Source organism: Pseudomonas sp. fls2-241-TYG-175, assembly GCF_030209155.1.
GTDB lineage: Bacteria > Pseudomonadota > Gammaproteobacteria > Pseudomonadales > Pseudomonadaceae > Aquipseudomonas > Aquipseudomonas viridiflava.
Map to the genome: position 1 here is coordinate 1 of NZ_JARVSO010000009.1, position 56,690 is coordinate 56,690.

General features: G+C 59.5%; 53 protein-coding genes and 1 pseudogene (1 of these 54 running past the window's edge). 27 read left to right on the forward strand and 27 right to left on the reverse strand.

All coding sequences use genetic code 11. The features are described 5' to 3' along the window. Positions 1–94: 94 nt before the first annotated feature. From araH to QRN20_RS07905, 5 genes are all read right to left on the reverse strand, one after another. Positions 95–1,060, reverse strand: coding sequence for an L-arabinose ABC transporter permease AraH (gene araH, locus QRN20_RS07885; RefSeq protein WP_004882171.1), 966 nt, complete (start codon positions 1,058–1,060; stop codon positions 95–97). A 41-nt stretch (positions 1,061–1,101) separates the two neighbouring features. Beyond that, positions 1,102–2,625 (reverse strand): L-arabinose ABC transporter ATP-binding protein AraG, encoded by a 1,524-nt coding sequence (gene araG / locus QRN20_RS07890; protein WP_029241600.1) that lies wholly within the window; start codon positions 2,623–2,625, stop codon positions 1,102–1,104. A 53-nt stretch (positions 2,626–2,678) separates the two neighbouring features. Beyond that, a complete protein-coding gene (locus tag QRN20_RS07895; protein WP_029241599.1) occupies positions 2,679–3,692 on the reverse strand; it encodes a substrate-binding domain-containing protein in 1,014 nt (337 codons plus the stop codon). Positions 3,693–3,878: 186 nt separating this feature from the next. Continuing rightward, a complete protein-coding gene (locus QRN20_RS07900; protein ID WP_122467188.1) occupies positions 3,879–4,751 on the reverse strand; it encodes an SMP-30/gluconolactonase/LRE family protein in 873 nt (290 codons plus the stop codon). Positions 4,752–4,831: 80 nt separating this feature from the next. Next, complete coding sequence (locus QRN20_RS07905; protein WP_122467190.1) at positions 4,832–5,551, reverse strand: FadR/GntR family transcriptional regulator; 720 nt, start codon at positions 5,549–5,551, stop codon at positions 4,832–4,834. A 222-nt stretch (positions 5,552–5,773) separates the two neighbouring features. Here QRN20_RS07905 and QRN20_RS07910 point away from each other — a divergent pair, with 222 nt between their 5' ends. Continuing rightward, positions 5,774–6,922 (forward strand): aldose epimerase family protein, encoded by a 1,149-nt coding sequence (locus QRN20_RS07910; RefSeq protein WP_122467192.1) that lies wholly within the window; start codon positions 5,774–5,776, stop codon positions 6,920–6,922. A 112-nt stretch (positions 6,923–7,034) separates the two neighbouring features. Beyond that, entirely contained in the window at positions 7,035–7,421 is a 387-nt protein-coding gene (locus QRN20_RS07915; RefSeq protein WP_088235116.1) for a hypothetical protein, read from the forward strand. On the opposite strand, the gene QRN20_RS07920 is transcribed toward QRN20_RS07915, so the two are convergent. Genes QRN20_RS07920 through QRN20_RS07935 form a run of 4 tightly spaced genes read right to left on the reverse strand, consistent with a single transcriptional unit; the run spans position 7,415 to position 10,066 of the window. Continuing rightward, complete coding sequence (locus QRN20_RS07920) at positions 7,415–8,311, reverse strand: metal ABC transporter substrate-binding protein (RefSeq protein WP_004882150.1); 897 nt, start codon at positions 8,309–8,311, stop codon at positions 7,415–7,417. The genes QRN20_RS07915 and QRN20_RS07920 overlap by 7 nt on opposite strands. Before the next feature lie 11 nt (positions 8,312–8,322). Next, positions 8,323–9,192 carry a metal ABC transporter permease gene (locus QRN20_RS07925; RefSeq protein ID WP_025994007.1) on the reverse strand — a complete coding sequence of 290 codons (870 nt, stop codon included), beginning with the start codon at positions 9,190–9,192 and terminating at the stop codon, positions 8,323–8,325. Further along, positions 9,189–9,938, reverse strand: coding sequence for a metal ABC transporter ATP-binding protein (locus tag QRN20_RS07930; RefSeq protein ID WP_032632687.1), 750 nt, complete (start codon positions 9,936–9,938; stop codon positions 9,189–9,191). Before QRN20_RS07930 ends, QRN20_RS07925 begins: the two co-directional genes overlap by 4 nt. Continuing rightward, the gene (locus QRN20_RS07935; protein WP_269320934.1) at positions 9,935–10,066 is read right to left on the reverse strand and encodes a hypothetical protein; all 132 of its coding nucleotides are present in this window, start codon (positions 10,064–10,066) and stop codon (positions 9,935–9,937) included. Before QRN20_RS07935 ends, QRN20_RS07930 begins: the two co-directional genes overlap by 4 nt. 185 nt (positions 10,067–10,251) lie before the next feature. On the opposite strand from QRN20_RS07935, the gene QRN20_RS07940 reads away from it, so the two are divergent. Together QRN20_RS07940 and QRN20_RS07945 are read left to right on the forward strand one after the other, a co-directional pair. Continuing rightward, the gene (locus QRN20_RS07940) at positions 10,252–11,472 is read left to right on the forward strand and encodes a putative DNA modification/repair radical SAM protein (protein ID WP_004882143.1); all 1,221 of its coding nucleotides are present in this window, start codon (positions 10,252–10,254) and stop codon (positions 11,470–11,472) included. Further along, positions 11,469–12,308, forward strand: a complete 840-nt coding sequence (locus QRN20_RS07945; protein ID WP_004882141.1) for a TIGR03915 family putative DNA repair protein — start codon at positions 11,469–11,471, stop codon at positions 12,306–12,308. The genes QRN20_RS07940 and QRN20_RS07945 overlap by 4 nt, the downstream gene beginning before the upstream one ends. Positions 12,309–12,891: 583 nt before the next feature. Here the strand turns inward: QRN20_RS07945 and QRN20_RS07950 are convergent. After that, positions 12,892–13,734 (reverse strand): PhzF family phenazine biosynthesis protein, encoded by an 843-nt coding sequence (locus tag QRN20_RS07950; RefSeq protein ID WP_285360085.1) that lies wholly within the window; start codon positions 13,732–13,734, stop codon positions 12,892–12,894. A 156-nt stretch (positions 13,735–13,890) separates the two neighbouring features. Here QRN20_RS07950 and QRN20_RS07955 point away from each other — a divergent pair, with 156 nt between their 5' ends. Continuing rightward, the gene (locus tag QRN20_RS07955; protein ID WP_122428836.1) at positions 13,891–14,739 is read left to right on the forward strand and encodes an NAD-dependent protein deacetylase; all 849 of its coding nucleotides are present in this window, start codon (positions 13,891–13,893) and stop codon (positions 14,737–14,739) included. Between the two features lie 4 nt (positions 14,740–14,743). On the opposite strand, the gene QRN20_RS07960 is transcribed toward QRN20_RS07955, so the two are convergent. After that, positions 14,744–15,724 carry an arsenic resistance protein gene (locus QRN20_RS07960; protein ID WP_285360086.1) on the reverse strand — a complete coding sequence of 327 codons (981 nt, stop codon included), beginning with the start codon at positions 15,722–15,724 and terminating at the stop codon, positions 14,744–14,746. 70 nt (positions 15,725–15,794) lie between these two features. Further along, positions 15,795–18,158 (reverse strand): DNA polymerase II, encoded by a 2,364-nt coding sequence (locus QRN20_RS07965; RefSeq protein WP_122414279.1) that lies wholly within the window; start codon positions 18,156–18,158, stop codon positions 15,795–15,797. Between the two features lie 221 nt (positions 18,159–18,379). On the opposite strand from QRN20_RS07965, the gene QRN20_RS07970 reads away from it, so the two are divergent. Both QRN20_RS07970 and QRN20_RS07975 read left to right on the forward strand, forming a co-directional pair. Then, complete coding sequence (locus QRN20_RS07970) at positions 18,380–20,965, forward strand: bifunctional diguanylate cyclase/phosphodiesterase (RefSeq protein WP_285360087.1); 2,586 nt, start codon at positions 18,380–18,382, stop codon at positions 20,963–20,965. Positions 20,966–21,085: 120 nt separating this feature from the next. Continuing rightward, positions 21,086–21,526, forward strand: coding sequence for a CBS domain-containing protein (locus QRN20_RS07975; protein WP_004882122.1), 441 nt, complete (start codon positions 21,086–21,088; stop codon positions 21,524–21,526). Positions 21,527–21,859: 333 nt separating this feature from the next. Here QRN20_RS07975 and QRN20_RS07980 read toward each other — a convergent pair whose 3' ends face one another. Beyond that, a complete protein-coding gene (locus tag QRN20_RS07980; protein ID WP_088235111.1) occupies positions 21,860–22,408 on the reverse strand; it encodes a DUF4174 domain-containing protein in 549 nt (182 codons plus the stop codon). Between the two features lie 122 nt (positions 22,409–22,530). Beyond that, complete coding sequence (locus QRN20_RS07985; protein ID WP_096767578.1) at positions 22,531–23,733, reverse strand: aspartate aminotransferase family protein; 1,203 nt, start codon at positions 23,731–23,733, stop codon at positions 22,531–22,533. 104 nt (positions 23,734–23,837) lie between these two features. On the opposite strand from QRN20_RS07985, the gene QRN20_RS07990 reads away from it, so the two are divergent. Further along, on the forward strand, positions 23,838–24,743 hold the full coding sequence (locus QRN20_RS07990) for a LysR family transcriptional regulator (RefSeq protein WP_058431665.1): 906 nt from the start codon (positions 23,838–23,840) through the stop codon (positions 24,741–24,743). 65 nt (positions 24,744–24,808) lie between these two features. Here QRN20_RS07990 and QRN20_RS26805 read toward each other — a convergent pair whose 3' ends face one another. From QRN20_RS26805 to QRN20_RS08000, 3 genes and pseudogenes are all read right to left on the reverse strand, one after another. Further along, positions 24,809–25,681 (reverse strand): methyl-accepting chemotaxis protein, encoded by an 873-nt coding sequence (locus tag QRN20_RS26805; RefSeq protein WP_370454410.1) that lies wholly within the window; start codon positions 25,679–25,681, stop codon positions 24,809–24,811. A gap of 30 nt (positions 25,682–25,711) precedes the next feature. After that, positions 25,712–26,713 (reverse strand): annotated as a pseudogene (locus tag QRN20_RS26810) (methyl-accepting chemotaxis protein); the annotation flags it as partial. Between the two features lie 322 nt (positions 26,714–27,035). After that, on the reverse strand, positions 27,036–30,518 hold the full coding sequence (locus QRN20_RS08000) for an indolepyruvate ferredoxin oxidoreductase family protein (protein ID WP_285360089.1): 3,483 nt from the start codon (positions 30,516–30,518) through the stop codon (positions 27,036–27,038). A 186-nt stretch (positions 30,519–30,704) separates the two neighbouring features. Between QRN20_RS08000 and QRN20_RS08005 the strand changes: the two genes are divergently transcribed. From QRN20_RS08005 to QRN20_RS08015, 3 genes are all read left to right on the forward strand, one after another. Next, positions 30,705–31,172 (forward strand): Lrp/AsnC family transcriptional regulator, encoded by a 468-nt coding sequence (locus QRN20_RS08005; RefSeq protein WP_004882112.1) that lies wholly within the window; start codon positions 30,705–30,707, stop codon positions 31,170–31,172. Positions 31,173–31,658: 486 nt separating this feature from the next. Continuing rightward, positions 31,659–32,201 carry a DUF4880 domain-containing protein gene (locus QRN20_RS08010; protein ID WP_122421973.1) on the forward strand — a complete coding sequence of 181 codons (543 nt, stop codon included), beginning with the start codon at positions 31,659–31,661 and terminating at the stop codon, positions 32,199–32,201. An 88-nt stretch (positions 32,202–32,289) separates the two neighbouring features. Beyond that, positions 32,290–33,426 (forward strand): M14 family metallopeptidase, encoded by a 1,137-nt coding sequence (locus QRN20_RS08015; RefSeq protein WP_285360184.1) that lies wholly within the window; start codon positions 32,290–32,292, stop codon positions 33,424–33,426. Positions 33,427–33,534: 108 nt separating this feature from the next. On the opposite strand, the gene QRN20_RS08020 is transcribed toward QRN20_RS08015, so the two are convergent. Then, entirely contained in the window at positions 33,535–34,758 is a 1,224-nt protein-coding gene (locus QRN20_RS08020; protein WP_122414273.1) for an MFS transporter, read from the reverse strand. Positions 34,759–34,864: 106 nt separating this feature from the next. Between QRN20_RS08020 and QRN20_RS08025 the strand changes: the two genes are divergently transcribed. Both QRN20_RS08025 and QRN20_RS08030 read left to right on the forward strand, forming a co-directional pair. Continuing rightward, complete coding sequence (locus QRN20_RS08025) at positions 34,865–35,410, forward strand: TetR/AcrR family transcriptional regulator (RefSeq protein ID WP_004882102.1); 546 nt, start codon at positions 34,865–34,867, stop codon at positions 35,408–35,410. 77 nt (positions 35,411–35,487) lie between these two features. Next, entirely contained in the window at positions 35,488–36,792 is a 1,305-nt protein-coding gene (locus tag QRN20_RS08030; protein WP_285360090.1) for a leucine-rich repeat-containing protein kinase family protein, read from the forward strand. A 21-nt stretch (positions 36,793–36,813) separates the two neighbouring features. On the opposite strand, the gene QRN20_RS08035 is transcribed toward QRN20_RS08030, so the two are convergent. Continuing rightward, the gene (locus QRN20_RS08035; RefSeq protein ID WP_058431660.1) at positions 36,814–37,518 is read right to left on the reverse strand and encodes a YebC/PmpR family DNA-binding transcriptional regulator; all 705 of its coding nucleotides are present in this window, start codon (positions 37,516–37,518) and stop codon (positions 36,814–36,816) included. A 329-nt stretch (positions 37,519–37,847) separates the two neighbouring features. On the opposite strand from QRN20_RS08035, the gene QRN20_RS08040 reads away from it, so the two are divergent. Further along, positions 37,848–39,797, forward strand: coding sequence for a type VI secretion system Vgr family protein (locus QRN20_RS08040; protein ID WP_285360091.1), 1,950 nt, complete (start codon positions 37,848–37,850; stop codon positions 39,795–39,797). On the opposite strand, the gene QRN20_RS08045 is transcribed toward QRN20_RS08040, so the two are convergent. Further along, complete coding sequence (locus tag QRN20_RS08045; protein WP_122518471.1) at positions 39,784–40,557, reverse strand: enoyl-CoA hydratase; 774 nt, start codon at positions 40,555–40,557, stop codon at positions 39,784–39,786. The genes QRN20_RS08040 and QRN20_RS08045 overlap by 14 nt on opposite strands. 95 nt (positions 40,558–40,652) lie before the next feature. Next, positions 40,653–41,885 carry an acetyl-CoA C-acyltransferase gene (locus tag QRN20_RS08050; RefSeq protein WP_285360092.1) on the reverse strand — a complete coding sequence of 411 codons (1,233 nt, stop codon included), beginning with the start codon at positions 41,883–41,885 and terminating at the stop codon, positions 40,653–40,655. A gap of 206 nt (positions 41,886–42,091) precedes the next feature. Here QRN20_RS08050 and QRN20_RS08055 point away from each other — a divergent pair, with 206 nt between their 5' ends. Continuing rightward, positions 42,092–42,571 carry an LEA/WHy family protein gene (locus tag QRN20_RS08055; protein ID WP_285360093.1) on the forward strand — a complete coding sequence of 160 codons (480 nt, stop codon included), beginning with the start codon at positions 42,092–42,094 and terminating at the stop codon, positions 42,569–42,571. Between the two features lie 44 nt (positions 42,572–42,615). Here the strand turns inward: QRN20_RS08055 and QRN20_RS08060 are convergent, their stop codons facing one another. Then, positions 42,616–42,870 carry a hypothetical protein gene (locus tag QRN20_RS08060; protein ID WP_004882073.1) on the reverse strand — a complete coding sequence of 85 codons (255 nt, stop codon included), beginning with the start codon at positions 42,868–42,870 and terminating at the stop codon, positions 42,616–42,618. A 153-nt stretch (positions 42,871–43,023) separates the two neighbouring features. Here QRN20_RS08060 and QRN20_RS08065 point away from each other — a divergent pair, with 153 nt between their 5' ends. Then, positions 43,024–43,341, forward strand: a complete 318-nt coding sequence (locus QRN20_RS08065; protein WP_004882072.1) for an ElaB/YgaM/YqjD family protein — start codon at positions 43,024–43,026, stop codon at positions 43,339–43,341. A 74-nt stretch (positions 43,342–43,415) separates the two neighbouring features. Here the strand turns inward: QRN20_RS08065 and QRN20_RS08070 are convergent, their stop codons facing one another. Next, positions 43,416–43,766 (reverse strand): hypothetical protein, encoded by a 351-nt coding sequence (locus tag QRN20_RS08070; RefSeq protein WP_029243424.1) that lies wholly within the window; start codon positions 43,764–43,766, stop codon positions 43,416–43,418. Positions 43,767–44,034: 268 nt separating this feature from the next. Here QRN20_RS08070 and QRN20_RS08075 point away from each other — a divergent pair, with 268 nt between their 5' ends. The 8 genes from QRN20_RS08075 (at position 44,035) to QRN20_RS08110 (ending at position 50,971) form a co-directional block, all read left to right on the forward strand. Next, positions 44,035–45,102, forward strand: coding sequence for a M4 family metallopeptidase (locus QRN20_RS08075; protein WP_004882067.1), 1,068 nt, complete (start codon positions 44,035–44,037; stop codon positions 45,100–45,102). Positions 45,103–45,121: 19 nt separating this feature from the next. After that, complete coding sequence (locus tag QRN20_RS08080) at positions 45,122–45,421, forward strand: protealysin inhibitor emfourin (protein WP_025994586.1); 300 nt, start codon at positions 45,122–45,124, stop codon at positions 45,419–45,421. 243 nt (positions 45,422–45,664) lie between these two features. Beyond that, positions 45,665–46,294, forward strand: coding sequence for a paraquat-inducible protein A (locus QRN20_RS08085; RefSeq protein WP_058431656.1), 630 nt, complete (start codon positions 45,665–45,667; stop codon positions 46,292–46,294). Then, a complete protein-coding gene (locus tag QRN20_RS08090) occupies positions 46,291–46,905 on the forward strand; it encodes a paraquat-inducible protein A (protein ID WP_004882059.1) in 615 nt (204 codons plus the stop codon). The genes QRN20_RS08085 and QRN20_RS08090 overlap by 4 nt, the downstream gene beginning before the upstream one ends. Further along, positions 46,898–48,574: a PqiB family protein gene (locus QRN20_RS08095; protein WP_029243427.1), complete on the forward strand. Its 1,677-nt coding sequence runs from the start codon at positions 46,898–46,900 to the stop codon at positions 48,572–48,574. The genes QRN20_RS08090 and QRN20_RS08095 overlap by 8 nt, the downstream gene beginning before the upstream one ends. Continuing rightward, positions 48,571–49,194, forward strand: coding sequence for a PqiC family protein (locus tag QRN20_RS08100; RefSeq protein WP_058431655.1), 624 nt, complete (start codon positions 48,571–48,573; stop codon positions 49,192–49,194). The genes QRN20_RS08095 and QRN20_RS08100 overlap by 4 nt, the downstream gene beginning before the upstream one ends. Positions 49,195–49,480: 286 nt before the next feature. Continuing rightward, a complete protein-coding gene (locus QRN20_RS08105; RefSeq protein WP_285360098.1) occupies positions 49,481–49,930 on the forward strand; it encodes a helix-turn-helix domain-containing protein in 450 nt (149 codons plus the stop codon). A 228-nt stretch (positions 49,931–50,158) separates the two neighbouring features. After that, positions 50,159–50,971, forward strand: a complete 813-nt coding sequence (locus QRN20_RS08110; RefSeq protein ID WP_122407228.1) for a class I SAM-dependent methyltransferase — start codon at positions 50,159–50,161, stop codon at positions 50,969–50,971. On the opposite strand, the gene QRN20_RS08115 is transcribed toward QRN20_RS08110, so the two are convergent. Together QRN20_RS08115 and QRN20_RS08120 are read right to left on the reverse strand one after the other, a co-directional pair. Further along, entirely contained in the window at positions 50,958–51,869 is a 912-nt protein-coding gene (locus tag QRN20_RS08115; RefSeq protein WP_122434373.1) for a LysR family transcriptional regulator, read from the reverse strand. The two genes, QRN20_RS08110 and QRN20_RS08115, sit on opposite strands and share 14 nt — an antisense overlap. 84 nt (positions 51,870–51,953) lie before the next feature. Next, positions 51,954–52,490 (reverse strand): 2,4'-dihydroxyacetophenone dioxygenase family protein, encoded by a 537-nt coding sequence (locus tag QRN20_RS08120; protein WP_122418004.1) that lies wholly within the window; start codon positions 52,488–52,490, stop codon positions 51,954–51,956. A 272-nt stretch (positions 52,491–52,762) separates the two neighbouring features. On the opposite strand from QRN20_RS08120, the gene QRN20_RS08125 reads away from it, so the two are divergent. Together QRN20_RS08125 and QRN20_RS08130 are read left to right on the forward strand one after the other, a co-directional pair. After that, entirely contained in the window at positions 52,763–53,209 is a 447-nt protein-coding gene (locus QRN20_RS08125; RefSeq protein ID WP_004882045.1) for an Rrf2 family transcriptional regulator, read from the forward strand. Between the two features lie 186 nt (positions 53,210–53,395). After that, a complete protein-coding gene (locus tag QRN20_RS08130; RefSeq protein WP_122490653.1) occupies positions 53,396–54,046 on the forward strand; it encodes an NADPH-dependent F420 reductase in 651 nt (216 codons plus the stop codon). Positions 54,047–54,058: 12 nt separating this feature from the next. On the opposite strand, the gene QRN20_RS08135 is transcribed toward QRN20_RS08130, so the two are convergent. Then, positions 54,059–54,979 carry a LysR family transcriptional regulator gene (locus QRN20_RS08135; protein ID WP_154972149.1) on the reverse strand — a complete coding sequence of 307 codons (921 nt, stop codon included), beginning with the start codon at positions 54,977–54,979 and terminating at the stop codon, positions 54,059–54,061. Positions 54,980–55,100: 121 nt separating this feature from the next. Here QRN20_RS08135 and QRN20_RS08140 point away from each other — a divergent pair, with 121 nt between their 5' ends. Next, the gene (locus QRN20_RS08140; RefSeq protein ID WP_285360108.1) at positions 55,101–55,958 is read left to right on the forward strand and encodes a pirin family protein; all 858 of its coding nucleotides are present in this window, start codon (positions 55,101–55,103) and stop codon (positions 55,956–55,958) included. 21 nt (positions 55,959–55,979) lie between these two features. On the opposite strand, the gene QRN20_RS08145 is transcribed toward QRN20_RS08140, so the two are convergent. Next, positions 55,980–56,690: the 3' portion of an aldo/keto reductase family oxidoreductase gene (locus QRN20_RS08145; protein ID WP_122575505.1), read on the reverse strand. Its footprint extends 153 nt past the window's final position; only the last 711 of its 864 coding nucleotides appear in the window; its start codon lies off the right edge, out of view; the stop codon is at positions 55,980–55,982.

The window sequence follows — 56,690 nt, forward strand, 5'->3', positions numbered from 1 at the left end:
CCACGCGGAGCGATGGGCACGATCAGTGTTTGACAGACTTGTGTATAACGATGAGCGCAGAGCGTGGGAACGATCATCTGTCGACGTGTGACAGTCAGCGACGCTTCATCCGGTCGATGATCACCGCCAGCAGCAGGATGGTGCCGCGAATCACGTACTGGTAGAAGGTGTCGATGTTCTTCAGGTTCATCGCGTTCTCGATGATTGCCAGAATCAGCACACCGGCGATGACGTGACGAATCATGCCGATGCCGCCGCTGAGCGAGACACCGCCCAGTACGCAGGCCGAGATGACCGTCAGTTCGAAGCCCTGCCCGACCATCGGCTGGCCCGAGGTCATGCGTGAGGCCAGCACGACGCCCGCCAGCGCGCCGATCAGGCCGTGCACGGCGAAGATGATGATCTTGGTGCGGTCAACGTGAACACCCGCCAGCAGCGCGGCTTCCTGGTTGCCACCGATGGCCATGGTGTTGCGCCCGTAGGTGGTGTAGTTGAGCAGCCAGCCGAAGAAGATGAAGCAGACGATGGTGATCAGGATCGGCACCGGCACGCCGTACAGCTGGCCGTTACCGAACACGAAGAAATCTTCGTTGGATACACCGACCGCCTTGCCGTTTGAGAAGATGTACGCCAGACCGCGCACGATCTGCATGGTCGCCAGCGTGGCAATCAAGGCGTTGATCCTGAGTTTGGCGATCACGATGCCGTTGATCAGCCCTACCACCAGGCCCATCGCCAGAGCAGCGGATACGCCCAGAAACACGCTGTCGGTGTCGCGGATCACGATCCCGGCGATGACGCCGGAGCAGGCCAGCACCGAGCCGATCGACAGGTCGAAGTGACCGGAAGCAAGGCAATAGAGCATGGTGCAGGCAGCGATGCCCACGGTGGAAATTGCCAGGCCCAGGCCGCGCATGTTCAAGGGTGACATGAAGTTGTCGATGAACACTGCGCAGAGCAGGAAGATGCCCACGGCGGCCAGCAGCATGACCCACTCATCGGCAAAACGGCGCAGGTTCAAGCCCTGACGGGGAGCCCGCAGGCTGGATTCGGTAGACATACGCACCTCTTTTTTATTGTTCATGGTCAGGGACCAGTTGTTCAGCCGCGCGTGCGTGGCAGAGCCAGTTGCAGGAGTCGCGACTCTTCAGCCTCGTCGCGGTTCAGTTCACCGGTAATGGCGCCTTCGCTCATCACCAGAATTCGGTCGGAAATACCCATCACTTCCATCAGGTCACTGGACACCACGATCACAGCAATGCCATCGGCCGCGAGGTTGTGAATGATCTGGTAAATCTCGGACTTGGCGCCGATGTCGATGCCGCGGGTCGGCTCGTCCAGCAGCAGCACCTTCATCGGCATCGACAGCCAACGGCCCAGAATGGCTTTCTGCTGGTTGCCGCCGGAGAGGTACATGATTTGCTGTTCGGGCGAAGGCGTCTTGACGTTCATGGCCTGAATCTGGCCTTTCGCGTTGTCACGCTCCCAACGGCCCTGGATCAGGCAGCCCAGGCTGACGTGTCGTGGACGGGCACCGATGTTGATGTTTTCGGCGACGCTGGACAGCGGCACGATGCCTTCTTTCTTGCGGTCTTCCGGGCAGAGCAGAATGCCTGCAGCGATGGCATCACGCGGCGACTTGAGGGTCAGAGGCTTGCCGTCCAGCTGCAGCGAACCGGCAGTGCTGCGGGTCAACCCGGACAGCAGGCGAAACAGTTCGGTACGGCCGGCACCGACCAGACCAAAGAAACCCAGTACTTCGCCCTTCTCGACCGCAAAGCTGACCGGTTCCTGAAGACCCGGCCCCATGAGACCGGTGACCCGCAGGCTCGGCCCCTGATGCTGACGTGGACGATAATTGTAGATGTCCTGAATATCGCGCCCGACCATGCAGGTCACCAGACGATCATGGTCCAGGTCAGCCATTTGTTCGAAGGTACGCACGAAGCGTCCGTCCTTGAAAACCGTCACGGCATCGCAGACGCGGAAGATTTCCTCCATGCGGTGCGACACATAAAGAATCACTCGCCCCTCGTCACGCAAGCGGACGATGATTGCCATCAAACGGTCGATTTCGCGTGCCGACAGGCTGCTGGTCGGTTCGTCGAAGGCGATCACATGAGCGTTGCGCGACATGGCCTTGGCGATTTCCACCAACTGCCGCTGACCGAGTGACAAATCACCAAGGCGCGTGCCCGGGTCGATCTCGTCAGCCAGTCCTTTGAGCAATTCTGCAGCCCGGCGCCGCATGGCACCGCGATTGATCAGGCCGAAGCGGCTGGGCATATGGCCCAACAGCAGGTTTTCGGCAACCGTCATTTCCGGCACCAGATGCAGTTCCTGGTGAATCACTGCCACGCCCGCCGCGATGCTGTCGGCCGTGGATTTGAATTGGTGAGTCTGGTCGCCGATCTGCAGGGTGCCGCTGTTCGGCTGGTAGGAGCCGCCCAGAATCTTGAGCAGCGTGGACTTGCCCGCGCCGTTTTCGCCCATCAGCGCGTGAACGCTGCCGGGGCGCGCTTCGAAGCTGATGTCCGACAGCGCTTTCACGCCGGGGAACACCTTGCCGATGCCGTTGAAGCGCAGGGCACCTGTTGTGGTATTCGTTTTGATAGCCTGTTGCATCACACCCACCTCCTCGCGCAATTGAGGGGCCTGATTCAGGCCCCCCGTTCAGCTCACTTCCACAAACCGATCTTGGTCAGTTCTTCCTGGAAGTTGGCGCGGGTGATCAGTGTCACGTCGTCCATGGCGGTGTACTTGGGCGGCTCTTTGCCGTCCTTGATCCACTCATACATGTACTTGGCGGTGTTGTAGCCTTCCTTGTCCGGGCTGGGCAGCATCGAACCGAAGAAGCCGCTTTTCTTTTTCTTCAGCTCATCAATGGCGTCAGTACCGTTGATGCCGATGCCGATTACGTTGTCCGCGCTGAAGCCGTTGCTGGCGGTGGCACGCACGCCACCCAGTACGGTGTTGTCGTTCATGCCGCCAATGATCAGATTCTTGGCATCACCCGGCAGTTTGGGCAGCGCGGAGTTGGTGGCGTCCATGCTGCCAGGCACATCGAGGGTTTTCTGTGCAGTGAAGAGAATATTCTTTTCAGGCAGTCCGGCTTTTTTCAGTGCATCGACAGAACCGTCGGTGCGCTTCTTGCCCGTATCCAGCTCGTTGTACGTGTTGATGATCGCGTAAGTGCCCTTCCACTCGTTGTCATCCCACTTGCGATTCTTGGCTTCGGTGGCCATGGCGGCACCTTGCTTCTGACCAACTTCGAAAGCAGCCATGCCCAGGTACGGCACGTCTTCCATGAATTTGCCATTGGCATCGACGAAGCGGTCATCGACGGCCATGACTTTCAGGCCCAGCGCCTTGGCCTTGGCTACGATGGCAGGGCCGAGGGAAACGTCAGGTGGGCAGATCACGAAGCCCTTGGCACCGTTGGCGGCAAGGTTGTCGATCGCGGCAAGGGTTTTCTCACCGTCGGGCACGGCAATCTTGAGCACGGTGAAACCGTGTTCCTTGCCTGCTTTTTCGGCAAAGGCCCATTCGGTCTGGAACCAGGGTTCTTCGGCCTGCTTGACGAGGAAACCGATCTTGACTTCGTCGGCAGCAGAGGTGATGCCACTCATGCCCATGATGGCGGTGGTGACAGCGGCACAGCACAGGGAACGAATCCCGTGACGACTCAACATAGCTAACTCCTTATTTTTATTGAATAGCTACAGCGTTCAGCAAGGTGGCGATTCCCGGATGCGCAGACATCTGAAAACCGGTTCAATAGTCATACCATATTATGATTGACCGCAATGTAACCGAATGTCACTCCATCACTGCCAGACTCGGAAGCGATACGTGACGTAACCGTTCAACGACCTTCATCAACCGGCAAACCGGGTGCATTCGAGCCCCTGGATGCCTACGTCAGCCATCAGCACCGCACCATCACACTCACCCTTCGCATCCGCAGGCGCAGCGCTGGTGACGTAGATGGTTTTGAGTTCAGGCCCACCAAACACACAACTGGTGGGATGACTGACCGGCAGATCGATCACTCGATCCACGCTGCCGTCAGGCGCGAAGCGAATCAGGCAGCTGCCGCCCCAACGGGCATTCCAGACATACCCTTCGGCGTCCATCGCCGATCCGTCGGGTGATCCACGTGACTGTTCGGCTGCCCAGGCCTTGCGCGATCCAAGGCTGCCGTCTGCCAGAATCGGGTATTGATAGATGACTTCATCCAGCGTGTCGGCGCTGTACAGCGCATCAGCCGAGGCGTTCCACAGCAGGGTGTTGACGATGCCCTGCCGGTCCAGCAAACGCGTGACGCTCGCATCGGGATCTATTCGGAACAGCCCGCCCGAGCGGCGCACCAACGGCACGTCCCCGCCTTCAGCGTCGATGTTGTTCTGCATGCTGCCCAGCCAGAGGCGACCCTGCGCATCGCAGCGCGATTCGTTGGCACGGTTGCCGGAAACCGGATCGGCGACGCAGAACAGCGAGAGAGATGTTTTCGTCGAATTCAGGTCCAGTCGGTAGACGCCGCTGGCCAGTGTCACCAGTGCGTCGCCCCTTTTGGTGGGGATAAAGGCGGAAACCGGCTCGGGCATGCGCCATTGGCGGTATTCGCCATCAAGGAGTCTGCAGGCGAGAAAGCCCGAGATGTCGACCCAGTACAGGGCCTGCTGTTCGACGTCCCAGAAGGAGCCTTCGCCCAGCTTGAATCGGTGCTCGGAGACGGGCAACCAGTTCATGAAAATGTCCTTTGTTATTGTTGTAAAAGGTACTTTTCAGTGTGATGCAGCATTCAATCGTTCAAGCGAATATCCAGTGCTCAAGGTATCGCGTCACAGGATCCCTTCTGCCGCAGAAAGTAGGTGTCGATCACCTCTGCCGCCTGTTCTATCAGGCTCATGCAGGCCCATACGCCCCGCCCGGAATCACGTGTAGCAATGGCTTCAGCCAGGTCCCTGTGCAGCGGAAGGGTCTTGCCCAACTGGCCCGGCATCCCCGAGGTAACCTCGAACGATACGGCCAGTAAAGCACCCAGCGCAGGCAGCATCTGTTCAATGAAGCGATTGTGACTGGCTGCCAGGACTGCCTCGTGAAAGTGTCGATCAGCCAGGTTGTAATCACCCTTGTCAGTCACCGATGCTTCCAGCAACCGGTACGCTTCGCGAATCTCGTCAATCTGTTGCGCTGTGGCCCGGTCGCACGCCCAGCGTACGGCCATCGGCTCGATGGTTCTGCGCAAGTCCAGCAAGTCCTTCACGAAGGCTTCCGGAAGCCCCTTGCGTGCAAGCCAGCCGACGACCTGAGGGTCGAACAGGTTCCAGGAACGCAACGGCAGTACGCGTGTGCCCACCTTGGGACCGACTTCCAGCAACCCTTTTGCCACCAGTGTCTTGATCGCCTCACGCAACACCGTGCGACTGACGCCCAACTCTTCACACAGCGCCGCTTCCACCTTCAGGGTCTGACCCGGCAGGACGTTGCCTGCAGCAATCCAGGCACCCAGCCAATCCACGGTCGATGCGTGGAAATTACTGCTCATGTCCTGATGCCTCGTGTCGCATTCTGTTCGGGCCGAGGCTAATCATCATACCAATGGCTGTCAAATGAACCACAGCGGTCCACATGGCCAGCGCAACACCTGCATTACTAAATAGTATTACAATTAATTTTTCAAGCAGCATTTTTTGGGCTATAAATCCTCCCATCGGATAAAAATCCGATCAAATAGTCTTACCAATAAAAATAAAAGCGGGTAGATCAGATGAAAAAGCATGCTCTTCTCAGCACCCTTGGACTGTCTCTCATGATCAGCACGTTGACCGCGCACGCCGCAACGCTGTCCAGCGAACAAAGCAGCTTCGGCCAATTGCCCGATGGCACCGCCGTCGAAAAATACACCCTGCGCAACAGCCACGGCATCGAGGCCAGCGTCATCACCTATGGCGCCACCCTTCAATCGCTGATGGTTCCTGACAAAGCCGGCAAAGTGGAAGACATCGTGCTGGGCTTCGACGATGTACAGGGCTATCAGAACAACGGCACGGTTTACTTTGGTGCCACCATTGGTCGTTTCGGCAATCGCCTCGCAGGCGGCAAATTCACGCTGGACGGCAAAACCTATCAGGTGCCGCTCAACGACAAGACCAATGCGCTGCACGGCGGCAATCAGGGTTTCGACAAGCGACTCTGGAAAGCCGAAGACACGAAGACCGGTGATTCTGTCGGCGTGAAACTGACCTACGTCTCACCTGACGGAGAAATGGGTTTCCCCGGTACGCTGACCACCGTAGTCACTTACAGCCTGAACGAGAAAAACGAGCTGAAGATCGACTACCGCGCGACCACCGACAAGCCCACAGTGTTGAACCTGACCAACCACAGTTACTTCAACCTGGCGGGTGCAGGCAGCGGCGATATTCTCAAGCAGGTCGCCACCCTGCACGCTTCGCACTACACCCCGGTCAACGACAAACTGATCCCGACCGGCGAATTGCCTGCCGTGAAAGGCACCCCGATGGACTTTCTCAAACCCACCGCCTTTGGTCAGCACATCAAGGACGATCATCAGCAGTTGAAATACGCCGAACCCAAGCAGGGTGGCTTCGACTTCAACTGGGTGCTCGACACCAAGGGTGACGTGAAGAAACTGGCGGCTGAAGTCAGCGATCCGCAGTCGGGCCGCACACTTCAACTGTTCACTACCGAGCCCGGCGTGCAGCTCTATACCGGTAATTTCCTGGATGGCAGCATCCACGGCAAGGGCGGCAAGGTGTACCCGCACTGGGGCGCGTTCACGCTGGAAACCCAGCACTACCCCGACGCGCCCAACCAGCCAAAATTCCCGAGCACCCGGCTTGATCCAGGCAAGGCCTACACCCAGACCACCGTCTTCAAATTCCTGAATAATTGACACAGCCTGTCGCGCAGCCCTTGTAGAACGAGGGCTGCGCGTTATGCTCAACACGTCGCGTAATGAAAGGAGTACGACATCCCCCCACCCTCAGAAAATCGAGGATGACACTATGTCTGCTCAGATTGCCCCTTATCGCTTGCCCGCCCTTGCCCACTACCTGTCAGGTCTGGTATTCGCCGACAGGGCAATACCGCAACACCCCCTCCCCCTCCATGCCATTGTCAGCCATTACAACGCAGCGCTGGAATGGCTGTCGCAGGACGACTTCATCGACACGATCAGGACCGAAGGCATTACCGCCGAAGGGTTCAGTGCGTTCTGGGTGATTCCACCGGCAGGCGCCGCTGAGGACACCCGACTGAAGACTGCAGGGCTGGCTGCAGAGAAGATCAATGGACGCGGACTGTTCGCCGACTACCTGACCCTGGCGGAGGTGTACGGCGACTGGATATCGTCGACCCGCTACACCCCGCTGAACATTGATATGGATTACTGATGCTTCTTCATCGCGGCGACCAGCGTGTCGACGTTGTAGCGAAACATCTTCGCGTACGTGGAAGCAGGACCGTCCGGCGGTGACAAGGCTTCGACATACAACTCGCCGCCTGGCTGCGCACCGCTCGCCTCGGCAATCTGTTTGACCAGACGCGGGTCACCCGAGTTTTCGAAGAAATAGGCGCTGACGTGCTCGGCCTTGATCTGCCGGATCAGTTTCGAGACGTCTGCCGCTGACGCTTCCGATTCGGTAGACAGGCCAAGCGGCGACAGGAACGTCACGCCGTAAGCGTCACCAAAATAACCGAAGGCGTCATGCGAGGTGAGGATCTTGCGATTGGCTTTGGGTATTTCTTTGATCTGGTCACGCGCATACAGGTCAAGCTGTTGCAGCTCGACGATGTAACGGTCGCCGTTGGCCTGATACAGCGTTGCGCCTTCGGGATCAGCCTTCTTCAGCGCAGCCACAATGTTACGCACGTAAATCACGCCATTGGCGGCACTGTTCCAGGCGTGCGGGTCGGTGATGCGCTTGCCGTCCTCATCCATGCTGCGGGTCTTGATGCCCTCGGACAGCACCACCGGCTGGCCTTTGTAGCCCGACGCCTTGATCAGACGATCCATCCAGCCTTCCAGATGCAGACCACTGACGAAGGTCAGGTCAGCGTTCTTCAGGGCCTGTGCATCGGTCGGGGTCGGCTCGTAGACATGCGGATCGCCATTGGGGCCGATCAGCGAAGTGACGTGCACACGATCGCCACCCACTGTGCTGACCATATCGGCGATCACCGTGAACGATGCAACCGCTTCCAACGGCTTGGCCTGGGCGATGGATGCAAAGGCAGACAGCGCCAGCGCGGCCATTGAACTCAACAACATCAGTCGTTTCATGACATACCTTTTCAGTGAGCCAGGTGAGGTTTGGGAAACAGTCGGCGCAGGATGCCCGTGCGCCCGAAGAGCAGAGAAAACACGTAGAACGCACTGGCGGTCAGGACGATGGCAGGCCCCGATGCGACGCCCAGGTGATAGGAAACGATCAGCCCGATCAGCCCTGCCAGCGTGGCGAGCAAGGTCGAGATCAACATCAGCGCGCTCAATGAGCTGGCCCAGAAACGCGCCGCCGTGGCTGGCAGCATCATCATGCCGACCGCCATCAGCGTGCCCAGCGCCTGAAAACCCGCCACCAGATTCAGCACCACCAGCAGCAGAAACAGCACGTGATACAGCGAACCGCGCCCGCCGACTGCCCGGAGAAAACCCGGATCGAAGCATTCAAGCACCAGCGGGCGGTAGATCACGGCGAGCAGAATCAGGGTGAACGAAGCGATGCCGCCGACCATATAGATAGAGGCGCTGTCGATGGCCAGAATGGTGCCGAACAGCACATGGAGCAGATCGACACTGGAGCCATGCAGCGAGACGATCAACACCCCTGCGGCCAGGGAAGTCAGGTAGAAACTGGCAAAGCTGGCGTCTTCGCGCAGCGCCGTCAGGCGGCTGACCAGTCCGGATAACAGCGCAACCGCGAGACCGGCGATCAGCCCGCCGAACCCCATCGCGGGCAACGAAAGCCCTGCGACCATGAAGCCGACTGCGGCGCCCGGCAGCACCGCGTGACTCATCGCATCCCCCACCAGGCTCATGCGTCTGAGCATCAGCAACACGCCAACCGGTCCGGAGCCAATGCCCAACGCCAGACATGCCACCAGCGCACGACGCATGAAACCGAACTCGACGAAAGGCTCGATCACCAGGTTGTAAAGCATCATGACGGCTCATCCTCGACGTCGCACATTGACTCATCGACGGTCCAGTACTCGGCCATGTTGCGGGCCTTGCGAAGGTTGGCGACGCTCAGCACCTCAGCCGTGTCACCCCAGGCAATCGCCTCGCGGGCCATCAGCAAGGTCTGCGGAAAATGCTGGCGGACCTGATCAATGTCATGCAACACGGCAATCACGGTGCGTCCCTGGCCGTGCCAGACCCGCACCAGTTGCAGCAGATCGCGTGTGGTACGCGCGTCGATCGCGGTGAAGGGCTCGTCGAGCAGAATCACCGAGGCATCCTGCAGCAGCAGTCTGGCGAACAGCACCCGCTGGAATTGTCCGGACGACAGCGAGCCGATGCTGCGCGTTTCGAAGCCCTCCAGACCGACCGTCAACAACGCCTGCCGAGTAAGGTCGGCATGGTTGCGGGTCAGGCTGCGGAACGGCCCGATACTGTGCCAGGCGCCCATCGCCACAGTGTCGGCCACGCTCAGCGGAAAACTGCGGTCGATCTCGGCAGCCTGTGGCAGATAGCCGATGGTGCGGATTGCCAGACGGCCGCGGTCCACACGGCCCTGCGCGGGCTTCATGGTTCCGGCGATGGCTTTGATCAAAGTGGACTTGCCTGCGCCATTGGGGCCGACAATGGCGGTCAGACTCCCGGCTTCGAAACGACCACTGATGTGGTGGACGGCAGGCCGACGCTCATAGGCCACCGTGAGGTTTTCCAGCGCGATGGCGGCGCTCACGGAATGGCCACCGACCAGCCTATCGCCAGCCAAAGCAACGCGAGAACAGACAGGGAGAACAGAATTCGCTTCCAGGCCGACTGGGCCAGCACCGAGCTTGCGATAGACGAAGGGGGAGATGTTTTCACGACGAAGCAACCTGAAACTATTCGTTACAGTATTACATAAGCCATCATCTTGCCGTTATAAAATAACATTCATATTCGTCATGTTTTTTTCAGCCCCGCCTGACCTTCGGTCTGCTTGATGCCGCCCGGCTTGAGTCTTGCCCTGCAACCCGATACTGTACATGCAAACAGTAATGGGGTATTCCATGCAGCTCATCGACAAGCTCAGCATTCTGGCGGACGCCGCCAAGTACGACGCGTCATGCGCAAGCAGCGGAGCACCCAAGCGCAGTTCGCAGGATAAATCCGGGCTCGGCTCAACCAATGGCATGGGCATCTGCCACAGCTACACGCCCGACGGGCGTTGCGTATCCCTGCTGAAGATCCTGCTGACCAACTTCTGCCTCTACGACTGCCAGTATTGCGTCAACAGGCGTTCCAGCGATGTGCCCCGCGCGCGGTTCACGCCTGAAGAAGTGGTCACCCTGACGCTGGATTTCTACCGTCGCAATTGTGTGAGTGGCCTGTTCCTCAGCTCCGGCATCATTCGCTCGGCCGACTACACCATGGAGCAACTGGTGGAGGTCGCCCGCCTGTTGCGCGAAGTGCACGAGTTTCGCGGGTACATCCACCTCAAGACCATTCCCGACGCCGACCCCGCGTTGATCGCCCAGGCCGGTCGCTATGCCGATCGCCTGAGCGTTAACATCGAGTTGCCTACTGATGCGAGCCTGCAGACTCTGGCCCCGGAAAAGGACGTCGCCTCGATCAAGCGTTCCATGCAGACGATCTATACCGGCGAGCAGACCGTGCGCAACGAACCACGCGCACCGAAATTTGCACCGGCCGGACAAAGCACACAGATGATCGTCGGGGCCGATGCCACTGACGACAGCACCATCCTGCACAGCGCGCAGTCGCTTTACAGCAACTTCAAGCTGCGTCGGGTCTACTACTCGGCGTTCAGCCCTATCCCCAACAGCCCGAACAGCGTACCGCTGGCGGCACCGCCCCTGATGCGCGAGCATCGGCTGTACCAGGCTGACTTTCTGCTGCGTGGCTATGGGTTCACGGCGGGAGAGTTGTTGAACGGCCCGGGAGATCTGGCGCTGGACATCGATCCGAAGCTGGCCTGGGCGCTGGGTAACCGCCAAGTGTTCCCACTGGACCTGAACAACGCCGACCCTGCATTGATCGCGCGCGTGCCCGGCATCGGCATTCGCACCACCCAGCGACTGGTCGAACTGCGTCGGCAGCGGCGCATCCGCTATGAAGACCTGACCCGCATGCGCTGCGTGCTGGCCAAGGCCAAGCCCTTCATCATCACCAGCGACTACCACCCGCCTCAGGCCGAGACGACCAGCGAGTTTCTGCATCATCAGTTACGTGACCGTCCGCAACCTCAACAGATGGGACTGTGGGGATGATCTGTCTTGATTGCGATGACCTGTTCGATACTTGGCGGCAGCAGGCGCGCTGGCTGTTGAGCCACGGGATCGACCCGAGCCAGGTCAGCTGGAAATCCCCGGATGCTGCCGACCTGTTCGGCAGCGATCAGGACTGTCCGAAAGAGCAAGGCCCCTTCCAGGCACGCGTGCCGCTGGAACTGCTGCATTTGCTGGAAAGCGCATCGCGCTACCGTGGAGAGCAACGCTGGAGCCTGTTGTATGAAGTGCTGTGGCGCGTCAGCCATGGCGACCGTACGGCGATGATGGCGGGCGACAAACTGGGCAGCGAGCTGCACCGGCGACTCAAGTCGATTCGCCGCGAGGCGCATCACTTGCACGCCTTTCTGCGCTTCGTGGCATTGCCTGCGCCCGAGCAGGACGATGAGCTGATGCGCCCGGAATACGTGGCCTGGCACGAACCGGCCCATGACATTCTGCACAGCGCCAGCGAGCACTTCATCGGCCGTATGGGCCAGCACCGCTGGATGATCGCCACGCCGCAGGATGGCGTCTATTACGACGGCAAGCAGTTGATCCATGAGCGCCGCTGCCCGGAAGCCTGGAAGACCATGGCACGTCAGGTCGACGACCCGCATGGCGAGCTGTGGCTGACCTATTACAGCCACATCTTCAACCCGGCCCGCCTGAATCCCAAAGTCATGGAAGGCCATTTCCCGTCACGGTTCTGGAAAAACCTGCCGGAAGGCCCGCTTATTCCGGCACTGATTACCCAGGCCCGCACAGGCAAACAACGTGACGGTCAGGCCAATGACATCGCCGCCCGACGCGGCAAGAAGATTGCGCATCGGGATTGAGAGGTTGCGAATCCAGGTATGAGATCAAGCTATTTGTCGACATGTGCTGCAGCCGGGTTGCTCTTCAAGCGGCGCGCAGCCTGCTGAAGAAATAACGTTTTGTAGGAGGCCTCACCCAGTCTTCGTTTTAGCGCTGTCGCGGGGCAAGCGCCCTCTTATCAAACAACACGTAATCTGCTGAATGAACACGTTTTTGTGGGAGGCACCACCACGTCTTCGACGTAGCGCTGTCGCGCATCAAACACCGGGCGTCGTAGGAGCGGACTTGTCCGCGAATGCAGTGTTTCAGCCACCGCATATGCGTCGGATGTACCGGCCTTTTCGCGGACAAGTCCGCTCCCACAAAACCCAGTTTCTTCAGTAAGTTATAGGTTGTTTGATAAGAGGCGGCTTGCCGGCGATGTCGTCGACGCGGTAGGTCAGGAAAATCACGTCATCGTTCATCGCCGGCAAGCCGCCTCCCACAGTCCGGTGTTTGCCGCGCGACAGCGCTACGTCGAAGACGTGGTGGCGCCTCCCACAGAAAAATGGCTTTTTTCATTGGCTTATGGGTTTTTCGATAACTCGTGATTGAACTGCAACCTCAAAGCGAAACGCGCCCATCGATACAGGTCACCGTTGCCCCACCGACCCACACGTCATTACCTACACGCTTGACGTGCACCCTGCCCTTGCGGCCCAACGCGGCGCCCTGGCTGGCGACATAGCTGTCCGCGGCCAGGCCGTCTTCCAGCACCCACAGGGCAATACCGGCGTTCAGACTGCCCGTGACAGGATCCTCGGCCATGCCGTCTCCCGGCACGAACGCGCGCACTTCAAACTGCGCCTCGTCGCCGTCCACTGCGGGACTCCAGGGTGCGAACACGCCAATCTTCAACCCATCGAGCTTCGCGTTATCCGGCTGCAGCGCAAGCACGCTGGCACGATCTGCCAATCTCAGCACCATCCAGCCCGGACCGTTGTCTGCCCAGCGCGCATCCAGAATCGCGCCTTTTTCCAGACCAAAACCATCGCGAACCTGCTCAACCAGATCGGGCTCTACCGGGCCGGAGCGCAGCAAGGGCGGCGCAGTAAATGCCAACTGCTGACCGTCACGACGAATCCTGATCAGACCCACGCCACATTCCTGAACGATTTCCTCACCCTGCGCAACGCCGCCGCTCTCAAGCCATGCGTGACAGCTGCCCAGCGTCGGATGCCCTGCAAACGGCAGTTCGTGGAGCGTGGTAAAAATGCGTACGCGATAGTCGGCGCGCGGATCGGTAGGCTTGAGCAGGAAAGTGGTTTCGCTCAGATTCGTCCAACGGGCGAAAGCCGCCATCTGCTCATCGCTCAGACCGTCAGCACCGAGCACCACAGCCAATGGGTTGCCGAGCAGCGGCCGTTCACTGAAAACATCGACCTGTTTGAAATCGAACGAGCGCATTCATAGCTTCCTTGTTGGGTGTCAGTTGGCAAAGGTCGCATGCAATGGCGTGGCAGGACAACAGCCGCATATTGTCAGGCTGATCTACCGGCCCTGCGAACAATACGCTTGATGGTAATGTCACATCCATGATCTGCAGACCACACGAGGTTTGACATGCTGGACAGCCCTGCCCGCGAACAGCTCGACGCCCTTGGCCAGCACATGGCCGAACGGCCGTTTCTGGTGATTACCGGAGCCGGTATCAGCACCGCATCCGGCATCCCGGATTACCGTGACAAGGACGGGGTTCGCCGTGGCAAACAACCGATGATGTATCAGGAATTCGTCAACAACCCGGCAGCCCGCCAGCGTTACTGGGCAAGGGCCATGCTGGGCTGGCCGAGAATCCGGGCGGCGCAGCCCAATGCGGCGCACCAGGCGTTGGCACACTTGCAGAACAGTCACGTCATCACAGGACTGATCACCCAGAACGTCGACGCCTTGCACACCCAGGCGGGAAGCCGTGAAGTGATTGAATTGCACGGCAGCCTGCACCGGGTGCTGTGCCTGGATTGTCATCAGCGTCACGACCGTGCGGCGATTCAGGAGGTGATGCTGGAGCAGAACCCGTATCTGCTCGGCGTGCATGCCGTTCAGGCTCCCGATGGCGACACGCTGTTGGACCCTGCTTTCGAGGCCGGTTTCAAGGTGCCGCCATGCCCGCATTGCCAAGGCAACCGGCTCAAGCCTGACGTGGTGTTCTTTGGCGAGAATGTCGCCCCGCCCACTGCCGCGAAAGCCATGCTCAGCGCGGATCAGGCCGAAGGCTTGCTGGTGGTGGGTACGTCACTGATGGCCTGGTCAGCGTTCCGCCTGTGCAAGGCGATGGCCGAACAGGGCAAACCGATCATCGCCATCAACCACGGCAAGACCCGCGCCGACGAAATGCTGGACATGAAGATCGAAGCACCCTGCGAACAGCTGCTGCCACTGCTTGCCGAAGAACTGACCCGGTCTACGTGAAAGGTCAGCGAACGGCTTCAGCTTGCTCTTCTCCACGGATCAGCGCGGGAATCACACGGATGTAGATCAATTCGCTCACCAGCTCGATCATCGTCTGGATGATGACGGCCGCCGCCGCGAGTTCCCTGATTCCTTCCGGCAGTGCGAGGGCCAAAGGCAGTACCACCAGCGAGTTGCGTGTTGACGTACTGAAGGCCACCGATCTGGCGCTGACTGCAGGCAGCCTGAAGGCTCTGGACACCAGCACACCCGCAAGTGGTGCCAGCACCATGAACCCCAGGTACACCGGAATCACAGGCAGCAACTGGTCGATGCTGTTCGCCACCGAAGCGATCTGCGAACCGATCACCACAACCAGAACCGCAGCCATCGCCGGTACCGGCATCCACGCCCAGGCATCGTTCCAGCGCGCCGCCATGGATGATCGCCTGACCCCGGCAGCGGTGAGCACCGCAAGCACCAGCGGCAGTATGATCAACACCAGAAACGCCTCGATAAAGGGGCTGATGGAAATCGCCACCGACGACTCGCTTCCCAGCATCAGTGCCAGGTACAGCGGCAACAGCACCAGTTGCAGAAGAAGCAGCAAGGGCGTGGCGGCCAGGACAAGTCGCGAATCACCCTTTCCCAAGTGCGTGAACACCACGACGTAATCGATGCAGGGCGTCAACAGCACCAGCAAGGCCCCCACCAGAATGGCCGTGTGTTCGCTCAGCACGCGGGTCAGTAACCAGACCAGCAGCGGAATCACCACAAAGTTGGCAATCAGCAGCGCGAGCATGAAACGTCTGTTGCTCAGCCCCTGACGCAGGTCCAGAAACGGGATCTGCAGAAACATGGCGTACATGAGCACGGCAATCGCCGGGGTCACCAGCACAGCCAATGCCTGCGACGCGACAGGCGCGAAAAGCCCGCCGACGGCCGCGACAATCACGGCAATGAAATAGATCGGAATCTGCTGTTGTTCCAGTTGCTCTCTGCTCACGCGAAATCCTTTGCACAGCGTTGAATCATGTTCAGCGGGCAAGCGTCTGCCTGCCGCGAAATGAAGGTCACTAGAACAACCCCAGCTGCCCGCCGATCAGGGTGGCGAAATCATCGTCCACGAACGGCAGGATGGCATCGGCCAACGGTTGAAGCTGACGGGTCACATAGTGGTCGTAGTCGATTGGCGCCGTGCGGACTTCAAGCGGCTCGGGGCCGACAACGGTCACCACGTAGCTGATCCAGCCACCGCTCTGATACTGACGCGGGCGGCCTTGCTGGTCGTTGTACTCGTCGGCGAGGCGCGCCGCACGCACATGTGGCGGCACGTTGCGCTGATAGTCGTCCAGCTTGCGACGCAGGCGCTTGCGGTAAATCAACAGATCATCCAGTTCGCCTGCCAGCGTGCGCCTCACGTAATCGCGCACATAGTCCTGGTACGGCTGACGCTTGAAGATCCGCAGGTACAACGCCTGCTGAAACTGCTGGGCCAGTGGTGACCAGTCGGTGCGAACGGTTTCCAGCCCCTTGTAAACCATCTCTTCGCTGCCGTCGGCACGCGTGACCAGCCCGGCATAACGTTTCTTGCTGCCCTCCTCCGCGCCACGAACGGTCGGCATCAGAAAGCGCTTGAAGTGGGTTTCGTATTGCAGTTCCAGAGCACTGGTCAGCGCGTACGTGTCATGCAAATGTTCGCGCCACCACTCATTGACCTGCTGCACCAGCGCCTTGCCAATCGAGGCGGCTTCTTCCTGACCATGCGGACGGCCAAGCCAGACGAACGTCGAATCGGTGTCGCCGTAGATCACGGTGTAGCCCTGCGCCTGGATAAGTTCGCGGGTCTTGAGCATGATTTCATGGCCGCGCAGGGTAATGGATGATGCCAGCCGTGGATCGAAGAACCGGCAGCCGCTGGAGCCCAATACGCCATAGAACGCGTTCATGATGATTTTCAGGGCCTGGGACAGCGGCGCGTTGTGCTCGCGCTTGGCCGTCTCCCGGCCCTGCCAGACCCGCTCGACAATGGCAGGCAGGCTATGCCGGGTGCGAGAGAAACGTGCGCCGCGAAAACCCGGCACCGATTCACTGTCGTCAGTGTGACGCAGGCCTTCGATCAGCCCGACCGGGTCGATGAGAAAAGTGCGGATGATCGACGGATACAGGCTCTTGTAGTCCAGCACCAGCACCGATTCGTAAAGGCCGGGCTGCGAATCCATGACGAATCCGCCAGGGCTGGCTTCCGGCAGACGTTCGCCCAGATTGGGTGCCACAAACCCCTGACGGTGCATCAGCGGAATGTACAAATGGCAGAAAGCCGCGACCGAACCACCGCTGCGGTCGGCTGGCAGCCCGGTCACCGTGGCGCGTTCCAGCAGGAAGGTCAGCAACTGGGTTTTGGCGAAGATCCGCGTCACCAGCTCGCAGTCCTTGATGTTGTAACGCGCCAGCGCGGGCTTGTCCTCGGCGAACATGCGGTTGATTTCATCCATGCGCTGGTATGGCGTGCTGATGGCCTTGCCTTCGCCCAGCAGCGTCTGCGCGACGTTCTCCAGACTGAAAGACGGGAAGCTCCAGGTCGCCGAGCGCAGCGCCTCGATGCCGTCGATCACCAGCCGTCCGCTGATGTCGGCGAAGAAATGATTGTTGCGGCTGCCATGTTCACGCCAGCCCATGGTTTCCCCGCCACGACCCAGCATGAGCGGCACATTCAGACGTTGTGCATGTTCGTGCAGGACTCGCAGGTCGAACTGCACCACGTTCCAGCCAATGATCGCGTCAGGGTCATGCAATGCCAGCCACTCGTTCAGACGCTCCAGCAGCTGGGCACGGGTCTCGCAATACTCGAGCTGAAAATCCAGCGCTTCGCTGCCACCGTTGGCTGGGCCCAGCATGTAGACCTGACGCTGACCGCAACCCTCCAGCGCAATCGAGTACAGCTCGCCGCGCGCAGTGGTCTCGATGTCCAGCGACACCAGTTTCAATCGGGGGCGGTAATCGGCAAGCGGCTTGATCTGCGCATTGCACAGCACGCCGTCGGCATCCGCCGTGCCGCTGAACTGCACGGGCGCGGTGATGAAGCGCTCCATGAGGTAGCGCTCGGGCGGACGGATGTCGGCTTCATACACATCGACATTGCCCTTGCGCAGCAGCTTTTCGATGTTCATCAGTTGCCGGTGCTGCTGGCAATAAACGCCCAGCACCGGCCTATGGCGAAAGTCGCTCAATTGCAGCGGCCGCAACTCCACACCGCGCTCTGCTCTTAGCAAGGCCCGGGCACGTTCCTGCTGTTCGGCCGGAATGAACGCAACGGAAGGCTGACAAGGCAGACGGAGATGACGCGGACCGTCATCGGTCGCCAGCCAGAAGTCGACTTCCGTCCCGGCCGGCGTGTCCTGCCAGTGCCGACTCAGGATGAAGCCCTGCTGTAAATCCAACGGTGCAACCTCGATCAGACGATTCAGCGCCCGATTCTACGTGGCTATGCGCGCAAAGGCGCGCCTGACGGTCGGTTCAAGAAACATTTGCCGCCGCCGATAGCCAGACATGACTTCTGACCATGGATTGAACATACGAGTGGGCGCACCCGCCACAGGCAAGTGCCGCCAGAATGATCGCGACGTGTCGTGTCGACGCTATTGACCATGGAATAGCAGCAATGAAATCCCTCGACTCGCTCGACCCACTGCCACGAGCCATCCCGGGCAACACGTTTCTGGCACGTCGCACCCTCATGACCATGGCCGGCCTGCTGGGCGCGCTGTCATCGGTGATGATCGTCTCGCTGTTCTATATCACCTACCAGCTCAATCACAGCGCGGCGTTGCAGAGTCAGCGGCTGGTCGAGAATATCTGGCAATCCCGGGAAAAGGCGCTGGTTGCGACCTTCAAGGACAATGCCTACTGGGGGGACGCCTACAAGCACCTGCACATCCAGGTCGACACGGACTGGGCGTACACACGCAACAACCTCGGCGCTTCGCTGTATACGGACTTCGGGTTCGACGGCGTTTTTGTCGTTGATGGCCAGAATCACACCACCTATGCCGTGGACAAGGGCGAACTGGTCACGCTGCAACTGACTGACTGGCTGAACAGCGGTCAGGATCAACTTGTCACTCAGGCCCGTGAACGCGCCAGCGAGGATGAGGTGTTCACCCAGATGCGTCAGGTGGACCATGGTCCGGTGTTGTTGATCGCAGCGCCCTTGACCACCGGCGGCGATGACCAGGTGCAACAGACCGATACCGTCCAGTCGATTCTGGTATTGGCCTACAGACTCACCCCCGAAAAATTGCAGGCCCTGGGCTTGCTCTATGGTCTCGACGGACTGCGCGAAGCGACCGACGCGCAGGATGCGAAACGCTTTCCGTCACTGGAAATTGCCCCGGGACTGCTGTTGCGCTGGGATCCGGAACAGCCGGGCATGAAGCTGGTCGGAGGTCTGCTGCCGATTCTGATCATCTTTCTGATTACCCTGGCGTTCATTGCCAGGCGTGTTACCCGAAAGACCATGAGAACCGCCGAACTGATGGACCGGCAGTTTGACCTCATTACCCAGAGTCGAGCGGCACTGCTCAGCAGTGAGGAGCGTTTTCGCAACGTGGCCGAAAGCGCATCGGACTGGGTCTGGGAAACCGACGCCGATCTTCGCATCACCTACCTCTCAGAGCGTTTCACCCGTGTCACCGGGCATGCATCGCACCCTTGGACAGGACGCTACCTGACGCAGTTGCTGTCCTGCGAAAGCCAGTCACTGGCCGACTGGATTCGTCTCGAGCGCCCCAAGGACGAGCGCGCGGTGCTGCGCTGTACGCATCACTCATTACAGGGCGCCGTGCGCACCAGTAACATTGCCGTCAGGCCGATCGTGCTAGATGGGCAGGTCAAGGGCTACCTGGGTATTGCCTCGGACATCACCCATGAGGTGGAAGCCCAGTCGCGACTGTTTCACCTGTCCCAGCATGATGCATTGACCGGCCTGCCCAATCGCACCCAGATGCAGGCCTTCCTGAATCGCACCTTCGAACAGCGCACCGATCCGGGTTCGACGGTGACCATGCTGAACCTCGACCTGGACAGCTTCAAACCCATCAACGATGTGTTTGGGCACAGTGTGGGCGACAGTGTGCTGCGTGAGGTTGCCGAACGGCTGTCGCGATGCCTGCCTCCTTGTGGATTGCTGGCCCGGCAAGGCGGCGATGAGTTCCTGATGGTGGCGACCAGTCTTGCCACCATGGAAGAGGTTGAACAGCTGTGCGAGCGATTGATACGCCACATCCGCCGTCCTTTCACGATCAACAATCAGGAAGTGTTCATCGGTCTGAGCATCGGCATTGCCCTCTGTCCCCTGCACACCCATGAAAGTCAGGATCTGATCCGGTTTTCGGACCTGGCCCTGTACCAGGCAAAAAAGGAAGGTCGCAATACCTGGCGCTTTTATGAACAGATGATGAGCACACGCATCACTGAGTTGCGCGAGATGGAAAAAAGCCTGCGAGTGGCGATAAGGAACGACGAGTTCACGCTGCGCTATCAGCCTCGCCATGACGTCCTCAGTGGCAGAATCTGCGGCGCCGAAGCGCTGATTCGCTGGGAGCATCCAACACTGGGACTGTGCATGCCGGACCAGTTCATCGGACTGGCCGAAGAGAACGGCCTGATCCTGTCATTGAGCGATTGGGTGCTGCATCGGGCCTGCAGCGATGCAGTGGCCTGGGACAGTGACCTGCGCGTATCGGTAAACATTTCTGCTGTTGAGTTTCGCACGCCAGGGCTCGTGGAGCGGGTGCGCCAGGTATTGGCCACGACCGGTCTGCCCAATCATCGCCTGGAGCTGGAGGTGACCGAGCGGGTAATGATTCACGACGCTCAGGCCGCCCTGAAGCTGATCAATGAACTCAAGACCCTGGGTGTAAGGCTGTCGATGGACGATTTCGGCACGGGTTATTCGTCGCTGAGTTACTTGAAAATGTTTCCCTTCGACACGTTGAAAATCGATCGCAGCTTCATCAGCGAGATCGGCGCCAATACCCAGAGTCTGTCCATCGTTCAGGCCATCATTCAACTAGGCCGTAGCCTGTCGATGACCATCACTGCCGAGGGTGTCGAGACTGCTCGACAACTTGACTGCCTGCAATCACTGGGCTGCGACGAAGCCCAGGGCTATTACCTGAACAGGCCCATGCCGCTGACAGCGTTTCTGGACGCCGTTCAGGCTCAGACCTGTCAGTCGGAAAGCTGACTGTCGGGTTCTCGCCGGTTTGAGGTCGCTTTGCCACTTGCCGGAACGCACTGACTGCACGATTCTGTAGAAGACAGCACTGTGCCTAGACACAGGGTCACACTCACACCGGAGAGCGCCATGAAGACCGTCGCCCAGTTGTTGAAACTGAAAGCCGAACACAACCAGCAAGTGCACACCATCGGGCCGGACCATATGGTGCTCGATGCGCTCAGGCTGATGGCCGAGAAGAACATCGGCGCCTTGCCGGTGGTCGAAAATGGCGTGGTGGTAGGCGTCATGAGCGAGCGTGACTACGCCCGCAAGATGATTCTCAAAGGTCGCTCGTCCGTGGGCACGCCGGTCAGCGCGATCATGAGCAGCAAGGTGATCACCGTCGACTCGCAACAGACCGTCGAGGCGTGCATGGGAATCATGACCGACAGCCACCTGCGCCACCTGCCGGTCGTGGAGAACGGCGAGCTGTTGGGCCTGCTGTCGATCGGTGACCTCGTGAAGGAAGCCATCAATGAACAGGCCAGCCTGATTCAGCAGCTCGAGCAGTACATACGCGGCGAGTAGGTACAGGGGTTGAATGCTGTGAGAGATACAAACGATATCTCCCATCAAACGCCACGTAACCGACCGACTGCCCGCGATAGGTTCTTTCAGACAGAAAATCAGTGACTGACATGACGCAATCGCGGGCAAGCGCGCTCCTACAAAAAATCGCGTTCTTTCAGTGGCTTACAGGTTGTTTGAGCAGAGGGGCTTGGTCTGGGCGGCAATCCGACGATGAGCCATGACGCGATTTTCCTGACATACCGCGTCGACTGCATCGCCGGCAAGCCGCCTCCCACGGCCCGATATTTACTGCGAGGCCGCGCAGCGCCGAAGAGGCTGCGCGGCACTCAATCAGTCGTCCAGCGTTTTACCGGCCGGTGCAGCCTTGCCCGGTTTTCCGGCTTTTTCGGCAGGTGCAAGCTTGGGTTCCGGCTCAGGCGGCGGCGCGCTGGCTTCTCGTTCGCGCATCGGCATCTGGTCGATGGTGGCGAAGATTTCCTTGAGATCGACATTCTCATCCTTTTTGAGCTTTGTCTCCCCGTCCTTACCCTTCAGAATGACTTTGGTTTTGTCGCCAGCGTTCAGTTTGAGCTCGCGAATCAGGGCCATTGTGGACTGCGCGTCCAAGGTCTTGTTGTCGCGTTCGCCAATGGTGTTGACCACCGTGAACAACACCATGTTGCGTTGCGCGAACGCTTCGCGGTTGGCGGGCTCCTCAAGCGCTTTCTTGACGCTGACGAGCGTTGGGTCAGCCTTACTGGAGACAATGATGATCAGTGGGCGTGTCTTGCCACGCTCCTGCGCCAGCGGGCCATCACTGTCGGCGGCCAGGGCGGGACCTGCCAGGACAAGCCCTGCGGCGACGAGCAGAACGGCGGAGGTCAGGGACCGGATTGACATGGTGGGCTCCTTTTGAATCCATGGGGTAGCCATTGCATAGACACACGCAATGCGCCCCTGTTCTACCGCATTTGGGTCGTTGCGGTACAGCCCAGCATAGCTCCTGCACTCAAACCTTCACATCAAGCCAGGCGTTCATGCTGCAAGGAAATGGCACTATCCAGCGTCGCGGCAACCCCTTCCACAATCAGCGCGACCTCCGCAGCATCCAGCACCAGCGGTGGTAAAAGACGAATGACCTTGCCACGGGTCACGTTGATGAGCAGACCATGATCCTGCGCTGCAAGCCGCGTCAGCCCGGGAATGGCCTGTAGCAATTCGATACCTATCATCAGCCCCCTGCCCCGGACCTCCAGCACCTGAGGATGGCCCTTCAACCTGGCCCGCAGCCGCTCCAGCAAAAGCTGCCCCTGCTGCCGGGCGTTTTCCACCAGGCTCTGCTGCTCAATGATATCGATAACGGTACACCCGGCTCGACAGGCCAGCGGATTACCGCCAAACGTACTGCCATGACTGCCCGGCGTGAACAGTTCAGCCGCCTTGCCCCGCGCTAGGCACGCTCCGATGGGAATGCCGTTGCCAAGCCCTTTGGCCAGGGTGATGACGTCCGGCACAAAGCCCTCGTGCTGAAACGCGAACCACTTGCCGGTACGGCCCATGCCGGTCTGGATTTCGTCGAGCATCAGCAGCCAGTTACGCTGCGTGCAGCGTTCATGCAGGGCCTTGAGATAACCTTGAGGCGCGACCCGAGCACCGCCCTCTCCCTGTATTGGCTCGACCAGCACGGCGCTGATCCGATGACCGTACTGATCACAGACCTTGTTGAAGGCTGCCAGATCACCGAATGGCACCTTGACGAAATCCCCTGGCAACACGCCATACCCCGAGCGCACCGCAGGCCCGTCGCTGGCGCACAGCGTGCCCAGGGTACGGCCGTGGAATGCGTTTTCCATGACCACCACCAACGGCTGCTCAATGTATTTATGCCAGCCGTGCAAGCGTGCCAGCTTGAGCGCTGTTTCATTGGCTTCGGCACCGGAATTGTTGAAAAACACCCGATCAAGCCCGGACAGCGCAGTCAACTTCTGTGCCAGACGGAGCTGCCAGTCAATGCTGTATAGGTTGGAGGTGTGCAAAAGCAACCCTGCCTGATCACGGATCGCCTCGACCAGCAGCGGGTGCGAGTGACCGACATTGGTAACGGCCACGCCTGCCACCGCATCCAGATACTCACGACCCGCCTGATCCCACAGGCGAGTGCCGAGGCCATGGCTGAAACTCAGGGCAAGGGGTTGGTATGTGGTCATCAGGCAGGCCGTGGTCATGAGGTGAAGCTCCATAGGTGTAAGAAGTGTTTTTGCAGTATCGTTAACCACCTGCGCTCGATAAACCGCGAATCACTTCAATCATTTTAAAGCTGGAATTGATAATGGACCTGTTTCAGGCGATGACCGTGTACGTAAAAGTGGTCGAAACCGGCAGCCTGACGGGTGCCGCCCAGGCGTGCTCGATTTCCACCACCATGGTCGGCAATCACCTGCGCTCGCTGGAACAGCGTCTGGGCGTCAGTCTGCTGACCCGCACGACGCGCCGTCAGCGCCTGACCGAGTTCGGTACGCAATACTACGAACGCTGTCTGGAAGTGCTGGGGCTGGTGGCTGCCTCCGAACGAATCGCCGAACAGACCCAGGGCGAACCCGCAGGAACCCTGCGCATCACGGCCCCCCTGACCTTCGGCTCGGAGGTGCTGGCTCCGGCAATGGCCGAATTCTCCAGACGCTTTCCAAAGGTCAGGCTCGATCTGGTCCTGAGCGATCAGCGCCTGGACCTGATCGACAATGGCTTCGACATTGCCATTCGGCTCGGCGCCCTTCCCGACGCTTCGCCGCTGATTGCCAGACCCTTGCAGGATTACACCCTGACCATCTGCGCCTCGCCCGATTACCTGGCCCGCCACGGCACGCCGATCCGGCCCGAGGATTTGCGTGCACACAACTGTCTGGCGTTCGCCTATCAGGCAGGTGATGGATGGCGTGACACAGGCAAGCGCTGGCGCATGACCGGCGCAGAAGGTGAAGTGCTGGTAGACGTGCAGGGCTCGATGCTGATCAATACCTCGTCAGGCTTGTGCAACGCTGCCCGCGTGGGGATGGGTGTGGTGATGCTGTCGGACGCGCTGGTGCAACGCGATCTGGATGAAGGCCGACTGGTGGCGCTGTTGCCGGATTATCAGCTACCCAGCCGCCCCATGAATCTGTTGTATGTACAGGACCGCTATCGACTGCCAAAGCTGCGCAGCTTCGTCGACTTCGCGATGGAGATGTGGGGCCGTTGATCCGGCGCGCCTTCTTGCCCGCGCGCCGGAATCGTCAGGCATCGCCTTACGGAGATGCCTTGAAGTCAGACCTTGAAACGACTGACCAGACCTTGCAGGTGCACACCAAGGCGTGCCAGTTCGATGCTCGATGAAGCCGTCTCTTCGCTGGCGGATGCGGTCTGCTCGGAAATATCCCGCACTTTCAGCACGCTGCGATTGATCTCTTCGGCCACAACGCTCTGTTGTTCGGCCGCCGCAGCGATCTGGTGATTCATGGTCTCGATGGTCGAGATCGACGACGTAATGTTGTTAATGGATCGCCCGGCGTCGCGGGTGAGTTCCACGCTGTTTTCGGTCAACGCCCGGCTGCTCTCCAGAATGGTCGCGACCTGTGCCGTTCGGCTGTGCAGACCACCGATGAGCGAGGCGATTTCTTCTGTAGAGGTCTGGGTGCGCTGCGCAAGGCTGCGCACCTCGTCGGCAACCACTGCGAAACCTCGACCGGCTTCACCGGCGCGAGCCGCTTCGATAGCCGCATTGAGCGCCAGCAGATTGGTCTGCTCGGCAACCGCCTTGATCACGTCCAGAACGCCGCCAATCTTGTTGCTTTCGCTTTTCAGCTCGTCCATGGCGGACTTGGAGTGTTCAACTTCGCTGGCCAGACTTTCGATCTGAGTGATCGCCCTGGCAACGACGCTATCGCCCTCACGCGCTTCTTTCGAGGCATTGACTGCAGCATGCGAGGCCTGCTCGGCATTTCTGGCCACGTCCTGCACGGTCGTGGACATCTCATGCATCGCCGTCGCGACCTGATCGGTTTCGGTTTTCTGGCTGTTAACCCCGGCACTGGTCTGCTCGGTAACGGCAGACAACTGCTCCGCCGCGCTGGCGATCTGGGTGACGCCATCGCGCAGTCCGCCAATCAGTTCACGCAGGTTGCCTGTCATGCGTTGCATGGTGCCCTGCAGCAGACCCAGTTCGTCCTTGCGGGTGATGACGCGGCTGTCGGTGAGGTCGCCATCTGCCACACGTTCGGCGAGCTTCAGCGTTTCCATCAAAGAGCCGACGATCAGTCGGGTGATGACCCAGGCCGCAAGGATACTGACCACCAGTGCGGACACCAGCCAGAGAATCAGCAGGGATTTGGCCTGATTCATATCCTCCATTCTCAGGGTGACCTGATTTTTGGAAAGCTGGTCAGCGGACGCGAGCAGGATCTCGATGTTTTTGGAAACACCGGCCTGTGCTTCATCGATTCTGGCCTGGGCGCTGACGAATTGACCAATCGCGCTCTGATAAGCAGTCAAGGCATCCTGAAGATGTTTAACGGTATCGGCCTGACCGCTGAATCCGCTCAGCGTTTTCATGAAGTCGATGGCTGTTTTGATGGACGCTTCAGCGACCAGTTTGCTGTCAGCCTTGAGCGAAAAAGTGTACCCGCGCACATCGAAGCGCATTTTTTGAAACACCATCAATGCCTGAGCGGATGTTTCCCGCAACTGCGCACTGCCCTCACTGGAGTTTGCAACCCCTTGCAGTTTCTGCAGGTCTTCCGCTGCCGCATCCGCGTGCCGACCGAACACTTGACGGGTGGCTTCCCGCGCTTCGGTGGCTTGCATCAGGTTGTCATAATGAATCCGATAATCTTTCATGGCAGCCTGCGACGCATTGATCAGCGGCACATTGATCTCGGAGGTGAACACCGTCGAGGCATAGCGCACATGGTTATCGAGATTCTCGTACGCTTTGAGCCAGTTGCTGGCGCGCTCGGCATCATAGTTGATCGTGAACGACAGGCGCGCGATGCGCATGTCCCGCGTCAGGGTACTCAGCTTGCCGATATCGGCGGTGCGTTCGCTACGATCGCTTAGAGAGACAATGCCCGACCAGCCTGTGAGTGCGATAAGTACAGTCAGCAAAATAACCAGTGTGAAGCCCAGAACAAGTTTGGACCGGACACTGATATTGCCCAGAAGAGTAGTCAGCATATAAAGCTCTTGATAAGTTTTTGAGTGTGATGTATTTGGCGACTCCCTGCCGGTGCAACCTGCATCAAGTTTTCGGCATCACAACTTCAAACTTTAAACTTAGAGCAAATATTCTTTTTACTTTAAACGTTGGCGACCATCTGTGAAAAATTAAATTCAAATATATTAATCAGCTCAATAGTATTTGATAACGACACCCAACAAAAACCACTCAAAAGCATAAGCCCAGATAAAATTAACACGCCTTTGAATACAAAGAATGGATTGCGCATCCGCCGTGAATGCGCAATCCGTCAGTTATAAATAACCAGACAGGCTGTTTTTACGCCGCCACCTCATACAACTTCGGCGCAGCCACTTCTCCGCTTTCAAGACTGCGACGCAGCACATTCGCCTGCAACGCAGCAGCCTTCATTGCACTTTCCTTGACGTAGCCATAGCCGCGGATGCGCTCAGGCAGGCGTGCCAGACTCAACGCAGTGTGACGATTGCCGGCCTGCAAGTGCTGCAGAATCAGCTCGACATCGCTGACGTAGCGCTCGATCAGCTCGCGCTCCTGACGACGCTCAAGGCTGCGGCCAAACGGATCGAGCGCGGTGCCACGCAAAAACTTGAATTTCGCCAGCACATCGAATGCCCGCAACATCCAGGGACCGAAGCTGCGTTTGCGCGGCTGTCCGGTATGCGGGTCGCGCTTGGCAAGCCATGACGGCGCCAGATGGAATTCAAGCCGGTAGTCTCCTTCGAACTGCGCCTCCAGTTGCCGCGTGAAGTCACCGTTGCTGTAAAGGCGCGCCACTTCATACTCGTCCTTGTAGGCCAGCAGCTTGAAGAAGTTGAACGCCACGGCCTCGGTCAGCGTTGGCTGCTGACCGGGGAACATCCTGGCTTCTGCATCCTGAACCCGCTGTACGAGTTTGAGGTAGCGATCGGCATAGGCCTGGTTCTGGTACTCGGACAACGTGGCCAGATTGCTCTGAATACGCTGCTCCAGCGTCAGTTGCGACGGCTCGACGGGCTGCTGTTTCGGATTGACGAACGCCTCCACCGCAACCGGATCGTGGGCGGTGCGACGTCCCCACAGGAAAGCCTGTTGATTGAGACTCACGGACACACCGTTAAGCTCGATGGCCTTCTCGATGGCCTTCGACGTCAGCGGGATCAAGCCCAACTGATAGGCATAACCCAGCATGAACAGGTTGCTGGCGATACTGTCGCCCATCAACCGGGTCGCCAGCGAGGTGGCTTCGACGAAATGGGTCTTGTCTGCGCCCACCGCATCGATGATGGTCTGCTTCATGGCCTCGACCGGGAACACGGCATCCGGGTTGCGGGTGAACTCTGCAGTCGGCGTCTGCTGGCTGTTGACCACCGCATGGGAAATCGCGCTGTCCAGCTTGGCAATCGCATCCGGCCCGGCTGCCACCAACAGGTCGCAACCCAATAGCAGATGCGCCTCGCCAGCGGCAATCCGCACGGCAAAGAGCTCCTGCTGGCGCGCTGCGATGCGGATATGACTGACCACTGGGCCAAATTTCTGCGCCAGTCCGGCCTGATCCAGCACGCTGCAGCCTTTGCCTTCCAGATTGGCGGCGTAACCGAGCATCGCGCCCACGGTGGTCACACCGGTGCCACCGACGCCAGGCAGCAGAATATTGAATGGCCGTTCCAGTGAAGGCAGAGTCGGCTCCGGCAAGGTGGCGAACGCTTCGACCTGTTTGGGCAGGACCGGCTTGCGCAATTTGCCGCCATGAACGGTGACGAAACTGGGGCAGAAGCCCTCGACGCAACTGAAATCCTTGTTGCAGGCGTTCTGGTCGATTTCACGCTTGCGGCCCTGCGCAGTCTCCTTCGGCAGCACAGACAGACAGCCGGATTTCACGCCACAGTCACCGCACCCCTCGCACACCGCCGGGTTGATCAACGCACGTTTTTCCAGATCAGGCATCGTGCCGCGCTTACGGCGACGGCGCTTCTCGGTGGCGCAGGTCTGGTCGTAGATGATCACCGACACGCCTTTGAACTCGCGAAGCTCGCGCTGCACGCTGTCCAGATCGCGTCGGTGATGGAACGTGGTGATCGGCGCGAAGCCTTCCCTGTTCGGGTATTTGTCCGGTTCGTCAGACACAAGGGCGATGCGCTGCACGCCTTCGTTGAACACCTGACGGCTCAGTTGATCGACGCGCAATACGCCATCGATAGGCTGCCCGCCGGTCATGGCCACGGCATCGTTGTAGAGAATCTTGTAGGTAATGTTGACCTTGGACGCGACAGCCGCCCGAAGCGCGAGATGGCCCGAGTGGAAATAGGTGCCGTCACCCAGGTTCTGAAACACGTGCGGGGTATCGGTAAACGGTGCCTGACCGATCCAGGTCACGCCCTCGCCGCCCATCTGGGTGAAGGTATCGGTCGCACGGTCCATCCAGATCGTCATGTAATGGCAGCCGATACCCGCCAGTGCACGGCTGCCTTCCGGTACTCGGGTAGAGGTGTTGTGCGGGCAGCCGGAACAGAAGTGCGGTGTGCGCTGGGTAGTGAACAGCGGCGCCTGCAGGGCTTTTTCCTTCTCGCTGAGAAACTGCAGGCGCGCGTCGATCTGCGCGCTGCTGTAGAACGGAGCAAGCCGTTTGGCGATGACCCGGGCGATCATCGCCGGAGTCAGTTCACTCAGGTTCGGCAACAATGAGCGGCCCTGCTCGTCGAACTCGCCAACCACCACCGGGCGACGATCTACCGGCCAGTTGTACAGCTGGCCGGTCAACTGGTCTTCGATGACGCTGCGCTTTTCTTCGACCACCAGAATCTCGTCCAGACCCTGGGCGAAGTCATGCACCGATACCGGCTCCAGCGGCCAGCTCATTCCGACTTTGAGCACGCGAATGCCGACCTGATCGCAGAGTTGCTCATCGATGCCCAGCTCTTCGAGCGCTTGGCGCACATCCAGATAGGATTTGCCTGTGGTCACGATACCCAGACGCGGCTGGGCAGAATCGATGACCACCTTGTTCAGTTCATTGGCACGAGCAAACGCCCTGGCGGCGTAGATCTTGTAAGTGTTGAGGCGCGCTTCCTGGGCCAGCGGTGGATCCGGCCAGCGAATGTGCAGGCCGCCTTCGGGCAGCTCAAAATCTTCGGGAATGCGGGTCTGCATGCGCAACGGATCGACTTCGACGACCGCAGAAGAGTCGACGTTTTCTGCGATGGTCTTCATCGCCACCCAGCAACCGCTGTAGCGCGAAAGCTCCCAGCCAATGATGCCGTAGTCGAGGATTTCCTGAACGTTGCTGGGATTGAGCACCGGAATCATCGAGGCGATGAAGGCATGTTCGCTTTGGTGTGCAATGGTCGACGACTTGCAGCCGTGATCATCGCCCGCGAGGATCAGCACCCCGCCGTTGGCCGCGACGCCAGCCGAGTTGCCGTGCTTGAAGACGTCACCGCAACGATCGACACCCGGCCCCTTGCCGTACCAGAGTGCGAACACCCCGTCGTACTTGCCCTGAGGAAACAGATTGACCTGCTGGCTGCCCCATACGGCGGTGGCTGCGAGTTCTTCGTTGATGCCCGGCTGGAAATGAATGGCGTTCTGCTGGAGATAATCCTTCGCATCCCACAGGCTCTTGTCCAGATTGCCCAGTGGCGAGCCGCGATAGCCGGAAATGAAACCCGCCGTATTGAGCCCGCGCGCTTCGTCACGCTGCTTCTGCAGCATCGGCAGCCGGGTCAGCGCCTGTGTTCCGGTGAGGTACAGGTTGCCGGTGGCGAGCCGGTATTTATCGTCCAGACGAATATCAGCCAGGGTCATGCGATTACCTCTCTTGTTTTTATTCAGGCTTTCTTATGAGTAAGGTCCATCTCGCCGGGAAGGTCCAGCCCGGCGGCCTTGTCATTAGACTGCCTGTAGAAAAGAGGCTTTTTCTTTCTAAATTGACAGATATCTGCTGATATTGAGCATGCCCTTTTCGAAAAAAACAAAAAACAAGGTCAATTCATGCAGCTTAAATTGAGCCCCATCGATCGCAAGATTCTCCGCCTGTTGCAACATGACGCCGATCTGTCGGCGGCAGAGATTGCCGAGCGTGTCGAGCTGTCGCAGTCACCCTGCTGGCGACGCATACACAGACTTCAGGAGGAAGGCGTGATCGAGCGCACCGTTGCTTTGCTCAGCGCGCAAAAGCTGGGGCTGAGCATGACAGTGTTCGTCGAGGTCAAGCTTTCAGGCCACGGCAGGCGGTATCTTGCCGAGTTCGAAGAAGCGATCATCGGCCACCCGGAGGTGCTGGAGTGCTACACCATGGCAGGCGGCATGGACTTCATGCTCAAGGTCGTGGCACAGGACATAGCGAGTTACGAGCGCTTTCTGCGAGACCATCTGCTGCAACTGCCGCATGTGCACGAAGCACACTCCAACATCGCCATGAGCACGGTCAAGCGCACGACAGAACTGCCGCTGGACTGAGGACGAAGAAGAGACAGAGAGGGAAAAGGCGCAATCCATCGACGAGCGCCAATGGATTGTTTCTTTCTATGAGGATGCCAAAACATTTGACTGGCAAATGATAATGATTATTATTGCATCAGCTGGTCGCGAGACTGGCTGGATAACCTGGAAGTCTTAGGTCGGCTTGCAGATTATCTCCTCATCAGGCTAATCACGGTTTTTGACCCGGCTTTTTTGCCGGGTCTTTTTTTGGTTTTTTCGCTGCTTCAGGCTAATGAAGTCTGGGGTGTTGCACGGTGTTTCAGAATGGCGCTGATGATATCAGTGCAACGCCGCATGAGGTCAGTTTTTTATGCCGACAATGACTGAAACGTTCAGATAAATCGCAATTGCAGCGCCTTTTCACTTGAGAACGATTCTCGCATTCACTAGGCTGAATGTGTCATGGATGAAACCTATAGGTTCAAGGAAGAATTTCTATGGAAGATCAGCGAGCTATACATCATGAGTAGTCAGCTCTCGCCCTTGTTGCCCCTGCCCGCCACGGTTCCGGACCTGGCTCCGTCAGCGCGTACGATCGAAACCTGCCACACCCTCGGCAGGCTGTCGCGCCGTACCCGGCAGATTTTCCTGCTCAGCCGCCTCGACGGTTTGCCCTACGCAGAGATTGCCCGCTTCCTAGATGTCGATGTCGCCAAGGTAGAGCGCGCCATGGTTCGCGTGCTCAGGCAGGCCCATGGCTGCGCCTCCGATTCCGCCCTCGATGGTCAGACCATTCAGGAACAGGCAAGCCGCTGGTACGTGCATCTGCAAAGCCCAAGCGCGACTGCCAGCGAGCGGATCGAATTTCGGCACTGGCTCGACGCGGATTCCAGGCACCTGGCGGCGTTTCAGAGCTGTGAGCGCATCTGGCGCGAACTTCAGGCCCCGGCTTCATTGCTGGGAATCGGCGGCTGGCACCGGCGCAAACGGCGCGTGTATCTCGCCTGGTGCCTGCTGACCACGTTGCTGTGCAGCCTGATGGTCACGGCCGAGGTACTTTCCTGACGCTGAATGACCGTTCCAGAGAAGTCCGTGACGAGCCGATCGGTGTAAAGTGGCTGCCTTGAACGCACAACATATGCAGGCACGCACCTTGACCCTCATCATCGACGCAGACTTCGACAGCGGCAACATTCAAGTTCTGGATGCCAGCAACCCGGCTCGCATCAAACTGGCCATCCGACCTGACACCCAAAGTGGCCATTTTCAGTGGTTCCACTTCAAGGTCGAAGGCATGGAGGTCGGCGCACCCCACACCTTCAGCCTGACCAACGCCAGCGAATCGACGTTCAACAGCGCGTGGACCGGTTATCACGCGGTCGCGTCCTATGATCACGAAGAATGGTTCCGGGTGCCGTCCGGGTTCGATGGCAAGGCACTCGATTTCAGCCTGTCGCCGAGCCAGCCGCAGGTCTGGTTCGCGTACTTCGAACCCTACAGCCGCGAGCGTCATGAAAGGCTGATCGAGCAGGCTCAGGAACAGGCCGGGATGCAGTTGCTGGAGACCGGAAAGAGCGTCGAGGGCCGCGATATTCAGTTGCTGCGCAAAGGCGACGGTGCGCAAGGCAAACGCAACATTTGGATCATTGCCCAGCAGCATCCCGGCGAGCACATGGCCGAATGGTTCATGGAGGGCGTTATCGAGCGTCTTCAGCAGGACGACGATGCGGCCATGCAGCAGCTTCTGGCCAATGCCGACCTGTATCTGGTGCCGAACGTGAACCCCGACGGCGCGTTTCACGGTCATCTGCGCACCAATGCCAAAGGCAGGGACCTGAACCGCGCCTGGCAGGACAGCACCGAGGAATTCAGCCCTGAGGTGTTTTTCGTCAAACAGCAGATGGAACACTACGGCGTCGACATGTTCCTGGACGTGCATGGTGACGAAGAAATCCCGTACGTCTTCACTGCAGCCTGCGAAGGCAATCCGGGCTACACCGCCAAACAACAGCAACTGGAAGAGCAGTTCCGTCGTCGCCTGGGTGAGATCACGGTCGATTTCCAGAGTGTGTACGGCTACCCGCGCAGCGCTCCAGGCCAGGCCAACATGAACCTGGCCTGCAACAGCATTGGCGAACGTTACAAATGCCTGGCGCTAACCCTGGAGATGCCGTTCAAGGACAACGACAACGCCCCTGATCCGATCACCGGCTGGTCAGGCAAACGCTCGGCGCAGTTGGGCAAGGACGTGTTGAGTGTGCTGACGGAAATGGTTCAGGATCTGCGTTGACGGTAACGGGGTTCAGTCAAGACGCCGGGATGTCGTCCGGGAAATCGAATCGCCGGCAAGCCGCCTCCCACACTGGGTGGCGTTTGCCCGGCAGATTCGGGTCAGCAATCACGCAACACGCTCATCCCCCGCCGTGCCTGCGCCCGCAGCACGGCGCACCAGCAATCCGGCCAGCGCCATCAATGCCAGCACGATAACGATCCCACCATAGACGTTACTGGTCATTACCAGACCAAACGAACGCGCAGCAAAACCGGCTGCCAGCGATGGCATGCAGAACGCCAAGTAGCTGAGGACCAGAAAGGCCGACATCAGCCCCGCTCGCTCATGTGCATGCGCGGTCGGCATGAGCATGCGCAACGCGCCGAGAAAACTCGATCCAAAGCCAATCCCGGCGATCATCGCGCCGCAGAAGAACAGCCAGAGCACGCCTGAGTTGACGGCCAGCAGAATCACCGTCACCCCGACGATCATGAAACTTGCCCCGACCCAGAGGCCCAGCTCTGGAGCACGCTGGCGCAGGATCATAATGGCCAGCGCACCACTCAGAGTCAGGGCCGCGACCGCAAGTCCGCCATCCAGCGGCGAAGTCGAACCTGTGGCAGCGGCCAGCAAGGACGGACTCAATGACAGAAAAAAGCCCCCCAATGCCCAGGCGGCGATGTCCACCGGCAGCACCAGCCACAACATGCGTCTGGCCTGCACAGGCACGTGCAGCGAAGGCTTCAGGGACTGCCAGGCGCCCGGTTGCGGACTGGCCGTCTCGGGCACTCGCTTCAGGTAAAGCGCCTGCGCCAGAAAGGCCGCCAACAGCAGGCAGTAAGCCAGCAACAAGGGATGCGGCGCGAACTGCACCAGCAGCGCTGTACCCAATGCACCGACCGCCATACCCAACATCGGGGAAATGCTGTTGATCAGCGGTCCACGGACCTGATCACTGTCCAGCAACGCTGCGCCCAACGCACTGGCAGCCAGCCCGGTAGCGAACCCTTGAAGCAGCCGCGCGATCACCAGCCAGGTCACATCCGTGGCGGCGATGAAGCACAGCATGGAGGCTGCCTGGATCAGCAAGGCACCGAGAATGACCGGGCGACGTCCCAGATAATCGGAGAGTGATCCGCCCATCAACAGCGCTGCGAGCAAGCTGAATGCATAGACCGCGAAAATCAGCGTGAGCATCCCGGAAGAAAAGCCCCACGCTTCCTGATACAAGTGATACAGCGGCGTAGGCGTGCTGGATGCGGCAAAGAAACACAGGGTCGTGAAGGCCAGAAAGACCAGATGGCTTTGCCCCCGGCTATCGGGCTGCGGGTTCTGCAAAGATAGGGACATGGGTACACTCTCCACTGATGCAACCTTTTAAAGCCATTAATTAGCTTTTGCGGAGTGTGCTGTCTGATGCCGCTTAAAGCAAATACTTTGTGTTAAGGTCCGCCGTATGGCTATCAAAGAAGCAGTACGCACCGGAGGCCGCAGCGCCCGTGTGCAGGAATCCATTCACCGTGCCGTTCGCGATCTGTTGCTGGAACAGGACCGCTCGACGCTCAGCGTGCCTCTGATCGCGACTCGCGCAGGCGTTACACCGTCGACCATCTACCGGCGCTGGGGCGACCTGACCAATCTGCTGGCCGACGCTGCCATTGCACGGCTGCGCCCGGATGAGCCCATCGATCACGGCGAACTGCGCCTTGATCTGTTGAGCTGGAGCGAAATGTATCTGGACGAAATGTCCTCGGCGCCAGGGCGCGAGATGATGCGTGACGTGGCGGCCAGTGCCTCGAACTGTGGCGGCAAATGCGCATCGATCGTTCGCGAGCAGTTGCAGACCATCATTGATCGCGCCGCGAGTCGAAACGAGCCGTCGCCATCGGCCGACGAATTGATCGACGCCATCGTCGCCCCCATGATCTACCGGATTCTCTATTCCGAATCCCCGCCGAGCCTCGCCACCGTGCATCAGTGGGTAGAGCGCTGCCTGCCATGAAGGGTGATATCTGCGGCGACCTGCAAAAACTGCCGTTATGATGCGCGCTTGTCCGACTGAAGACCGAACCCACACCTATGCATACCCTCGCAGACCTGCGCGCCGGCAAGCTGGCCGGCATAAGGCGTCTTGACCTGTCCTGCGGACTGACCGAATTCCCGCAGGAAATTTTCGACCTGGCAGATACGCTGGAAGTCCTCAACCTCAGTGGCAATTCGCTGAGCGATCTGCCGGACGACCTGCATCGCCTGACTCGGCTGCACGTGCTGTTCGGGTCCGACAACGCCTTTACCCATTTGCCTGAGTGCATCGGGCGGTGCGAGCAGCTGCGCATTGTCGGCTTCAAGGCCAATCGTATTCGGCAGGTCAGCGCGTCGGCACTACCGCCACGTCTGCGCTGGCTGATTCTGACCGATAACTGCATCGAGTCGCTGCCGGACGAACTGGGTCGCCGACCCGATCTGCAAAAGCTGATGCTGGCCGGTAACCGGTTACAGCGCCTGCCGCCGACGCTGGCCGACTGTCACAGGCTGGAACTGATCCGTATTGCCGCAAACCGGCTGACCGAACTGCCAGGATGGCTACTGCAACTGCCCGCCCTCGCCTGGCTGGCGTTTGCAGACAACCCGTTGTGCCCGGAGCATGAGGCGCTGCCGGTGCGGCAGATTCCATGGCAGCACTTGAGCCTGGGGCAGCGTCTGGGTGAAGGAGCATCAGGCGTCATTCGGCAGGCCGAATGGCAGGACGACGGGCAGGCGCAGACGGTAGCGGTCAAGCTGTACAAGGGCGATGTGACCAGCGATGGCTCACCGTTCAATGAAATGGCCGCCTGCATTGCCGCAGGCCGACATGCGCACCTGATCGAGGTGCTGGGACAGATCGCGGAGCACCCCGAACAGCAACGGGGCCTGGTAATGGAGCTGATAGCGCCCGACTTCCGCAACCTCGCTGGTCCACCCAGCCTGGACTCCTGCAGTCGCGATATCTACGACGCCAATACCCGGTTCTCGCTGCCGGAACTGCTGCGTCTGGCAACCGGCATCGCTTCGGTCACCGCTCACCTGCACGCGTGCGGCATCAGCCACGGCGACCTGTATGGCCACAATATCCTTGTGCAGGAAAACGGCAATTGCCTGCTGGGCGACTTCGGTGCGGCCTCTTTTCATCCGTCAGAGCCTGCGGGACAGGCGCTGCAGCGTCTGGAAACGCGGGCATTCGGCATCTTGCTGGGGGAACTGCTGGAGCGTTGCGAGCCGTCAGCCGAAGACGCGCAGATCCGTGAAGGACTTGAGCAGCTTCAGAAAAGCTGCATCCAGCCTGACTGCAAACGCAGGCCGCTGCTTGAGGAAGTGTGCGTACAGTTGCAGGCATGGAGCGCCTGAGGCGCTCCAGACCGGAGTGGATCAGCCAGCCAGACCCACGTAGACGTTCTGCACATCGTCGTGGTTATCGATGGCTTCCAGGAAAGCTTCGACTTCTGCCATCTGCTCATCGGTCAGGCCGTCCACCGTGCTTTTCGGACGGTAGCCCAACTGCGCAGACTGCACGGTAAAGCCGAATTCAGGCAGTTTCTTGCACACGGCGTCCATGTCTGTGGGGTCAGTCAGGAACAGGGTGGCACCCTCTTCCGCCGGCTCACAGTCCTGGGCGCCAGCTTCGATGGCCGCTTCGTCAGGATCGGCGTCCGGCGACGCAGGCACCGCTTCGATCATGCCCTGGTAGTTGAAATCCCAGGACACGGAGCCTGCAGCGCCCAGCTGCCCCTTGCGAAACAGGACGCGGATTTCCGACACAGTGCGGTTGATATTGTCGGTCAGGCATTCGACGATCACCGGCACGCGATGCGGTGCGAAACCTTCATAGGTCAGGTGTTCGAAGTTGACGCTTTCGCCCAGCAGGCCTGCGCCCTTCTTGATCGCGCGCTCCAGCGTTTCACGGGGCATCGAGGCTTTCCTGGCCTGCTCCACCACCAGACGCAGCCGCGAGTTCATGTCAGGGTCGGCGCCTGCGCGGGCCGCGATCATGATCTCCTTGGACAACTTGCCGAACGTACGTCCCTTGGCGTTGGCTGCCGCTTCTTTATGCTTGACCTTCCACTGTGCGCCCATGTCTGCTCTCTTGATCCAGTGTGCGTCCCGCCCGGTGCGACTGCGAGGCAGCCTGCAAGGGTGGCAGGACGTTGAAAATAGGGGTGGCCGGCAAAGACGTTTCCGGCGCGACGCATTTTATACGCGATCACGCCAGATGAAACCCCTGCCGGGCTGTGATTGCGTCGATGAGCGTGTCACTGCGCTCAATATCTCAGGCCTGCTCGCGCTTCGTCGTGTAGTCCTTTTCTGAAAAACTTTGAAACGATGCTTTTGCACTCACGCATTTCGTAACCTTCGCACCCTGAATTTCATGGTGGGAGCGCCCGACGATGTGCAAAGACCCGCAAATGCCAATGACCTTGGCGATTGCCGACTGCCAGATGGATCTGCATGTCATAAGCTTTACCGGGCTGGATGCCTTGAACGACGTGTACCGTTTCAATATCGACCTGGTCGGCACGCAAGCCTCGCTGGACACGGCCAGCCTGATCGGGCGCAGCGCGTTCCTGAGCTTCGGCCTGGCCGGTCAAGGCGTGCATGGCCTGATCCATCATGCACTCGAAGTGTATGTCGGCAGTCGCCTGACGCATTATCGACTGGTGCTGATGCCTGCCTTGCAAAACCTGGCCGGGCAGCCTCGACGCTGCGCTTACCACGACATGAGCGCCCCACAGTTGATCGCCCAGTTGCTTGAACGCAACGGGCTGCAGGCGAGCGACTACCGCTTCGATCAGATGACGGGGCTCTACCCACGTCGCCCCTTGTGTATCCAGTACGATGAGACCGATCTGCACCTGTTGCAGCGCCTGTGCGAGGAGGAAGGCATTCACTTCCGTTTCGAACAGACACCCGATAGCCATACGCTGGTGTTTTCCGACGATCCGGCCAGCTTCACCGAGCATCGGCTGCCAACGCGGTTCCGTCGCGACCCTCACGACCCCTCGACTGCGCTTGTGCATCTGGCCGAACGCCGGTCGATCCATAGCGGCCAGCAGGATCCGTTCTGGCAGGCGACCCACTCGACCCCGAGCGGCTCAAAAGCACGCACGGAACGCGAAGCGCAAGCGCTCAGGGAATCCCTTGAAGCCTCTTCGAGCCAGCGTCCGACCGATCTGGCGACGGCCCATCGACAACAGCGCAGCGTGCGCCATCTGGAACGGCTGCGTTGCGAGCGCCGGGACTTTCAGGGCACCAGCGATCAGCCAGGTCTGCGCAGCGGCGAAATCATGCACGTACTCGATCATCCCGAGCCGCTGCTCAACGATCAGTGGCTGCTGATCGAAGTGCGCCATGCAGGCAGGCAGCTACAGGCACTGGAGGGCCTGGACCCCAACGATATCGAGGCTATCATCCGTGCGCTGCCTGAAACAGAAAGCGAGCCCGTACCGGACGATAGTGTTTCAGCCACCGGCTACACCAATCGGTTCAAGGTATTGCCTTGGGCGATGCCCTTTCGCCCTGCGCTTAGACACCCCAGGCCGAGAATCAACCAGCTTCAAGAGGCGACACTCATGCCTCAGGAGCTGATCGTCGATGCGCAGAACAGCCTGCCAGGCCACAGGCCGATCCGCTTTGACTGGCAGAAAGCATCCGGTCTGGAAAATGAGCCCGAACAGTGGCCGCTGGCACAGGTGATGTGTGCGGCTGCCAACCCGGTCGCCCGACTACAGGCAGGCACCCGCGTGATCGTCGCTCACCTGAACAGCGATCCGGACCGCCCGGTGATCTGTGGCGTGCCAAGAGCCCTGCCTGCAAACAGATCACGGATAAGACTGGAAGGGATCGACGTCAAGTCGCCGGTCTACGTGCATCTGCGCTCCGGCCAGCACTTGCATATCGAATCGGACAAGGTCATCAACGTGAAAGGCGCGCAGACCGAGCTGCACCTGACGCCGGAGATGATTTCGGTGCGGGGCAATACCACGCTGGATACGTTTGCGCCCGATGCTCCACCCCGAAAGACCCTAACCATCAGCGATCTGCGCCTGACAAAGCTGTCAGGCTTGCGCGGCGCACCGCTGGCCGCGAGAATCTGGTACATCGTACGCATGCGCAAGCCGGGGCTGCATCATCTGGCTCGCTTGGCACCCAGGCACTTCCTGTTCGAAGGCACCACCGACGATCTGGGTTATCTGGGCCTGAGCGAAGCCGATCGCCAGCAACTGATCAGGGAGTATCACAAGACGCCCCAGGAGCTATGGCTGATCCATCCCGGCGAGTGCATGGCGCTGCATACCTATTTCCAGCAGAACTGGACGCAGCAGCAGCGCGATGCCCTGAATATCAGCAGTCCCTGAAGACAGCCGGCCGTTTTTCGATGAACGCTTGCATGCCTTCCTTCTGATCCTGACTGGCGAAGGTGGCGTGAAACACACGGCGTTCGAAACGGATGCCTTCGGCCAGGCTGACTTCGAAGGCGCGGTTGACGCTTTCCTTGACCTGCATCGCGACAGGCAAGGACTTGGCAGCAATACTGGCGGCGGCCTTCAGCGCCTCGTCGAGGAGCTCTTCCAGCGGCAGGACCCGAGACACCATGCCGGCGCGCTCGGCTTCGTGGGCGTCGATCAAGCGCCCGGTCAGGCACATTTCCATGGCCTTGGCCTTGCCGACGGCCCGGGTCAGCCGCTGGGTGCCGCCCATGCCCGGCAGTACGCCCAGATTGATTTCCGGTTGCCCGAAGCGGGCATTGTCAGCCGCAAGGATAAAGTCGCACATCAGCGCCAGCTCACACCCGCCCCCCAACGCAAAACCGGCAACTGCGGCGATCATGGGCTTGCGTCGTGAAGCAACACGATCGCTTTCGCGAAACAGGTCATCGAGGTAGATCTGCGGGTAGGTCAGATCGACCATTTCCTTGATATCAGCGCCAGCAGCAAAGGCTTTTTCAGAGCCCGTGAGCACAATACAGCCGATGGCGCTGTCAGCTTCGAAGGCGTCCAGCGCATGGTTCAGTTCATTGATCAATCGAGCGTTGAGCGCGTTCAGAGCCTTGGGACGGTTGAGCGTCACGAGCCCGACCCCGTCTCTGACCTCACTCAAGATAGTCTCGTAAACCATTGATAAATATCCTTTTTTTTATATTTTTTTGAAAATTAAATCCCAAACCAAACAATCAACATCACATATACCATTCAAGCTGTTGATTTAAATAACTATTCAATTACTTCAAGCGCAACAGCCGTTGCCTCGCCACCGCCGATGCAGATAGCCGCGATTCCACGCTTGAGTTTTCTGCGACGCAGGGCCGCCAGCAAGGTCACGATGATGCGTGCACCCGAGGCACCAATGGGATGACCCAGCGCACAGGCTCCGCCATTGACATTGACCTTGTGGTGCGCAATTTCCAGGTGACTCATGGCGACCAGAGGCACGACGGCGAAGGCCTCGTTAATTTCGTAGAGATCCACGTCGTCCACCGTCCAGCCTGTCTTGCCGAGCAGCCGCTTGATCGCCCCGATCGGAGCGGTAGGAAACAGACCCGGCTCGTCGGCGAACGCGGCGTGAGCATGAATAACGGCGAGCGGCTTCAGCCCTCGGCGCGTGGCTTCGGATTGACGCATCAGCAGCAACGCAGCGGCACCGTCGGAGATCGAACTGGCGTTGGCCGCCGTCACCGTGCCGCCTTCGCGGAACGCAGGCTTGAGTGTCGGGATCTTGTCCAGTCGCGCCTTGGGCGGCTGTTCATCATGGGCGATTAGGCGCTGTTCCTTGCCGACAGTGACCTGCACCGGAACGATCTCGGCGTCGAAATGCCCTTCTGAAATGGCCTGTTGGGCGCGGGTCAGGGAAGCGATGGCAAACGCATCCTGCGCCTCGCGACTGAAACCATTGTTCTGCGCGCAATCCTCGGCGTAGGTGCCCATCAGGCGGCCCGGCTCATAGGCGTCTTCCAGACCGTCGAGAAACATGTGATCCAGCACACGACCGTGGCCCATGCGATAACCGCCACGGGCGCGGTCAAGCAGATACGGTGCGTTGGACATGCTTTCCATGCCGCCTGCCACGACAACGCTTGCACTGCCCGCCATCAGCAGATCATGAGCCAGAATGGTGGCCTGCATACCCGAGCCGCACATCTTGTTGAGCGTGGTGCACAGCGTGGCCTTGCCCAGACCCGCGCCCAGCGCGGCCTGTCTGGCGGGCGCCTGACCGAGGCCTGCGGGCAGCACGCAACCGAACAGGACTTCTTCAACGTCTCGAGGGTCGATACCGGCACGCTCTACGGCGGCGCCGATGGCCAGCGAGCCCAGACGTGTGGCACTCAGGCTCTGCAGTTCGCCCTGAAAACCGCCCATGGGCGTGCGGACAGCACTGACGATGACGACAGGATCTTGAGCAGGGCTTTGGGCAGGGTCTTGATGAGGGGTTGTCCTTTCGATGGACATGGCTATCTCCAGTCTTGTTGTTATTGGATCGCTGAAATCATCAACCTGCGCGCAGCACGACGCAATGGTTGAAACAGGCAGATTAGCGGGTAACGGCGCGGACGTTGAATCTTCGGGGGTCATCCGACGGGCCTTTCACGTGCCCGCGAATCTCTTGACAGCCATGCGGTCTGAAGGTGACTGACGCCACGCCGAGGAACCGGACAATGTCGCTACACCCAATGCGCCTCTTGCTTTCGGGCCTTCTGATGCTGGCGCTGAGCGCATGTACCCTGCTGCCCAATCGCGATCCGTTGACCATCAGTGTGGTGGGCATCGACCCCTTGCCGGGTCAGGGACTGGAGTTGCGCATGGCGGTGAAGCTGCGCCTGCAGAACCCGAACGAGACCGCCATCGATTACAGCGGTGTGGCACTGGATCTGGATGTGAACGGGCGATTGCTGGCGTCTGGCGTCAGCAACCAGCACGGATCCATCGGTTCTTTCTCGGAAGCGGTGCTGGTGGTGCCGGTCAGTGTCTCGGCCTTTGCGGCCCTGCGTCAGGCCCTCGGCCTGAGCCAGACCCAGCGACTGGACAACCTGCCCTACACGCTACGCGGCAAGCTGGCCGGCGGCCTGTTCGGCACCATGCGCTTCAGAGACAGCGGCACACTGGACCTTCGGCAGGCCGAGGGCGATCCCTGGTGATCGCGGGCCAGGGATAACGCTGTCTGCCTGATTGTAGTGACCGCTTACTTGGCAGCGGCCATCAGGCGATTGACTTCACTGCGCACCATATTGGCGTACTCCGGCGGGCTCATGGTGTCCAGCTCGGAGCGAACCCACTCCGACCATTTGCCCTTGCGCTTGGCACGTTCGCCCATCAACCGCGCGGCCTCGCCCTTGGCCTTGCCCAAATTGCTCTGCCACAGGTCGAACAGGCGGGATTTTTCATCTTCGATAGCGGCGCGTTCAGGAAGGGGCCGGTTGGCCAGATTGAAACTCATAACGTTCACCTACGACTAAAAACGGCTGCATCTTACACCCGTAATGGTGTTTCTTTGCAGAGCCCTGCGTCAGGTCATTCAAGCCGGTGCAACTTTTCGCGAGGCCCGATACTCCATTGATCACTATTGCCATCACTTGAAAAGGAAAATGCCATGGCTCGCAAGACCTCTGCCCAAACTGCTGCCGATCAGATCAAGGATCAGGCGTTCAGCGACCTGCAGGCACTGATCGAGGAATCCGACAAGCTACTCAAGGACAGCGCAGCGCTGGTAGGCGAGGACGCAGAGACCCTGCGCGCGCAACTGAGCCTGAAGCTCAAGCAGGCACTGGATTCGGTGGCGAGCGTGCGTGATCGCGCCAAGCCGGCGGTGGATGCGACCGAGACTTACATCGGTGGCCATCCATGGCAGACCGTGGCCATTTCTGCCGGCTTCGGACTGGTCGTGGGCTTGCTGCTGGGCCGTCGTTGATCGACACACCGCACCAGGCGTAAAAAAGGGCGTGATCGCTGCACAGCGATCACGCCCTTTTGCTGTCTGGTGCCTCAGCGGGTGTACTGCACCACCGAAGGCGTGGCAAAACGGTGTGATTTGCTGACCTTGGCCTGCAGGGCGACACGCTGCTCTTCGGCTTCGGCCTCGCTCGGGTAAGGACCGAGCAACATTTGCTGCTTGCCGTCGATCGTGACGATGACGGGCACATAGCTGCGCTCGAGCAGCCAGGCACTGGTATCGCTGACCGCCTCTCTGGAGTTCATCTGGATAAACCACTGCGGGCCGGTAACCGGCGCCGTCTGAACCGTGTCCTGGGACTTCTCCCGGGCAGGAGTTCTGGAACCGCCTGCATCGCATCCGGCCAGTGCCAGCACCGCCATGATCATTACCGTCTTGCGCACGTGAGTCTGCTCCTCGTCTGAAGTGGCGCGAGTCTAGCATTCCCGGCGCGTGGATCGAGTGGCTGTGTCGAGGTGACGCAGGTCGACCGCCCTTCCCGCAAACGCCCGGCCAGACTGAATATTGGCGAACGCGCCAATCATTTGCCTACCGGTCATCATGTAATGAAATATTTCTTTGGCATAAAACCCGTCTTTCACCTGTCAAACCTCTCGCGACCATGTTGACCGGTGGCTTGCTGCTATCGGTGCATTACTACAGGAGTTTCACATGTGCGATAGACATCCCCTGCATTGCTTCATTCCGCCTTACATGCTCGAGCATATGGCGCAGTCCTCACAGCCCGGTATCAGCGCACGGGCCATCGCCAACCTGACCGGCAGCTCCGCATTCCTGGCTTCGCGCCTGACCGCCCGGACGATGCCGTCGATGCATGCCATAAAATCACCGAGCGGCACCAAACACCGGGTGATCCACGATGCCAAAGGCACCGATCAGTTGCCGGGTAAAGTGGTGCGTTCCGAAGGCCAGAAGGCCACCGGCGACAAGGCCACCGATGAAGCCTATGACGGTTCGGGTGATGTCTACGATTTTTATCAGCAACTGTTCGAACGCAACTCACTGGACGATGCAGGCATGGCGCTGGTCTCGACCGTGCATGTGGCCGAAGTCGATTTTCAAGGCGATTACGTGCCCCTCAGCAACGCGTACTGGAACGGCAGCCAGATGGCCTATGGCGATGGCGACGACCTGGTCTTCAAACGTTTCACGGGCAGTCTGGAAGTCATTGGCCACGAACTGACGCATGGCGTGCAGAGTTTCACGTCCAATCTGGAATACCGTGGCCAGTCGGGTGCCTTGAACGAACATTTCGCCGATGTCTTCGGCATGCTGGTTCGCCAGTGGAAAGAAGGCACCAGCGCCGAAGAATCGGACTGGGTCGTTGGCAAGGAACTGCTGGTCCCTGCCCCGACCCGCCGCGGGATTCGTGACATGGAGAAACCCGGAACCGCTTACGCCAACGACCCGGATCTGGGCGACGACCCGCAGCCCGCCACCATGGCTGACCTGTACACCGGCGCCAAGGACCGGGGCGGCGTGCATATCAACTCGGGCATTCCCAATCGCGCTTTCGTACTGGTCGCCAAGGCGCTCGGCGGAAATGCCTGGGAAGTGGCAGGCAGAATCTGGTATGAAACAATGCTGGAGCTGGCATCGGACAGCCAGTTCGCCGATTGCGCCAGAATCAGCATAAAGGTCGCCAGCGACCCCCGTTTCGGTGCAGACGCCAAAAAAGCCGTTCAGGCCGCCTGGAAGAAAGTCGGGGTCAAGGTCTGAACATTGAAGAGGTGTAGCGATGAAGGTGTGTCTGGTCCAATCGGGCGGTTTTGCCGGCGCGATAAAACGGTGTGAGGTGGACACCTCCACCCTCGAACAACCCGAGGCCGAACAGCTTGAACGGCTGGTGAGTGACAGCGGACTGAACAAGTCGGGCGAAGCCTTCAATGAAGACGGACGCGACCTGAATCAGTACGAAATCACCATCGAGGACGATACCCGAGCCATCTGCATGACCTTCGACGAGCACAACGTCCCTCAGGCTGCGCGGCAGCTGTTGGGCTATCTCAAACAACGCGCCAGACCAGGCAAGCCTTGACGGTGGCACGTCAGCACTGCCCTGTTCAGAAGCATGGACAGTGCTGACAACGGTGCCATTGGCTACATGGGGCAATCCATAGATAATGGCCCGATGACATGAACCACCGCCAGCCTCCGCGGTCAATCATGCAGCCCTGCAGGGTTGTGACGGGACGCACAGAAAAAAACACTGCACAGCCAATAAAGAGGTATCTTTCCGAACCTCCGATCTTCCACCCAGAACTCTGCATCAACGGCGTCGATGAGCACTGTGCATTCCACGAGACACCCACCGGATCTGATCATCTGCGAACACTGCGATTCGCTGTATGAAGCTCAGCCACTTAAACCCGGCGATGCCGCGTTCTGCCTGCGTTGCCGCGCAGTGCTCGGCCGGGGACGGCGCATGAGCATCGAGCAACTGCTGGCCCTGACCATCGCTGCGGCGATCTTCTTCGTCTTCGCCAACATCTTTCCGGTAATCAGCATCAGCATGAAAGGCCTGACCAACGAGGTCACGCTCTGGCAGTCGGTCGAGGCGCTGGCTCAGGGAAGGATCACGATCATCGCCCTGGTTGCAGGCGTCGCGATCATCTTCGCTCCGCTGTTGCAGATCGCCCTGCTGTTCTGGGTGCTGCTGCATGCCAACAGGGGCGTCATCGCGCCGGGCTTCAAGACCTGCATGCGCGCGCTGGAACAGCTGCGCCCCTGGAGCATGCTGGAAGTCTGCATGCTGGGCATTCTGGTTGCGATCATCAAGCTGGCAGGCATGCTCGATGTGCACCCCGGCGTAGGGCTCTGGGCCATGGCGATGCTGATGGTGCTGATCCTGCTGATCGCCAACAAGGGCATTCGTGACCTGTGGGACGAACTGGGAGTCAAGGCTGAATGAACGGCATCCCTTTCGCCCATGAACACAAACTGTGCCTGTGCCACACCTGCGGTTACGCCTGCCAGGAAGACGCCAGCCGCTGCCCGCGCTGCGATTCGCCGGTGCACCGACGCAAGCCCAACAGTATCGTTCGCACCTGGGCCTACCTGATCGCCGCGCTGATTTTCTACATTCCGGCCAATACATTGCCGGTGATGTACACCTCACTGCTGGGCAACAGCAGCCAGAACACCATCATGAGCGGCGTCATCGAGTTCTTCGAAAGCGGCTCGTGGGACATTGCGATATTGATCTTCGTGGCCAGTGTCGTCGTGCCGTGCATCAAATTTCTGGTGCTGGGCATGCTGCTGATCACCTGCCAGCGCCGCAGCCGCTGGGCCATGCGCGAACGCGCCCGTCTTTACCGGTTCATCGAACTGATCGGCTACTGGTCGATGCTCGATGTACTGGTCGTCGCCCTGGTGGCATCCCTTGTGCAGTTTCGTGAGCTGAGCACCATCGAGCCGCGGATCGGCATTCTGTTTTTTGGTTTGGTTGTGGTGATGACGATGTTCGCCGCCATGAGTTTCGATCCCCGGCTTATCTGGGACGCAGAGGTTGAAGATGTCTGACAATACCCTCCCCCCTTCTGCTTCGATGCCCCGCCCCGAGGTCAAGCGGCGCCGCGTGCGCATTTCGCTGATCTGGCTGGTGCCTATCGTCGCAGGGCTGATCGGCCTGTCCATGGCCTTTCATGACTGGATGAACATCGGCCCGAGGATCACCGTGAGTTTTCTCACGGCGGAAGGTCTTGAAGCCAACAAGACTCAGGTCAAGTACAAGAACGTGGTCATCGGCATGGTGACCGACATCACCCTCAGCGATGACCGCACCCATGTGCTGGCCACCATCGAGCTCAATAACACTGCGCACCCGTTCACCCGCATCGACAGCCAATTCTGGGTGGTACGGCCGCGCATCGGCGCACATGGCGTATCGGGCGTCGACACCCTACTGTCCGGTGCTTTCATCGGCGCGGATGCGGGCAGCGCGCAGGACACCAAGAATGAGTTCACCGGTCTGGAAACGCCGCCTCCGGTGACGTTCGGCGAAAAAGGCAAGCGCTTCATTCTGCATACCGATGACCTTGGGTCGCTGGACATTGGCTCGCCGATCTATTTCCGCCGGATTCAGGTGGGTCAAGTAGTCGGCTATGAACTGTCCAAGGATGGCCGTGGCGTCGATATCCAGATTTTCATCAGCTCGCCCAATGACCAGTACATCACCACCGATACCCGTTTCTGGAACGCCAGCGGCGTGGACGTCACCGTGGGCGCATCGGGCCTCAAGATCAATACCCAGTCGCTGACCTCGATCATCTCCGGCGGCGTGGCATTTCGTGAACCCAACTGGAGCCCGGATTCCAAGCCGGCCGACGAAAACGCCGAATTCAAGATATTCGACGATCAGGCCACCGCGCTGGCCCCGCCAGATGGTGAGCCCCGCTACATCCGCATGCGCTTTAATCAGTCGCTGCGCGGCCTGACCGTCAACTCCCCGGTCGACTTCCTGGGCGTCAATATCGGCAAAGTGGTCTCGGTGGATCTGGACTACGACCCGGCCACCAAGACGTTCCCGGGCATCGTCGGCGCAGTGATCTATCCCAAGCGCCTCGGTGCAGCGGAATCCAAGCTTCAGGAGTTGGGCGGCAAGGGCGACGAAGATGAACAGTCGGCCAGGGTTCTGGGCGCATTCGTCGCCAACGGACTGCGTGCGCAGGTTCGCAACGGCAACCTGCTGACCGGCCAGCTGTACATCGCCATGGAGTTCGATCCGAAGGCACAGAAGGTGACGTTCAACCCCAAAGCCCGTCCGCTGGAGATACCGACCGTGCCGGGCAGCTTCGACAAACTGCAGGAACAATTGCAGGCGTTCGTCGAGAAACTCAGCAAACTGCCGATCGATCAGTTGGCCGCCAACCTCAATGGCAGCCTGAGCGAGCTTCAGAAGACCCTCAAACAGGTCAACAGCAGCATCCTGCCGCAAATGCGTGGCACCTTGCAGCAGGCGGAAAAAACCCTCGGGACCGCCAACGATTCGCTGGCCGAAGACTCGCCTGCGCGTCAGCAACTGGGCCAGGCAATGGATGAGGTGCAGCGCACTGCCCGCTCGGTTCGCGTGCTGACCGACTTCCTCAGCCGCCATCCCGAATCGCTGATCCGCGGTCGTACCGGCGATGCTGCCCCGCGTTCATTCAATGCACCCTCTTCATCCCGAGCCATTGCGGAGCCGAACCAATGACCCTGCGCCTTAAACTGGCAGCCCTGACCGCTGCGCTGGGCATCAGTGCCTGCACCTCGACCCAGACTCATTACTACACGCTCATCGCTCCGATGGCGTCGAACACCGCTGCGGCCAGCCAGGCCGCGCCGTTCCAGTTCGAAATGCTGCCGGTGATCATGCCGGTACAGGTCGACCAGCCGCCGCTGGTGGTACGTCAGGGTGATGGCAGTCTGGCGATACTCGATACCGAGCGCTGGGGCTCGCCGCTGGGCGACGAATTTCATGACGCGCTGACGCCTCAGCTTGAGCGCCGCTTCGGCAGTCGCGACATGGCAGGGCTTCCCAAGAATACCGAGCAGCCCCTCTTGTCCATCCGCACGGACGTGCGGCGCTTCGAATCGGTGCCCGGCAATTACGCGCTGATCGATGTGGTCTGGACCCTCACCCAGCGCAGCGCAGGCGCAACAGCAGGCAGCAAACGCACCAACCTGACCTGCAGCAGCGTGATCCGTGAACAGGCGGGAGCAGGCATGGAAGGCCTGATCATTGCGCACCAGAAAGCCGTTGGCCGTCTGGCGGAGAAGATTGCCGGCACCGCTGAACGTTGGGCCCAGCAGCCCACTGCACGCTGCCTCTGACTGCACAGACAATCGAGGCCTTGAACGGCCTCGATCAGTTCTTTGAAACGCTAGACTGAAGCCTGCTGAAACAGTTCAACTAAGTACAAAACGATATCATTTCGTTCAAACCCTCTATTACAATGTGCCAGAATTATCAGGCGCTTGCCTGAAGTTGCGCACGCGCTCTACGGCGTAATGGAACCGGAACGAGCTCCGGTCGTTGTCATACACGCTGGTCGGCAAACCCTAATTATTGCGGTACTGCCGAGACAATGTCGGTGGACGGTGTCTTGAGGACAGATATATGACAGGAATTGGTCCACGACTTAAACGGGAACGGCTGCGTTTGAAGCTCTCCCAGAGCGCACTCGGTGCCATCGGGGGCGTCGAAACCAACGCCCAGGGCAACTACGAAAATGGTATACGCTCTCCAAGAGCCGACTACCTGTCACGCATCTCGGATGCTGGCATTGATGTCACTTACGTTGTTACCGGGTTCAGCCTTGAACGTTCTACCCCGCAGATAGAAACCCACGGAAACACGCACTCGGAACGGCTGAATCGCGTACTTGGTCGTCTGCACGGCAGCCTGCACGAAGTGACCCAGAACCTTTATCACGTCACCCGACTGGTTGAAGCCCGCTCCGATGACGAGACTCTGGACAGATCACATCTGGAAACCATCAAGGACGATGCCGAAGCGATCACCCTTGCCGCTGTACGCCTCATCTACATGACCTCCAGAATAAAGTAGCCTCGTAGAATCCGGTTACAAAGCCGGGCCGCAACAAACGACCATTCACCCCTTCGCTTACAGGCATAGCCGACACCACCGCTATGCTTGATCACTCAGGCAAGTGCACCTCGGGCACTGACTGGGCGTCCTTGAGCCGCCCGGTCGATCTCCTCACATGCCATACCGTTGCCGATCTTCGCAGTCAGGGTGCCTGCCTCTCCAATCTGTCAGGAAAGGACACCTATCATGCACACCCCAACCGATCTGCAAGTCATCAAGGCCAGGCAGAGAGAAGCCTGGAGCTGCGGCGACTACACCGTCATCGGCACCACGCTATCCATCACCGGCGAGCTGTTGGCTGAATCCTGCGATTTGAACCACGACGAATACGTGCTCGACGTCGCTGCCGGAAACGGCAACGCGACACTTGCAGCCGCCCGGCGAGGCTGCATCGTGACATCGACCGATTACGTCGGCGCACTCCTGGAGCGAGGCCGGGAGCGGGCACGCGCCGAGCATTTCGATGTGGCGTTCCAGGAAGCCGATGCAGAAGCGCTGCCGTTCGAGGACGCAACATTCGACGCCGTGCTATCGACCTTCGGCGTGATGTTCACGCCAGATCAGGAACAGGCTGCGACAGAACTGGCGCGAGTGTGTCGACCCAACGGTCGCATCGGACTGACCTGCTGGACGCCAGAAGGCTTCGTCGGCCAGATGTCTTCAACGCTGGCCCGCCATATCCCGCCTCCCGAGGGTGCGGCAAACCCGTCGAACTGGGGCGTAAAGGGCCATATTCACCAGCTGTTCGCACGCGAGGCGGCTGAAATCCGCAGCAACCTCAGACTGTTCAACTTTCGTTACCGGTCAGCAGAACACTTCGTAGAGATATTCAGCCGCTGGTACGGCCCGGTGCACAAGGCATTCAAGGCGCTTTCCAAGGTTGAGGCAGATAATCTGAAGACTGATCTAACCGAACTGCTCACCCGGATGAACCGCTCTTGCGGAAAGTCGCTGGTCGTTCCAGCGGAGTATCTGGAGATCGTGATCACTCGCAATTGACGCGCCAGGGATGCCTGCGCCACTTGTCCTGAAAGAAATCGATGAAGGTTCGGATTCTGGGACTCAGGTGTTTTCGGTCCGAATACAACAGGTATATCGGCTCGACGACCCCTGGACTGAAAGCATCCAGCACTGTCACGAGCGTACCGGCCTTCAGGTCCTGGCTGACATGGAAGTCGGCCAGCCTGACGATGCCAGCGCCCGAGAGCGCCATGTCACGCAGCAGGTCGCCCTGGGTGAAGGATGCACGTGCGGTGACCGGGATCGAAACGCCTTCGCCATTTTGTAGAAACGACCAGGTGTTCCAGGGGCTGACAAAGCTGAAATTGAAGCAGTGGTGGTTCAGCAGATCGGTCGGGACCGTCGGGACACCGTGTCTGGCCAGATAATCCGGCGAGGCGCAGATCAACCACTGGCATTCCCCGATACGTCTGGCAATGCGCGACGAACTGGGCAGAACGCCGCTGTGAATCGCGATATCCAGGCCGTGCTCGAAGTGATCGACGAATTGCGCGCCCAACTGAATCTCGACGTCCAGCGCGGGATAGCAATCCAGAAACTCCGGAAGCCATGGCACGATCTGGTGCCTGGCGAATGAAGTCATGGTATGGATACGCAACGTACCACTGACCCGGGACGGCAATGCCTCGGCCAGCGAATCGGCCTCGTTCATGGCATCAACCACCGCCTTGGCACTGAGCAGATAAGCGGCACCTTCTTCAGTCAGGGTGAGCATTCGCGAACCGCGCTGGAAAAGCCTGACCTGAAGCCGGTTTTCCAGGCGCGAGATCAGTTTGCTGACAGCAGACGGCGTCATCTGGTGCTGGCGGGCGGCGGCCGAAAAACTGCCAGATTCGGTGGACCAGATGAACGCCAGCATCTGGGAATAATGATCCATGCACGCTCCTGCCGATTGAAAGGCTGTCTGAGTGGTTCCAAAAGACAAAACGCGCCGAAGCGCGTTCAGCCACTGCATCCGCGTCTAGCGGATGAACTGCTCGATGTAATCCGCCGGCAAGCCCAGCGAAGCATAGTGGGCCCGAGCCGCCTCAAGTTTGGTGAACACGTCCTCATAGCCTACGGCGACACCCTGAGGATCGACATAGGTGTAACCGCCCTGCACGTGAAACCAGGTGATCATCTCTTCGACGTCTTCGGGAACGAACAGGGTGTGGGTTTCGCCGGGTGGCTCATAGGCAAAGGAGCCTTCTTCAGCCACCCAGTCGTGCTCCAGATAATACCAGCGACCCTTGAGAACGATTGCGTGCACGCCCCCGCTGTGACGATGGCGCGACAACACGCCGGCCTGCCGCACGCGCAACAGATTGATGTAATAACCACCGGCAGTATTGAGCAACAGCGGCTTGAACGATACGGTCCGGGTCACCGGCACCCAGAGTTCGTCATCCTCCAGCCACTGGGTCAGTACACCTGGGTGGACCATGTCCGGCGTCATGAACGGAACTTGAGGCAGTTGATAGGGAACGGCGAGTTCATCAGGCTTGATCGGGGTATTCACGGTGCATCCTCTCTGTTGATATTCCGCAGATCACGATCAGCGTCAAACGCTGTGACCTCGGCTGACAAAAAGGTTAGAGCAGCACCTGTGCACTGAAAACAGCTGGCGGGGCACAGCTGCTATGACGTCAGTTCACAGCTGGCGGCCTGTTTCACACCTCACTCTCACTTACGGACATCGCCTCGAATAGCTCAGACGACCGCATGCGATTTTCAATTGCCGGGCATTGCCGGTAATGTGCCGATACCGAAACATACCGAAAGCACCCAGAAATGCCGACCAGCACCCGATTTGCAGTCTCTGTCCATACCCTCTCCGTGCTTGCCGTTCGCGGCGGGCGTCCTGTGCGGTCGGAGGATCTGGCGTACAGCGTCAACACCAGCGCGGTGGTTGTGCGAGGGATTCTGTCGCGCCTGACTGCAGCCGGACTGACCACTTCTCAGCTCGGCGCAGGAGGCGGCGCACTGCTTGCGAAGCCTGCCGAAAGCATCAGATTGCTCGATGTGTACAGAGCCGTGGAGGACTCGGAAATATTTTCCCTGCACCGCACGCCACCGTGTGAAAACTGCGCCGTCGGCGGCAACATTCTTGAGGCCCTGCGGCCCGCATTGACACGCGCACGTGAAGCGCTGGAATCCGAGCTGGCCGCCGTCAGCATTGCGGACATTGCCAGTGAAGTCGCAAGACTGGGCAAGTTCGAGATACCGTTCGAACTGTAAAAACAGTCGCCCGCCCGCTCCTTCTAAAAATTGAAGACAAACCCCAAAGCGCAGATAACTCAAAAATAAGTGTTGATGTGTCGGTTACACATATATACGATGAGGTCTCACTTGATCGAGCCAACGTTCGATCATCAGGGCGTCCGGATTCAACCTGAGCCCCTACTCGAAAAGACAGGAATTAGCATGACGACGATAGGCATTCTCGGTTCTGGCGCCCTGGGCTCCAACGTGGCACGCGCACTGGCCAATGCAGGCGTTTCGGCAATGATCGCGAACAGCCGCGGTCCGCAGTCGTTACAGGCGCTCACTGACGAAACCGGCCCGCTGATCAAGGCCGTCACGGCTGAAGAAGCGGCCAGTGCCGATGTCGTGCTGATCGCCCTGCGCTGGAGCGCCCTGCCTGAGGTGCTGAGCACACTGCCTGCCTGGAACAATCGCATCGTGATTGATGGCACCAACGCGGTCGAATTCCTCGATCCGCAATCCCCGGATGCAACCGACCCGAGCAACCCGCTGGCCGCCTACGGCATCAAGGCCATCGACCTTGGCGACAGGCATTCAAGTGAAGTCGTCCGTGATCTGGTGCCTGGCGCACGGCTTGTCAAAGCCCTGAATCACCTGGACGTACAAGTGCTCACACAACCGGAAATCGCGGGCGGGCAACGTGTGCAGTTCTATTCTGGCGACGACGCTGACGCCAAGGGCGTGGTACGCGGGATCCTCGAAAGCGCGGGTTACTTCCCGGTTGACCTGGGAGCGCTGGACGTCGGCGGAAGGCTGGCCACCCTGCCCTTCGGCTCGCTGGCGGCCATCAACTTTGTCAGAATCCCTTGAGACCTGCTCTGTTCATCCGCTCATCGACTGCGCAGGAAACTCGTTCATTCGCAGCTTCTCCATGACCAGCTCCATGAACGCGGAAACCGCCAGCGGCAAATGCTGGCGGCTCGGATACAAAACGTGAAGACCATGGCTGGTGCGCTGATACCGGGGCAGTATCGGCACAAGCCGACCCGCCCCAAGGTCGGACGCGATCAGAGTCGCTGGCAGTAACGCAATCCCCAAACCCGCAAGCGTCGCCCGGCGCAGTGCCTGGGCCGTGTTGGCATTGAAGCGGCTGGCCATCTGCACGGCATGCTCGGTGCCTTGCGGCCCGACCAGCCGCCAGGTCGTCAGCCCGCTGGGATGGCCAGCACTGACGCAGTTATGATCAACAAGATCCTCCAGCCCTTCGGGCATGCCATGTGCCTGAACGTAACCGGGACTGGCAACCATCCCTTCCGTACCTGCCGGAATCAATTGACGGCCGACGTAACCCGAGTCCAGCAATGGCCCGCCCCTGAACGCAATGTCCAGACGCTCGGCGATCAGATCGGAGCGTGTATCGGCGAGGACGAATTCCAGCTGCACTTTCGGGTATCGGGCAAGAAAATCGGCAACCCACTGCATCGAAAAAAAGTCGAAGAAATCAGCCATCGCGGCAACCCGCACCTTGCCGCTGGGGATTTCGCCGCTTGAAACGATTCGCTCCCCTGCATCAATCAGACCGTCCACCGCCTCTTTGCAGCGCTCGAAAAAATCCTGCCCCGTCTGCGTCACGACCAGCTTGCGGGTGGAGCGCTGCAACAGTCGCGCGCCCAGCTGTTCCTCGAGTTGCTGAACGCGGCGGCTCACCGTATTGGAAGGCACGCCAAGCTGCCTCGCGGCCTGCGCGAAGCTTCCGTTGCGTACCACTTGGACGAACAGTGCGACGTCATTGAGGTCAAGCATCTGCCGATCTATTCCTTTTAAATATGGATGGGTCCATCCCGACTATACCAACTAATCAACCAATCAATAGGCGCATATGCTTGGCTCAAGGCGATAAAGCCTCCTTCATGAGGATTCCACCATGCCACGTCATTCCGCAGCTTCCGTTGCCGTGAACACCCTTCCACGTCGGGTCATCCATCGCACCACGGGCACCCGCCAGGGACCGATCACCCGCCTGATGAGCCCTGGCGATCTGGGTCAGCACCTCAAGCCGTTCGTCTTTCTCGACCACTTCGGTTTCAAGCCCGAACCTGGCCAGAAAGGCTTTGGCATGCACCCACACTCAGGCATCGCTACCTTCACCTACATGATCGAAGGCGAGGTAGCGTATGAAGACACCACGGGGAAATCCGGCGTGCTGCCCGAAGGCGGCGTGGAATGGATGAGCGCAGGTAACGGCGTGTGGCACAACGCCAAACCCGTCAACAGCTCGCCGATGACAGGGTTTCAGCTGTGGGTTGCGCTGCCGGCTGCTCAGGAAAACGGGCCGGCCCTGAGCGTTTACCTGGACGCGTCAAAAATCCCCCAGCAAGGCCCTGCGCGCGTGCTGCTTGGCGAATACGGAACTGCCAAAAGCCCCGTTCCGGCACCCGAAGGCATGAACTACCTGGCGGTCACCCTCAAGGACGGCGAGCACTGGCGCTACACGCCCCCTGCTGGCCACACCGTGGGCTGGCTGGCCGTCAACACCGGACAACTGGACGCCAACGGTCTGATTCAGACGGGTGAACTCGCCGTGTTCGAAGAGTCGGACCGGGCGATTGATCTGGTTGCTCATGGCGATACGTCGTTCGTGCTCGGTTCAGCCATCAAGCATCCGCACGATCTGGTGATGGGCTACTACTCGGTGCACACCAGCAAGGCTGCGCTTGATCAGGGTGAGAAAGAGATCAAACGCATTGGCGCCTTGCTGCGCCAGGAAGGTCGATTGGGTTAAAGCGCCTCGCCATCACGTTAGTCAGGCAATCCTGTCCAGCTCGGCCAACAGCTCAGGGGGAATCACCAGGCTACTCGCACTGAGGTTTTCCTTGAGATGCGCCACCGAGGACGTTCCGGGAATCAGCAGAATATTGTCTGCACGTTGCATCAGCCAGGCCAGCGCCACGCACAGCGATGAAGCGCCCATTGCAGTCGCTACGCGTGACAGCGCTTCCGACTGCAATAGCGTGAAGCCTCCCAGCGGAAAGAACGGTACATAGGCAATGCCCTGCCTGCCCAATTCCGCAATCAAGGGCTCGTCGACTCGATGGGACAGGTTGTAGTGGTTCTGCACACAGACAATATCCGCGATGCCTTGAGCCTCCCGCACCTGCGTAGCTGTCACGTTGCTCAGACCCAGATGACGGATCAGCCCCTGACGCTGCAGTTCTGCAAGTGCGGTAAACGATGCTTCTATGGAACCTTCGGAAGGCGCCTGATGAGCACCCCATGCCCGAAAGTTGACCACATCCAGAACCTCCAGCCCGAGATTGCGCAGGTTGTCATGAACGGCGCGGACCAGTTCGTCAGGGCCTTGTGCCGGATTCCACGACGCATCGGCCCCGCGCACAGCGCCGACCTTGGTGACGATGACGAGGTCCTCTGCATACGGGTGCAGCGCCTCACGGATCAACTGGTTGGTGACGTGTGGGCCGTAAAAATCGGCTGTGTCGATGTGGTTGACACCGGC

Excerpts from the sequence above, each read along its gene's own strand:
- QRN20_RS08075 (WP_004882067.1), top strand. The coding sequence starts at position 44,035 with ATGTGCGATAGACATCCCCTGCATTGCTTCATTCCGCCTTACATGCTC.
- QRN20_RS08130 (WP_122490653.1), top strand. The coding sequence starts at position 53,396 with ATGACGACGATAGGCATTCTCGGTTCTGGCGCCCTGGGCTCCAACGTG.
- QRN20_RS07920 (WP_004882150.1), bottom strand. The coding sequence starts at position 8,311 with ATGAAACGACTGATGTTGTTGAGTTCAATGGCCGCGCTGGCGCTGTCT.
- QRN20_RS07990 (WP_058431665.1), top strand. The coding sequence starts at position 23,838 with ATGGACCTGTTTCAGGCGATGACCGTGTACGTAAAAGTGGTCGAAACC.
- QRN20_RS07945 (WP_004882141.1), top strand. The coding sequence starts at position 11,469 with ATGATCTGTCTTGATTGCGATGACCTGTTCGATACTTGGCGGCAGCAG.
- QRN20_RS08125 (WP_004882045.1), top strand. The coding sequence starts at position 52,763 with ATGCCGACCAGCACCCGATTTGCAGTCTCTGTCCATACCCTCTCCGTG.
- QRN20_RS08045 (WP_122518471.1), bottom strand. The coding sequence starts at position 40,557 with ATGGTTTACGAGACTATCTTGAGTGAGGTCAGAGACGGGGTCGGGCTC.
- QRN20_RS08030 (WP_285360090.1), top strand. The coding sequence starts at position 35,488 with ATGCATACCCTCGCAGACCTGCGCGCCGGCAAGCTGGCCGGCATAAGG.
- QRN20_RS07975 (WP_004882122.1), top strand. The coding sequence starts at position 21,086 with ATGAAGACCGTCGCCCAGTTGTTGAAACTGAAAGCCGAACACAACCAG.
- QRN20_RS08000 (WP_285360089.1), bottom strand. The coding sequence starts at position 30,518 with ATGACCCTGGCTGATATTCGTCTGGACGATAAATACCGGCTCGCCACC.
- QRN20_RS08050 (WP_285360092.1), bottom strand. The coding sequence starts at position 41,885 with ATGTCCATCGAAAGGACAACCCCTCATCAAGACCCTGCCCAAAGCCCT.
- QRN20_RS08140 (WP_285360108.1), top strand. The coding sequence starts at position 55,101 with ATGCCACGTCATTCCGCAGCTTCCGTTGCCGTGAACACCCTTCCACGT.
- QRN20_RS07980 (WP_088235111.1), bottom strand. The coding sequence starts at position 22,408 with ATGTCAATCCGGTCCCTGACCTCCGCCGTTCTGCTCGTCGCCGCAGGG.
- QRN20_RS08005 (WP_004882112.1), top strand. The coding sequence starts at position 30,705 with ATGCAGCTTAAATTGAGCCCCATCGATCGCAAGATTCTCCGCCTGTTG.
- QRN20_RS07985 (WP_096767578.1), bottom strand. The coding sequence starts at position 23,733 with ATGACCACGGCCTGCCTGATGACCACATACCAACCCCTTGCCCTGAGT.
- QRN20_RS08040 (WP_285360091.1), top strand. The coding sequence starts at position 37,848 with ATGCCAATGACCTTGGCGATTGCCGACTGCCAGATGGATCTGCATGTC.
- QRN20_RS07905 (WP_122467190.1), bottom strand. The coding sequence starts at position 5,551 with ATGAGCAGTAATTTCCACGCATCGACCGTGGATTGGCTGGGTGCCTGG.
- QRN20_RS07940 (WP_004882143.1), top strand. The coding sequence starts at position 10,252 with ATGCAGCTCATCGACAAGCTCAGCATTCTGGCGGACGCCGCCAAGTAC.
- QRN20_RS08065 (WP_004882072.1), top strand. The coding sequence starts at position 43,024 with ATGGCTCGCAAGACCTCTGCCCAAACTGCTGCCGATCAGATCAAGGAT.
- araH (WP_004882171.1), bottom strand. The coding sequence starts at position 1,060 with ATGTCTACCGAATCCAGCCTGCGGGCTCCCCGTCAGGGCTTGAACCTG.
- QRN20_RS07895 (WP_029241599.1), bottom strand. The coding sequence starts at position 3,692 with ATGTTGAGTCGTCACGGGATTCGTTCCCTGTGCTGTGCCGCTGTCACC.
- QRN20_RS08105 (WP_285360098.1), top strand. The coding sequence starts at position 49,481 with ATGACAGGAATTGGTCCACGACTTAAACGGGAACGGCTGCGTTTGAAG.
- QRN20_RS08085 (WP_058431656.1), top strand. The coding sequence starts at position 45,665 with ATGAGCACTGTGCATTCCACGAGACACCCACCGGATCTGATCATCTGC.
- QRN20_RS07925 (WP_025994007.1), bottom strand. The coding sequence starts at position 9,192 with ATGATGCTTTACAACCTGGTGATCGAGCCTTTCGTCGAGTTCGGTTTC.
- QRN20_RS08135 (WP_154972149.1), bottom strand. The coding sequence starts at position 54,979 with ATGCTTGACCTCAATGACGTCGCACTGTTCGTCCAAGTGGTACGCAAC.
- QRN20_RS07910 (WP_122467192.1), top strand. The coding sequence starts at position 5,774 with ATGAAAAAGCATGCTCTTCTCAGCACCCTTGGACTGTCTCTCATGATC.
- QRN20_RS08010 (WP_122421973.1), top strand. The coding sequence starts at position 31,659 with ATGAGTAGTCAGCTCTCGCCCTTGTTGCCCCTGCCCGCCACGGTTCCG.
- QRN20_RS07915 (WP_088235116.1), top strand. The coding sequence starts at position 7,035 with ATGTCTGCTCAGATTGCCCCTTATCGCTTGCCCGCCCTTGCCCACTAC.
- QRN20_RS26805 (WP_370454410.1), bottom strand. The coding sequence starts at position 25,681 with ATGCAACGCATGACAGGCAACCTGCGTGAACTGATTGGCGGACTGCGC.
- QRN20_RS07900 (WP_122467188.1), bottom strand. The coding sequence starts at position 4,751 with ATGAACTGGTTGCCCGTCTCCGAGCACCGATTCAAGCTGGGCGAAGGC.
- QRN20_RS08095 (WP_029243427.1), top strand. The coding sequence starts at position 46,898 with ATGTCTGACAATACCCTCCCCCCTTCTGCTTCGATGCCCCGCCCCGAG.
- QRN20_RS08090 (WP_004882059.1), top strand. The coding sequence starts at position 46,291 with ATGAACGGCATCCCTTTCGCCCATGAACACAAACTGTGCCTGTGCCAC.
- QRN20_RS08110 (WP_122407228.1), top strand. The coding sequence starts at position 50,159 with ATGCACACCCCAACCGATCTGCAAGTCATCAAGGCCAGGCAGAGAGAA.
- QRN20_RS08060 (WP_004882073.1), bottom strand. The coding sequence starts at position 42,870 with ATGAGTTTCAATCTGGCCAACCGGCCCCTTCCTGAACGCGCCGCTATC.
- QRN20_RS07970 (WP_285360087.1), top strand. The coding sequence starts at position 18,380 with ATGAAATCCCTCGACTCGCTCGACCCACTGCCACGAGCCATCCCGGGC.
- QRN20_RS08020 (WP_122414273.1), bottom strand. The coding sequence starts at position 34,758 with ATGTCCCTATCTTTGCAGAACCCGCAGCCCGATAGCCGGGGGCAAAGC.
- QRN20_RS08080 (WP_025994586.1), top strand. The coding sequence starts at position 45,122 with ATGAAGGTGTGTCTGGTCCAATCGGGCGGTTTTGCCGGCGCGATAAAA.
- QRN20_RS08115 (WP_122434373.1), bottom strand. The coding sequence starts at position 51,869 with ATGGATCATTATTCCCAGATGCTGGCGTTCATCTGGTCCACCGAATCT.
- araG (WP_029241600.1), bottom strand. The coding sequence starts at position 2,625 with ATGCAACAGGCTATCAAAACGAATACCACAACAGGTGCCCTGCGCTTC.
- QRN20_RS08025 (WP_004882102.1), top strand. The coding sequence starts at position 34,865 with ATGGCTATCAAAGAAGCAGTACGCACCGGAGGCCGCAGCGCCCGTGTG.
- QRN20_RS08055 (WP_285360093.1), top strand. The coding sequence starts at position 42,092 with ATGTCGCTACACCCAATGCGCCTCTTGCTTTCGGGCCTTCTGATGCTG.
- QRN20_RS08100 (WP_058431655.1), top strand. The coding sequence starts at position 48,571 with ATGACCCTGCGCCTTAAACTGGCAGCCCTGACCGCTGCGCTGGGCATC.
- QRN20_RS08035 (WP_058431660.1), bottom strand. The coding sequence starts at position 37,518 with ATGGGCGCACAGTGGAAGGTCAAGCATAAAGAAGCGGCAGCCAACGCC.
- QRN20_RS07950 (WP_285360085.1), bottom strand. The coding sequence starts at position 13,734 with ATGCGCTCGTTCGATTTCAAACAGGTCGATGTTTTCAGTGAACGGCCG.
- QRN20_RS07955 (WP_122428836.1), top strand. The coding sequence starts at position 13,891 with ATGCTGGACAGCCCTGCCCGCGAACAGCTCGACGCCCTTGGCCAGCAC.